Annotated in this window: 43 protein-coding genes and 1 pseudogene (1 of these 44 running past the window's edge); 23 read left to right on the top strand and 21 right to left on the bottom strand. The window is 40.9% G+C overall.

The genetic code is table 11. The features are described 5' to 3' along the window. The first annotated feature begins 342 nt into the window (after nt 1–342). Nucleotides 343–918 carry a TMEM175 family protein gene (locus V7K61_RS17360; RefSeq protein ID WP_335054976.1) on the top strand — a complete coding sequence of 192 codons (576 nt, stop codon included), beginning with the start codon at nt 343–345 and terminating at the stop codon, nt 916–918. 124 nt (nt 919–1,042) lie between these two features. On the opposite strand, the gene V7K61_RS17355 is transcribed toward V7K61_RS17360, so the two are convergent. From V7K61_RS17355 to V7K61_RS17335, 5 genes are all read right to left on the bottom strand, one after another. Next, nucleotides 1,043–2,236, bottom strand: a complete 1,194-nt coding sequence (locus tag V7K61_RS17355) for an MFS transporter (RefSeq protein ID WP_335054974.1) — start codon at nt 2,234–2,236, stop codon at nt 1,043–1,045. A 94-nt stretch (nt 2,237–2,330) separates the two neighbouring features. Next, complete coding sequence (locus V7K61_RS17350; protein ID WP_335054972.1) at nt 2,331–3,044, bottom strand: rubrerythrin family protein; 714 nt, start codon at nt 3,042–3,044, stop codon at nt 2,331–2,333. Nucleotides 3,045–3,570: 526 nt separating this feature from the next. Further along, nucleotides 3,571–4,311, bottom strand: a complete 741-nt coding sequence (locus tag V7K61_RS17345) for an SDR family oxidoreductase (RefSeq protein ID WP_099101707.1) — start codon at nt 4,309–4,311, stop codon at nt 3,571–3,573. A gap of 453 nt (nt 4,312–4,764) precedes the next feature. Continuing rightward, nucleotides 4,765–5,220 (bottom strand): hypothetical protein, encoded by a 456-nt coding sequence (locus V7K61_RS17340; RefSeq protein WP_335054970.1) that lies wholly within the window; start codon nt 5,218–5,220, stop codon nt 4,765–4,767. A gap of 874 nt (nt 5,221–6,094) precedes the next feature. Further along, nucleotides 6,095–7,405, bottom strand: coding sequence for an efflux RND transporter periplasmic adaptor subunit (locus V7K61_RS17335; RefSeq protein ID WP_335054968.1), 1,311 nt, complete (start codon nt 7,403–7,405; stop codon nt 6,095–6,097). Nucleotides 7,406–7,900: 495 nt separating this feature from the next. Here V7K61_RS17335 and psaK point away from each other — a divergent pair, with 495 nt between their 5' ends. From psaK to V7K61_RS17310, 5 genes are all read left to right on the top strand, one after another. Next, nucleotides 7,901–8,161, top strand: coding sequence for a photosystem I reaction center subunit PsaK (gene psaK / locus V7K61_RS17330; protein WP_289799424.1), 261 nt, complete (start codon nt 7,901–7,903; stop codon nt 8,159–8,161). 116 nt (nt 8,162–8,277) lie between these two features. Then, complete coding sequence (locus V7K61_RS17325) at nt 8,278–8,529, top strand: hypothetical protein (protein WP_335054966.1); 252 nt, start codon at nt 8,278–8,280, stop codon at nt 8,527–8,529. A gap of 382 nt (nt 8,530–8,911) precedes the next feature. Beyond that, the gene (locus V7K61_RS17320) at nt 8,912–9,499 is read left to right on the top strand and encodes a LemA family protein (RefSeq protein WP_335054964.1); all 588 of its coding nucleotides are present in this window, start codon (nt 8,912–8,914) and stop codon (nt 9,497–9,499) included. A gap of 6 nt (nt 9,500–9,505) precedes the next feature. Continuing rightward, nucleotides 9,506–11,437, top strand: coding sequence for a M48 family metallopeptidase (locus tag V7K61_RS17315; protein ID WP_335054962.1), 1,932 nt, complete (start codon nt 9,506–9,508; stop codon nt 11,435–11,437). 349 nt (nt 11,438–11,786) lie between these two features. Then, complete coding sequence (locus V7K61_RS17310) at nt 11,787–12,506, top strand: hypothetical protein (protein WP_335054960.1); 720 nt, start codon at nt 11,787–11,789, stop codon at nt 12,504–12,506. A gap of 53 nt (nt 12,507–12,559) precedes the next feature. Here V7K61_RS17310 and V7K61_RS17305 read toward each other — a convergent pair whose 3' ends face one another. Further along, on the bottom strand, nt 12,560–12,841 hold the full coding sequence (locus V7K61_RS17305; protein ID WP_335054958.1) for a hypothetical protein: 282 nt from the start codon (nt 12,839–12,841) through the stop codon (nt 12,560–12,562). Between V7K61_RS17305 and V7K61_RS17300 the strand changes: the two genes are divergently transcribed. Together V7K61_RS17300 and V7K61_RS17295 are read left to right on the top strand one after the other, a co-directional pair. After that, complete coding sequence (locus tag V7K61_RS17300) at nt 12,804–13,571, top strand: DUF1350 family protein (protein ID WP_094352338.1); 768 nt, start codon at nt 12,804–12,806, stop codon at nt 13,569–13,571. The two genes, V7K61_RS17305 and V7K61_RS17300, sit on opposite strands and share 38 nt — an antisense overlap. A 396-nt stretch (nt 13,572–13,967) precedes the next feature. Continuing rightward, nucleotides 13,968–15,104, top strand: a complete 1,137-nt coding sequence (locus tag V7K61_RS17295; protein WP_335054956.1) for a PP2C family protein-serine/threonine phosphatase — start codon at nt 13,968–13,970, stop codon at nt 15,102–15,104. On the opposite strand, the gene V7K61_RS17290 is transcribed toward V7K61_RS17295, so the two are convergent. The 4 genes from V7K61_RS17290 to V7K61_RS17275 form a co-directional block, all read right to left on the bottom strand. Continuing rightward, complete coding sequence (locus tag V7K61_RS17290; protein WP_334839671.1) at nt 15,105–15,431, bottom strand: STAS domain-containing protein; 327 nt, start codon at nt 15,429–15,431, stop codon at nt 15,105–15,107. Nucleotides 15,432–16,279: 848 nt separating this feature from the next. Then, complete coding sequence (gene grpE, locus V7K61_RS17285; RefSeq protein ID WP_335054989.1) at nt 16,280–16,924, bottom strand: nucleotide exchange factor GrpE; 645 nt, start codon at nt 16,922–16,924, stop codon at nt 16,280–16,282. Between the two features lie 138 nt (nt 16,925–17,062). Then, nucleotides 17,063–17,554, bottom strand: coding sequence for a Dps family protein (locus tag V7K61_RS17280; protein WP_292739190.1), 492 nt, complete (start codon nt 17,552–17,554; stop codon nt 17,063–17,065). Between the two features lie 125 nt (nt 17,555–17,679). Beyond that, a complete protein-coding gene (locus V7K61_RS17275) occupies nt 17,680–17,943 on the bottom strand; it encodes a sulfiredoxin (RefSeq protein WP_335054954.1) in 264 nt (87 codons plus the stop codon). Between the two features lie 115 nt (nt 17,944–18,058). On the opposite strand from V7K61_RS17275, the gene V7K61_RS17270 reads away from it, so the two are divergent. Further along, nucleotides 18,059–19,756, top strand: coding sequence for a SpoIID/LytB domain-containing protein (locus V7K61_RS17270; RefSeq protein WP_335054952.1), 1,698 nt, complete (start codon nt 18,059–18,061; stop codon nt 19,754–19,756). 252 nt (nt 19,757–20,008) lie between these two features. On the opposite strand, the gene V7K61_RS17265 is transcribed toward V7K61_RS17270, so the two are convergent. Then, nucleotides 20,009–20,308, bottom strand: coding sequence for a ferredoxin (locus V7K61_RS17265; protein WP_094352333.1), 300 nt, complete (start codon nt 20,306–20,308; stop codon nt 20,009–20,011). A 647-nt stretch (nt 20,309–20,955) separates the two neighbouring features. Here V7K61_RS17265 and V7K61_RS17260 point away from each other — a divergent pair. Genes V7K61_RS17260 through V7K61_RS17250 form a run of 3 tightly spaced genes read left to right on the top strand, consistent with a single transcriptional unit; the run spans nt 20,956 to nt 23,411 of the window. Continuing rightward, nucleotides 20,956–21,972 carry a Gfo/Idh/MocA family protein gene (locus V7K61_RS17260; RefSeq protein WP_335054950.1) on the top strand — a complete coding sequence of 339 codons (1,017 nt, stop codon included), beginning with the start codon at nt 20,956–20,958 and terminating at the stop codon, nt 21,970–21,972. Further along, nucleotides 21,972–22,748 (top strand): type I methionyl aminopeptidase, encoded by a 777-nt coding sequence (gene map, locus V7K61_RS17255; RefSeq protein ID WP_335054948.1) that lies wholly within the window; start codon nt 21,972–21,974, stop codon nt 22,746–22,748. The genes V7K61_RS17260 and map overlap by 1 nt, the downstream gene beginning before the upstream one ends. Before the next feature lie 33 nt (nt 22,749–22,781). After that, nucleotides 22,782–23,411, top strand: a complete 630-nt coding sequence (locus V7K61_RS17250; protein ID WP_335054946.1) for a restriction endonuclease subunit R — start codon at nt 22,782–22,784, stop codon at nt 23,409–23,411. Between the two features lie 169 nt (nt 23,412–23,580). On the opposite strand, the gene V7K61_RS17245 is transcribed toward V7K61_RS17250, so the two are convergent. Together V7K61_RS17245 and V7K61_RS34140 are read right to left on the bottom strand one after the other, a co-directional pair. After that, complete coding sequence (locus tag V7K61_RS17245) at nt 23,581–24,933, bottom strand: pentapeptide repeat-containing protein (protein WP_335054944.1); 1,353 nt, start codon at nt 24,931–24,933, stop codon at nt 23,581–23,583. 279 nt (nt 24,934–25,212) lie between these two features. Continuing rightward, nucleotides 25,213–25,299: pseudogene (locus V7K61_RS34140) on the bottom strand (DUF3370 family protein); the annotation flags it as partial. Between the two features lie 151 nt (nt 25,300–25,450). Here V7K61_RS34140 and V7K61_RS17235 point away from each other — a divergent pair. Both V7K61_RS17235 and V7K61_RS17230 read left to right on the top strand, forming a co-directional pair. Continuing rightward, complete coding sequence (locus V7K61_RS17235) at nt 25,451–25,903, top strand: DUF29 domain-containing protein (RefSeq protein WP_335054940.1); 453 nt, start codon at nt 25,451–25,453, stop codon at nt 25,901–25,903. A 310-nt stretch (nt 25,904–26,213) separates the two neighbouring features. After that, complete coding sequence (locus V7K61_RS17230) at nt 26,214–26,834, top strand: TMEM165/GDT1 family protein (protein ID WP_335054938.1); 621 nt, start codon at nt 26,214–26,216, stop codon at nt 26,832–26,834. A gap of 122 nt (nt 26,835–26,956) precedes the next feature. On the opposite strand, the gene V7K61_RS17225 is transcribed toward V7K61_RS17230, so the two are convergent. After that, a complete protein-coding gene (locus V7K61_RS17225) occupies nt 26,957–27,850 on the bottom strand; it encodes a tetratricopeptide repeat protein (RefSeq protein ID WP_335054936.1) in 894 nt (297 codons plus the stop codon). Nucleotides 27,851–28,228: 378 nt separating this feature from the next. Here V7K61_RS17225 and V7K61_RS17220 point away from each other — a divergent pair, with 378 nt between their 5' ends. After that, a complete protein-coding gene (locus V7K61_RS17220) occupies nt 28,229–29,251 on the top strand; it encodes a hypothetical protein (protein WP_335054934.1) in 1,023 nt (340 codons plus the stop codon). A gap of 166 nt (nt 29,252–29,417) precedes the next feature. On the opposite strand, the gene V7K61_RS17215 is transcribed toward V7K61_RS17220, so the two are convergent. Beyond that, a complete protein-coding gene (locus tag V7K61_RS17215; protein WP_094351489.1) occupies nt 29,418–30,587 on the bottom strand; it encodes a homocysteine biosynthesis protein in 1,170 nt (389 codons plus the stop codon). 618 nt (nt 30,588–31,205) lie between these two features. Here V7K61_RS17215 and V7K61_RS17210 point away from each other — a divergent pair. Further along, on the top strand, nt 31,206–32,096 hold the full coding sequence (locus V7K61_RS17210; protein ID WP_335054932.1) for a DUF4231 domain-containing protein: 891 nt from the start codon (nt 31,206–31,208) through the stop codon (nt 32,094–32,096). A gap of 177 nt (nt 32,097–32,273) precedes the next feature. On the opposite strand, the gene V7K61_RS17205 is transcribed toward V7K61_RS17210, so the two are convergent. The 4 genes from V7K61_RS17205 to V7K61_RS17190 all read right to left on the bottom strand — a co-directional run bounded on the left by V7K61_RS17205 (nt 32,274) and on the right by V7K61_RS17190 (nt 35,254). Then, entirely contained in the window at nt 32,274–32,396 is a 123-nt protein-coding gene (locus V7K61_RS17205; RefSeq protein WP_335054930.1) for a hypothetical protein, read from the bottom strand. A 49-nt stretch (nt 32,397–32,445) separates the two neighbouring features. Then, a complete protein-coding gene (locus tag V7K61_RS17200) occupies nt 32,446–33,591 on the bottom strand; it encodes an AI-2E family transporter (RefSeq protein ID WP_335054928.1) in 1,146 nt (381 codons plus the stop codon). 90 nt (nt 33,592–33,681) lie between these two features. Next, nucleotides 33,682–33,873 (bottom strand): hypothetical protein, encoded by a 192-nt coding sequence (locus V7K61_RS17195; RefSeq protein WP_335054926.1) that lies wholly within the window; start codon nt 33,871–33,873, stop codon nt 33,682–33,684. A gap of 388 nt (nt 33,874–34,261) precedes the next feature. Continuing rightward, nucleotides 34,262–35,254, bottom strand: a complete 993-nt coding sequence (locus V7K61_RS17190; RefSeq protein ID WP_335054924.1) for a hypothetical protein — start codon at nt 35,252–35,254, stop codon at nt 34,262–34,264. A gap of 768 nt (nt 35,255–36,022) precedes the next feature. Between V7K61_RS17190 and V7K61_RS17185 the strand changes: the two genes are divergently transcribed. The 3 genes from V7K61_RS17185 to V7K61_RS17175 all read left to right on the top strand — a co-directional run bounded on the left by V7K61_RS17185 (nt 36,023) and on the right by V7K61_RS17175 (nt 38,952). Continuing rightward, nucleotides 36,023–37,192 (top strand): pyridoxal phosphate-dependent aminotransferase, encoded by a 1,170-nt coding sequence (locus tag V7K61_RS17185; RefSeq protein WP_335054923.1) that lies wholly within the window; start codon nt 36,023–36,025, stop codon nt 37,190–37,192. A gap of 86 nt (nt 37,193–37,278) precedes the next feature. Next, on the top strand, nt 37,279–37,716 hold the full coding sequence (locus V7K61_RS17180) for a secondary thiamine-phosphate synthase enzyme YjbQ (protein ID WP_335054987.1): 438 nt from the start codon (nt 37,279–37,281) through the stop codon (nt 37,714–37,716). Nucleotides 37,717–37,899: 183 nt separating this feature from the next. Beyond that, a complete protein-coding gene (locus tag V7K61_RS17175; RefSeq protein WP_335054922.1) occupies nt 37,900–38,952 on the top strand; it encodes an aromatic ring-hydroxylating dioxygenase subunit alpha in 1,053 nt (350 codons plus the stop codon). Nucleotide 38,953: 1 nt separating this feature from the next. On the opposite strand, the gene V7K61_RS17170 is transcribed toward V7K61_RS17175, so the two are convergent. Continuing rightward, complete coding sequence (locus tag V7K61_RS17170; RefSeq protein ID WP_335054920.1) at nt 38,954–39,631, bottom strand: SDR family oxidoreductase; 678 nt, start codon at nt 39,629–39,631, stop codon at nt 38,954–38,956. Nucleotides 39,632–39,642: 11 nt separating this feature from the next. Continuing rightward, nucleotides 39,643–40,626 carry an alpha/beta hydrolase family protein gene (locus V7K61_RS17165; protein ID WP_335054918.1) on the bottom strand — a complete coding sequence of 328 codons (984 nt, stop codon included), beginning with the start codon at nt 40,624–40,626 and terminating at the stop codon, nt 39,643–39,645. A 311-nt stretch (nt 40,627–40,937) separates the two neighbouring features. On the opposite strand from V7K61_RS17165, the gene V7K61_RS17160 reads away from it, so the two are divergent. From V7K61_RS17160 to V7K61_RS17145, 4 genes are all read left to right on the top strand, one after another. Beyond that, a complete protein-coding gene (locus V7K61_RS17160) occupies nt 40,938–41,333 on the top strand; it encodes a hypothetical protein (RefSeq protein WP_094351193.1) in 396 nt (131 codons plus the stop codon). Between the two features lie 409 nt (nt 41,334–41,742). Further along, nucleotides 41,743–43,506 (top strand): WD40 repeat domain-containing protein, encoded by a 1,764-nt coding sequence (locus V7K61_RS17155; RefSeq protein WP_335054915.1) that lies wholly within the window; start codon nt 41,743–41,745, stop codon nt 43,504–43,506. Between the two features lie 748 nt (nt 43,507–44,254). Beyond that, complete coding sequence (locus tag V7K61_RS17150) at nt 44,255–44,449, top strand: hypothetical protein (protein WP_335054914.1); 195 nt, start codon at nt 44,255–44,257, stop codon at nt 44,447–44,449. A gap of 890 nt (nt 44,450–45,339) precedes the next feature. Then, nucleotides 45,340–45,534 carry the 5' portion of a hypothetical protein gene (locus V7K61_RS17145; protein WP_335054912.1) on the top strand. It continues 93 nt past the right edge of the window, so 195 of the gene's 288 nt are visible here — the first part of the coding sequence; the start codon lies at nt 45,340–45,342; the stop codon falls past the right edge of the window.

Below are 45,534 nucleotides of genomic sequence, written 5' to 3'. Positions count from 1 at the left end.
GTAATTTGTGATTAGCGCGAAAGCCTGAATTTTCGTTAACTTTTTTCTAATTTATGGATCAAAATTTTTCTCACATTATGATTCAAAGCATAGCAATACTAGCGCTGCTATTCGGGAATTACGGCGGAAATTGGCAAGTGAGAATTAAAGATTTTGATTTTGCGATGCCCTCTCTACGTTCGCGCAGCGTGTCGTAGACAGACGCTTTGCGTAGCTTGCTTCTCCAAAGGAGTACGGCGGGCTACGCCAACGCAGACAATCTTCATCAATGGCGGCTACTTGGTACGATAAAGTACAGAGTGTCACAACTTACTTTCAAGTAAATAGAAAAGGAATGCGTAGATGGGAAAAGGGAGATTAGAAGCATTCAGCGATGGAGTGATTGCCATCATCATCACTATCATGGTGCTGGAAATCAAAGTACCGCATGGGTTCGATTTAGCTGCGCTACGTCCACTAATCCCGGTATTTCTGAGCTATGTGTTGAGTTTTATTTATATCGGCATCTACTGGAACAATCACCATCACCTACTACAAGCAGTCCGACAGGTTAATGGGCGTATCCTCTGGGCTAATCTGCATCTGCTGTTTTGGCTGTCGCTAATCCCCTTTGTCACTGGTTGGATGGGCGAGAATCACTTTGCCGCCATGCCAGTTGCCCTTTATGGTGCAGTGTTGTTGTTGGCTGCGATCGCTTACTTCATTCTTACCCGCACCCTGATTTCTTACCACGGCAAGGATTCGACTCTAGCGATCGCAGTTGGTGAAGATTTCAAAGGAAAATTATCAGTAGTTGTCTATGCTGTGGCAATTCCACTTGCCTTTGTGAACTCATGGTTTGCCTGTGGATTATACGCTTTAGTCGCTGTCATTTGGCTAATCCCCGATCGTCGCATTGAGAAAACCCTCACACCCTAAACGAATTACGAATTACGAATTACGAATTACGAATTACGAATTACGAATTACGAATTACGAATTACGAATTACGAATTACGAATTACGAATTACGAATTACAAATTACGAATTACGAATTACAAATTACCTACAAGTGCAATACCTAAACACAAAAAATATCAAAACTGCAAAACCAGTCGCGGCATAAAACACACTACTAATTCCGCCAAAACCAAAGGCATAGCCCATCAATAACGGGCCTAATGTTTGTCCTAATCCATAGAATGTCCCGTTTACCGATATAATTGTCGCCAAATATTCTCTTGGTGCTAAATCTGCTAAAAGTGTTTGGCTGCTAGGAAAACCAATACCAAGTCCAATCCCAAAAATTGTACTTGGAATTAATAGTAACCAGATATTTGACACAAAGGGAACTATTAACATTGCTAAGGCATAGAAAACATAAGATGCGCTAATTAAAGTTGTGGCGGGAAATCTTCTCGCTAATTTACCTAACTGGGAAGATGTAATCGTAATTGCTACGGAAACACTAGAAAGGAGCAATCCAATAATTGTGGGTGGCGCTTTAAAGGTATCGTTAATCAGTTGTGGTAAATATGTGACATAAGCACCATAAAGAAAAACGAAGTTAGCAGCACTGGCAATAAAAATTCCAAATAGCTGACGATTTTTTAGAACTTTTATGGCATTGCTCAAATACTTTTTGAGGTTGCGATCGCCTTTTGGTTCGGGATTCTTAAGTGCAAACAACACCCATAGCCCAAGAGGAATCGCTAATATCGGCAACATAAAGGGATAATACCAGCCCATTGTAGCTAATGCACCACCGATTATTGGATAACTTGATGTGCCGACACTGCTGATACTGGCATTGTAACCCATTGCCGTAGTCCGTCTGTCTCCTGTATATAAATCGCCGATTAAGGTGATACTTAAAGAAAGCAAAGAAGCAGCACCAATTCCTTGCAGCAAACGCAACCATAGTAATAAATTAAAATCGCGGGCGAAGGCGCAAGCAGTACCAGCTATGCCAAATATAAATAGTGAAGGAACAATAATTATCTTTCTGCCCAATCTATCGGCAAGAATACCAATAATTGGCCCTAAAATCAGAGATGGTAATGTAAATGCTGTAATCAACAAACCCAAATTTTTCGGGTTAATATTTAAATCTTTAGCTAACTTTGGAAAAGCCGGAGTCACACTAGAAACTCCAATAACAGCAATTAGTACAACTGCACAAACAATCTGAAAATTTAGCTCTAGATAAACTGGTTTCTGTCGTTCAGATTGGCTATTATCTTCTGGTAAATGCACGATCAAACCCTGTGTATAAATAATTATGAACGCAAAGCATCCCAAGAGACGCTTCGCGTTTATTTGCTAAAAAAGTGCCTAATTGATTGTCGTCTTAAGCTGCAACTTTTTCCTCAAATGGTTTAAAGGTTTTTTTGCTAGCACCGCAAATCGGACATTCCCAGTCTTCAGGAATTTCTTCAAAAGGTGTACCAGGCGCAATTCCCGAATCAGGATCGCCAGCAACGGGATCGTAAATCATGCTGCATTGTCTACAAATCCATTTCCGAGTTTTAGGATCTTCACCAGCAAGTCTAGTTGCTGTTTGTCCACCATTTAATACTTCTAAGGCTTCAGTGTAGCGATCGGCGTGATAATTTTCGATGAATTTTAACAAGCCAAAACGGTGGGCAGCTTCTCGAAATGTGTTGGCATGATCGGTAGATTCTTGAACTTGTTTGAGAAATTCTTCAGCTGCCGGATTGTCGCGATCGCGTTGCGCATCTGCGGCAAACTCTGGATACATTGTGGTATATTCATAAGTCTCGCCTTCAATTGCCAAAGATAAACAGTGAGATACAATTTCCCGCTTTTGTTCATCAGTTAAAGCAGCTGCATCTTCTACCACAAGTTCTGGATGTAGTAACTTAAAATGTGCAAAAGCGTGTTCAGTTTCTTGATCTGCTGTTTCTTTAAAAAGTTTCGCCAAGTCTGTAAACCCAAGTTGACGCGCCACCTCAGCGAAAAACAGATACTTCCGATTTGCCATCGATTCACCACCGAAAGCAGCTTCTAAGTTTTGAAGTGTAGTAAAGTTGGACAAATCCATAATTTTGGAATGACAGTGAATTGATATTGAGTACGAAAACACAGACTCTACAACTGCATAGCCGAGCCGTTATTTGTATAAGTTATAAATTGTTTATACAAATTTTTTCAGCCCAGATTTAGCAATCTGTTTTATTTGTAAGATAGAATGGCTGGCCTATCTTACTTGGACAATTATAAAACCGAAAAGTTTTGCAGATGAAAAACTATATTTTTGATTTAGAGATGACTGTGATTAATTTAAGTTGTCTGAAGTTCTAAAAATGGGTAGGCACTAGTGTTCTGTCCCATTAATTTTGCGGGGCAGCGAAATCCCCGACTTCTTCAAGAAGTCGGGGATCTGAACACCACGAACCTCTGAAAACTTTTGGGACAGAACACTAGTAGTTTGTCAAATTCATTTTGACGGTTAGAGAGTTAGAGAGACGCGATTAATCGCCGTCTCTACAAGGAATTTATCCGTCAATTAGTTCTTGACACACTAATAGGAGCAACTGGCAGCTAATGTATCCTAAACTCGCTTTTTCTCACGCGATTCCACCGTTGACACGGATGTTTTGCCCAGTGATCCACCTAGCTTCGTCGCTAGCCAGAAACGCTACTACATCGGCGATTTCTTGCACATCTCCCAGTTTGCCAAAAGCAGCCATTTGGGCTAAACGATCTATCTGTTCTTGTGTTTTGCCTTCTCGGAATAATTCTGTATCGGTGGGGCCAGGAGAAATAACATTAACTGCGATCGCTTTTGCACCCAATTCTTTAGCTAGTACCCGCGTGATTTGTTCAACAGCACCCTTAGTTCCTACATAGGCACTATAAGTTGGCAGCATCATGACTGTAGTTGATGAGGAAAAGTTGATAATCCGTCCCCCTTCTGCCATGTGTTGCGCCGCTTGCTGGCAAGTAAAATAAGTGCCTTTGACGTTAATGGCAAAAATCGCGTCGAAATCTTCTTCTGTCACCTGAGTAATTGGTTTATAGAAGGCGATTCCGGCATTATTAACCAAAATATCGAGTTTCCCAAAGCGTTCCAGTGTTTGCTCAAATAACCGTTGGATGTCGGGTACTTTGCTAATATCAGCTTGGATAGCGATCGCTTCTACTCCCAACTTTTCAATTTCTGCAACAACTTCTTGTGCTTTGCCTGCATTCCCCGCATAGTTAACGACAATAGATGCACCGTTACCAGCTAATTTTAGTGCGATCGCTCGTCCAATTCCCCGCGATGCACCAGTGATAATTGCAACTTTCCCTGTCAAAGATGCCATAGATTAATCGAGTTTAATTTTGGTTAACTAAAGTGATTATCTATTGTTAAAGGTACTGTACCAAGGTTAAATTTAGCGATCGCTGCTAAAACTGCCGACTTCATTCCAGCCAAAATCCCGCCAGCGAATTCAAGTAACTCTCAGGCGGGAGAAATGAAAATACTTTGCAAAAGGTGAGGATACGTGCCCTCTTGGCGGCATTTTCACAGCAGATTAAGATTTGCTATGGCTTGGCGAATATTGTTGAATATGTTGAGCTAAATCGAATTTCTGAGTCTTCATTGAGCTAAACACAATACCTACGGCAGTAAACTACGCCCTACTGAACTTGACAGAATTTAAGTGCTGATGACGCAGGTATTGTCTTGACCATAGTCTACAAACATCTTTTATAAATTGTCTGTCTTCGTTAACCAAAAGCTCATCTAGTTTATCATATCTGCGTAGATTAAATTATTTGAAGAAGGGATTTTCTGAACCTATCTCGGATTCATTCTCAATTGGACATGTTGGCTCAGATAAGAGTGTTCCATTAAATGTATAAGTAGTGCCTTGGGAATTGATAGCATTACCACTTATCCTCCGATCTGGAATAAAGTCTCCTCTTACTTGACCGCTAAGTGCGATACTTTCTTCTGAATTTGGATTTGTTACTGCTTGCCAATTTCTCTGATCCCGACCTAGATTTGTACGGCTATAAGTAGCATCTAGTCCAACAAAGCGAAGGCTGTTACCATTGGCGTTAAATTCAAAACAAGCAGTAAAATTATCTCCCTGACTCGAATTAACATTGACATCGTAGCTTTTGCCCTCCACTCCAGCTTGTACTGGCGCAGCCAACAGCATTATCTCTCCAAGTAAACAAGTTAAAACTAAACCGCACTTAGATTGGATGATTTTCACTGACATAATTGTTTACCTCTGTTACGTAATCAAGTAATTGCTTACTTTTACTCATTGGTGACAGGTTAAGGTCATTAACCTGTCACCAATAAGTAGTGGTGATTAAATTTAGTCAAAATCGAAGTTACAAACGTAAATTTCCAGCCTGTGATGCCTTTGAATAGCGTTTCATAGACAAGACTAGCTACGCCTACGCATATTTAAAAGCATTGTTCATCCTTGCCATAAAATTTACTATAAAGCTTAATTAGATACTCAATAACATAGATAATTTACAGCGTAATCACTATTGACAAAACGAGTTATATCTTAAAATTTCACCAATGCTTTCTTTTGAGGAGAAAAGAATGGAAGTGAGTTCAGAGTGTATTGCATAGATAGACACCTAGAAACTACTTTACAAGTTCTCTAACAAAGAGCGATCGCTATAGTTAAGGGACTCCCAAATAAAAAAATATACAACTATTTATTGTGGGGTGGGTATCTTGCCCGCCTTTGACTGTGGGCGGGCGAGACGCCATTGGTGTCAACTTAAGCCGAAAACTATATCGGACAGGCGTTTTGCAAATCCCTCACGCCCTCATCCCCTAACCCCTTCTCCCTTGGGAGAAGGGGAATTGAATATCTAGCTCCCCTCTCCCCAAGGGAGAGGGGCTGGGGGTGAGGGCAAAACGTTGTCATCACGCGGGTTTAGCGTTAAGTTGACACCAATGGCGAGACGCCCACCCCACAAGATTGGATAATTTATTTCTTGGAAGTTCCTAACACTCTTGAGTGAAGATTGGTAGGAGACAAGATTGAGACTTCTCCCCTGCTCCTCGGTAACTGAGCGACTTGCCTTGAGCGAAGTCGAAAGGAGTCGAAGTGCTACTCCCCTTAATTAAAATTCTGGAACGATCGCAACACCATCCCTGAGATTGAGCAAACCTGAAATAATAACTTTATCTTCTGGCTGTAATCCTTCAATAACTTGGTAATTATTACCTTTAATCTCGCCTAGCTTCACTCGCGTTTGCCGAGCTACTTGTTGGGATACACCTTGGGGAGATGTCTCTGTTTCAACTACATAAACAAAAGTGTCTCCGCCTACACGAGTCATTGCTGTTGTGGGAATTAAAACTCCGGGGCGTTGATTCCAGAACACTCTAGCTCTGACTAATTGATCTGCACGTAGCTGACCGTTAGTGTTGTCAAAAAGTGCTTTAATCAATATCGTTTGTGTTTCATTGCTGGCATTAGGTGCAATAAAAAATATCCTACTTCTACCAAGCTTTTGACCTTGTGTGTTCATCACCTCTACTGGCATACCCTTACGCAATTGAGGCCCTTGCTGTAGCGGTACAGAGATATTCACTTCTAAAGGTCGATTTTGCGTGATATTAACTAATGGTGTAGAAGTATTAACTAAATCACCCACTTTCACAGGGATGTTGCCAACTGTGCCACTAAAGGGAGCGGTAATTTTGTCAGACTGGGGCTGTTGTGTTTGAGTATTTACATTAGATTGCTGCAAAGATTTTTCAGCCTGTAAGATGGTGGCTCGTTGGGCTTGAATTCTGGAATCAATTGCATCCAGACTAGTCTTAGCATTGGCCAGCCGATTAGCAAACTGATTGCTAGTCTGTCGAGACACGGCTCCTTGTTCAGCTAGGCTGACAAACTTTTCGTAGTTCTGCTGGTACAATTGCACATTCGCAACGTAGGAGGGTCGTTCTGTTTCTAAAGATTTGAGTGTAGCGCGGGCATTTGCCAGTTGCATTAAAAATGCTTGAGGCACAGTATTGCTTCCACTGATACCTGCTGGTCGTGTAGGATCTACTTGGAGAATTGCTGCTCCTTCGACGATTGGATCTCCCGATTTGACAAGTATTTGGGTAACTTGACCCTGAATTCTCGGCTGGAGCGTGACTGAGCGCAGGGATTTTAGACTAGCAATAAAATCTGAACTTTCCTCAATTATGCCGCTTTGTACTGTTGATATTTTGACTCTTACCCCTTGAGGTTGAGCGTTAGCAGTTGAAGGTGCTGAATTTTGCGGAGTGAGTAAACGCCAAACTAGAGCTGCTCCGCCCCCTAACAATAGGAGTGCGGCTAAACTCAACCAAAGCCACCGCCGTTTTCCAGAAGGTGGCTCAAATGACGTTTGTGGAGCTTTTTCTCCAAAATCAGTTTGAGGCTCAGGGGATGTCATGGCTTTTGAGGAACTTAAGGAACAAATTAACTAGAATTCAATCAAAATTTCATCTGTCGATCTTGAAATTACTGATTTAGCATGAGGTTTTGCGGCAAATTATGTGTTATCCCATCCAAATATACAGTTTTGATGATTCTGTCTAAATCTACCAAAAGGTGAATCCGCTCCTGAAATTTCTTACTTCAGCTATATCCTTCAAAAAGTCAGGATCTTTTTATTCGTAACTCCTGCACAAATTGCTATGGATGCATTGAAATAATTTCATCAGAATCACTGTCGTTTAAGTATAAATAAAGACTACCACTTAGCTTGTTTCGGATATTGAAATTCAAACTAGCTACCACATTCAGATCGCTGCGTTGAACTCATATTTTATTAAGTAGTAAGAATAACTGTTAAATATTGATGCAAAATCGGGTAATTTCTTGAATTTGCTTCGGAAAGTTTCAGATTATGTTTTCAACCATTAATAAATTTCAGGAGCAAATCTAGGTGTTGACTTCAACCTTACTCGCTGCTGCAACCACACCTCTGCAATGGAGTCCTACAGTTGGACTGATTATGATTATTGCTAATATCGTTGCCATTGCCTTTGGCAAATCTAGCATCAAGTATCCCAACGCAGAACCAGGACTACCCTCAGCCAATTTTTTTGGTGGTTTTGGTCTACCAGCCCTTTTAGCAACTACCGCCTTTGGTCATATCTTAGGAGTAGGTACTATTTTAGGGCTGCATAACCTGGGAAGAATTTAGGTTCTTACCCAAGTTAGCCTTTATTGGATGATTCTTTTGTCTCCAGCTTTGAGCCAGAGAACTAACTCTCTGGCTCTTTTTTATGAGACACTAAGTGATATCAGTATCTCAACAGCATGACAGATATAACAGATTTATCAAAAAGAATTGCCAGCAAAGGCGATAATCCGCTAATTTTGTCACCTGCCAACTTGCAGTCACCAGAAGACTTAGAAGTTGAGCGAAAACTGCGAGAACTCAAGTTTAAACAAGAACTAAGAAAAGATTGGATTCTATTTATTGTCAGGGATGTAGTAATTTTTCCTGCCGCCATCCTTTTTATTTTTGCTGTCAGTGGTTATTCCCTATTTATGCATATTCATGGGTGACATATCTGGCTACAATTTTTAATCAACCGCAGAGGCGTAGACTACACAGAGAAAAGAGAGATGATAAGTAGGTAGACATAATTAAATACAATAAAATAAACTCTTAGTTTGAGTGAGCGATTTATCGCTCAGAGCAAGGATTATCAGGACTAAAGTCCTTACTATAAACTTTAATTTATTTCACTCTGCGTTCTCTGCGCCTCTGCGGTTATTTAAAAAATCCTACATCAGTAAACTTGCGTAACTAATTTTACAGACGACGAAGCCAACTCGCTACAAGTAGACTCATCTTTATATCCACACAAATTCTGCTGGATATAAGAATTACCGTGATTGGTAAATCTGCAAAAAAGTAAGTACCTGATGGAAATAATCTAAAAATATGGGGTTTTTAATATTTTCTGTTGCTTTAGTTGCCATTGTTGCTGTAATTATCATTAATAGCTACAACGATTTAGTTAAGTATCGGAACCGTTACAAAAATGCTTACTCTCAAATCGATGTTCAATTACAGCGCCGTTATGATTTAATTCCCAACTTGGTAGAAACTGCTAAAGGGTACATGAAACATGAGCGAGAAACCTTAGAAGCAGTTATTGCGGCTCGGAATTCTGCAATTAATGCTAGCAGTCGTGCCGCTCAAAATCCCGGCGATCCCCAAGCGATGCAACAGTTGGGCAATGCTGAAGGGGCGCTGACGGGTGCGTTAAGTCGGTTGATGGTACTTTCAGAATCTTATCCAGAATTGAAAGCCGATCGCGCCATGACTCAGGTAATGGAAGAATTATCTTCCACTGAAAACCGGATTGCTTTTGCACGTCAGGCTTTTAATGACGCGGTGACACTTTACAACACCAAGAGGGAATCTTTCCCCAGCAACCTTGTGGCAAATAATTTTAACTTTACTGTTGCAGAATTGCTCCCCGAAGCTACTCCAGAAATCAGAAATGCTCCACGCGTGTCTTTTTAGATATCTATGAATTTCTTTGAACATCAGGATCGGGCACGCCAAAATACGCAACAATTAATTGGGTTATTTTCCCTGTCGATCGCAGTTATGATTATGGCAATTTATATTGCCACTTTATTTCTGTTTCGCATCGCTCCTCGTGTTTGGTGGCATCCAGGGATATTTCTCTACGTAGCTGGGATTACAATAATTGCGATCGCAATCGGAAGTTTGTACAAAATTGCCTGTCTCCGGGAGGGTGGAAGCGTAATTGCCCAAGAGTTAGGAGGAAGACTCCTGTTACCAGAAATGGCCGACGAACAAGGGCGACAACTATTAAATATTGTCGAGGAAATGGCGATCGCTTCTGGTATTTCTGTCCCACAAGTTTATCTCCTCGACAGAGAAACCGGCATTAATGCCTTCGCTGCGGGATTTACGCCCAATGATGCTGTAATTGGAGTTACCCGTGGAACTTTGGAACATCTGAGCCGGGATGAACTACAAGGAGTCATCGGCCACGAATTCAGTCACATTCTCAATGGAGATATGGGGCTAAATTTGCGTTTAGTGGGACTACTGCATGGGATTTTGTTCATTTACTTAACCGGGGAATTGCTGTTGCGCCTTCGCGGTAGCTTCCGCTTAGGAAAGGAAGACAAGGGTTTACCTATCTGGGCGTTTGGTTTGGCACTAATGGCAATTGGCGGTATCGGATTACTTTGCGGACGCTTGATTAAAGCCGCCGTCTCTCGCCAACGTGAATTTCTCGCTGATGCCTCAGCCGTACAGTTCACTCGCAACCCCAACGGACTTACCGGAGTCTTTCAAAAACTCCAACAGATGGATTCACGGTTAATATCGCCGGGTGCAGAAGCCTCTAGCCACATGTTTTTTGGCAATGCCCTCAACCCCTCTTTCTGGGAAAATATGTTTTCTACCCACCCACCCTTAGCAGAACGTATCCGCCGCGTTGGGGGTTTGAACGTCAGCAATTTAGCAGCAATGCCATCTCGCAATCAGATGCGTTCCCCTTCCCAAGAATCCCTAACAATGGGCTTTGCTGGTGGTTCTAACGCCACGCCAAAACAGGTTGTAAACCAAGTTGGAAGCGTGACACCAGAGCATTTTGCCCATGCTCAAGCGCTGTTATCGCAGTTACCAGAATCCCTGCGTTTGGGTGCGCGGGAGCAACAAAGTGCAATAGCGATCGCTTTGGCGCTAGCGTTAGATACAGAAAATCTCCAAATTCAAGAACGTCAGATTGCTTGGTTACGAGAGGTACAACCTACTGATTTGGTAGAGAAAACCTTGGAACTAAGTAGCGAAATTAGCCAGTTAGATCCCAGAATTCGCTTACCACTGGTGGATTTGGCAGTGCCTATATTGCGCCAAAACTCTGCCAAAGAATGCCAAAGGCTGTGCAAATGCATCCACGGTTTAGTTGTAGCCACCGGAAGTTTATCGCTGTGGCATTTTGTGTTGCAGTTAATACTGTGGCATCGTCTTCAACCTAGTATAAATCCTGCATTTACTACAACGGTAGAATTCACCTCCATCGAACAGATTTGGCCAGATAGTCTATTAATATTGTCCGTAATTGCCCGTGTCGGACACTCCCAACCCGATGCGTCCACTGAAGACATCGCCTATGCTTTTCGTTCTGGAGTTTTTCGACTCCCCAAAGCTGGGGAGCAAGAAAAACCAGAAAAACCACTAAACTGTAATTTTACTGAACTCAAAAAAAGTATTGAGCGTCTGCGTCTTGCCACTCCTAAACTCAAACAGGCTATTGTTGATGCTTGCGCCCACACGGTACTATTAGATAACAAAGTTACTCCTTCCGAAGCAGATTTACTCAGAGCGATCGCCATGACGCTAGACTGCCCTATCCCACCATTTTTAAACCCTCAGCCTAGTGTTTCAAAACAGAAACAACCTTCTCCAAAACGAAGTTAATGTAACGACTGAGACACGATTATTTATAACTCAATAAACCTCTTGCATAAATCAAAATAAAGAACCCCACCCCGCATTTGCTGAGGCAAACGCTCCCCTCCCTGCTTGCGGGGAGGGGTTTGGGGGTGGGGTGCAATTACTGTAGAAATCATAACTAATTATACGGACACGATCGTGATATAAATAGTTATCTAGTTATCTTGGCGAAATAGTATCATATTGCACAAAAATTATTGACATTGCCTATAAGTATTAACTTGCACGAAAAAGTTTAGACAAAATGCCAGCATTCTAGAAATTTGATTGCTATATTAGATTAAATAACTATTCTGGCAAGGGTTGAAAAGCTGTGCGGGATGATTTACAGGGCTTGGAAATTAGTCAGAACGATCTGCAAAAGCTGACTAATTTACCTGTCAACGGGGAACTTTTAATCATTACAAATCCTCTCAAGAGATTAGTCAATATATATATACAAAAAATTAAAAGCTCTGAAGGAGCAACTGTAGTTTTTATTGGATTTTCTACATTTGTTTTTGTCTATATTTTATTTGATATAATTATTAAAATATTTGTTACATGGATAACAATTCCATCTTGGATATTATTAATTTTCTTAGGTCTGTGGGTTGGTGGTTTGACGCAAAGCATCTTATATTTTATCTGGAAAACTAGAAGTAAGCTTGTTAAAGCTAATATGACAAAATCTCTGCAAATACTGTTAAATGAGGTTAATAGATATAATACTGTTATTAGAGTTATAGATATCAATGACCAAATAGAAGAAGCTGGTAATCCAGAAGTGATTATAAAGGAAAGAGAGGATGTAATCGAAGCACTTAAACTCACCAAAGCTGATTTAGTTCGCGCTTTAAAGACAGAAAGAATTTTGAGAGAGAATAAGAATTTTATCCTGAGTAATACAGAACTATTTGTCAACAATTTAGCAACTTTAACAGCTATGCAAGTAACAGAGGAGGCTACTGAGCATGGAAGGTTACTCAATGAAGCATTACAAATTGCATTAGATGTGCAATACGAAATGAAAAGATTACAAACTCAACGTTAAGACAATTCGTAATTCGTAATACTTCTCTACGAGAGGCTGCGCCCGAAGCGTAGCTATGCCGCAGGCTTTACGGCTACGCTCAGTACAAGTTCGTAATTCGTAATTAAGTTTTGTAATGGGGATTTAGAAAGAGTTGGAGAAAGCGTAGGTGCTTCTGATAAATCCATAGACGCTGCTGGGTGGGTTGGTTTCCAACCTACTCGCCAGAGATTATCAATGGCTTTTTCCATAATCTTTCCCACGGTTGCAATCCTCGGTCTAACATAAAGAATAATCGTAAAGCGATCGCTTATCCGCATGGACTGGAAAGAAATTAGAGGAAACTGGGTAATCATTCCCCGAAATCCCATAGGTATCGTTCATTTTTTAGGAGGTGCATTTGTCGCCACTGCACCGCACATCACTTATCGCTGGTTACTCGAACAACTGGCAAGTAAAGGCTATGTTGTAATTGCTACGCCTTTCGTCAATACATTGGATCATACTGCGATCGCAAAATCTGTGCTATTAAACTTTGACCGCACCCTTGAACGATTGCATGATTCTGGGGCATTACGCAAGCTTTACTTTCCCATCTACGGCGTTGGACACAGTATGGGCTGTAAACTCCACTTGCTGATTGGTAGCCTTTTTAAAGTAGAACGTGCAGGCAATATTTTAATATCCTTCAACAACTACGCCGCTAAAGAAGCTATCCCTCTAGTAGAACAATTCAATTCTACTTTTAAAATCGAGTTTACTCCTTCGCCGTTAGAAACGAACAAACTTGTCCAAGAATCTTACAATATCCGGCGCAATTTATTAATAAAATTTAGTAATGACACCATCGATCAATCAGCAGCTTTAACCAAAATCTTACAAGAACGTTTTGATGAGATGGTGACAGCGCAAACTTTACCAGGAAATCATACAACACCTTTAGGTCAAGATATTAAATGGCAAACGGGAACATCTTTTACCCCCTTTGATGCTTTAGGACAATGGTTCAAGCAAGAAGCATACCGCGATTTAAACCAGTTAAAAAGCAACATTCTTTTATGGCTAAATCCTTTAGGAGCGCCATAATATTTTATGACTGTTAAACAGTCGTAAATTCCATGAGTAAATAGAAATGAGTTATGGTACTTCTCATTTGAGTCTAATAAAGACCAAACCCTCAACTCCTTACGCCTGTTGCTACAACGTAGGGTACTCTCTCTTAAAAAGAGAAAAAGAGAGAGGAGTCAAAGCCTATTGCATACATAGACGCGTAGCGGCTACTTTACAAGTTCTCTATTCGCGCTAGCGTCTCCCCTTCTCCCAAAGGGAGAGGCAACGCCAAGGGATAAGGAGTACCCGCAGGGTACGATAAGCGCTATAGCAGCATTTCTGTATTGATACTACTAGCTTATTCGCTCATATCATATTTTTATTTTCTATTTTGACAAAAAAATTATTAATGAGTGTTTTCAAAAAATTTATATGTTTCAAATACTAATAATTGATGATGACCATTCAATAAAAATACTCCTGAAAAGGATGTTGGAAAAACAGGGTTATGAGGTCGTTACTGCCAGTAGCGGCGAGGAAGGAATAGAAAAGGCACTAGTTTATCATCCAGCACTAATTATTTGTGATTGGATCATGCCGGGGTTGACTGGACTAGAAGTTTGCCACCGCATTAAGACAGACCCCAAATTTTTCACCACATTCTTTATTTTATTAACATCCTTAGATTCCGTTGCCGATTGTGTCAAAGGTTTAGATGCTGGTGCTGATGATTTTATCTCTAAACCTATTGAGCATAATGAATTGCAAGCACGCGTAAGAGCGGGATTACGCCTGCATCAGTTGAGTAGAGATTTGCAGGCTCAAAAGTTGCTTTTAGAATCAGAAATGTCAGAAGCAGCAGAATATGTGCGATCGCTGCTACCTTTTTCCATGACTGAACCCTTTAATATAAATTTCCGATTCATTCCTTCACGACAACTCGGCGGTGACTGTTTTGATTACTATTGGCTCGATGATGATTATCTGGCAATTTACTTACTCGATACCGCCGGACATGGACTCAAAGCTACTCTTCCCTCTGTTTCAGTGCTGAATCTACTGCGTTCTCGTGCGCTCAAAGGTCTTGATTACTATCAACCTAGTGATGTATTGAAGGCTTTAAATGACACTTTTCAGATGAATTATCAAAATGACAAATACTTTACGATTTGGTACGGAGTTTACAATCGAATCAACCGCCAGTTAATTTATGCTAGTGCAGGTCATCCACCAGCAGTTTTAGTAACCGGCACATCTCCCAGAAAAGCTGAAGTTCAACTATTAAAAACCCCTGGTATGCCAGTTGGCATGTTTCCAGAGGCAAAATATCTTGATGGGTTTTGCAATATTGAAAAATCCAGTACCCTTTATATTTTTAGTGATGGCGCTTATGAAATAACTAAATCAGACGGCACACTTTGGAGTTTGGATGCTTTTATTCAGCTCCTGGTTAGCTTACAAGATCCTGTTGATAACCAACTCGATCGCGTACTAAGTTATTTAATCGCTCTGAACTCCAAAGATGCTTTTGATGATGATTTATCTATTTTGCAAATGAAGTTTGATTAATTACGTATTAGAGACTAAAACCTGATTAAAGGCATCTTGACTAGGAAAGATTTCAAATACTTTATCCATATTAGTCAGTTCAAATAATATCCTGACTTGCTCATTAATTGAGCAGAGAACAAGCTTAGTATCTGCGGCACGCAAGGTTTTAAAAGCTAATACTAAAGCTCCCAAACCCGAACTATCCATAAACGTTACATCTTTAAAATCAACTAACACAATTTTTGCACCACCTTCTAGAATATCAGTGATGTTTTGTCGAAAGTCTTGTGAAGTTGTGGCGTTCAAATTACCACTAAGCTTAATAACTTTTACTTGTTCTCTCATCATTATGTCACTCTGATTTGTGTAAATAATTCTCTGATTTCGCCATTATAGAACATTTAAAAATGCTTGTAAAATAAAATTTAAGATTATCTATTGAGTAATCATTAATAATTAATCAGGTATAGATAAAGATTAATTATAAAATTTTGAATCTATTTTTTTGTAATCAAAACAAATTATTAGCTTAATTCAGTATAGTTTTCTTACTAGAAATAGACCAATTATAAATAAACAAGCTAAGTCAGTTGGCATGATAAACAACTGGTATATTTATTTTTGTAAAAATGTTGTCATGACGAATTTATAAGCGGTTCGTTGATTTGATGTTTTGTCATGTATGTTAATTTTTAACGCCGACTTACTTGTATCTCATGGATTTAGATATATACTTACATACAAGCTGAAGTTACTGCTTTTCAGATTATTTACCAAAAATTTTTGCAAAACTGAGATTCTCTAATAAATCTCATGATAATAACTGTCATTAAGCAATTCAGAATTCAACTAGTTGCAGCAATGCTTATGGCGGGCTAGGCCTACACATAGCTAAACCGAGTCTAGCAGTAGCTTTTCCTCCCTGAGTACTTATGATGGTAACTAGGATCTATATTTATTTATGTCCAATTACTTACATAATTGAAATAATTTACCTCTGAACTACCGCTCTAGAGCCAAAAATTTAGGTTTAAACAGCGCCAAGCAAGCTAGAACCGACACTAAGGCTTTAAAAGAAGTTTTCTGAAGGCGATCGCCTCTGCTATTTTAGTATTCCCAATATCTGTGATTTCTCGACAGACAATACAAAAAGTAAAGAGTTGTGAATTTGTTACTCCCAACTCCTCACTCTCTCAAACAGGACTCACTTTAGCTCTGTGAAGCAGCTTCTCACCTTGAAGGTAGCCAGTGTAGCGGACTTTGACTGTTTCTCCAGGTTGTGCAGTTCCCTCCAGCAATTGGTGCAGTTGGGGATCGTAGGGTAATTGTGCTCCCACAGGGGCGATCGCTTCCACTCCCCACGCCTGTAAAAGCTTTTCTAGGGGTTTCTGTACCAGCGGCACTATTTTGATTGCTGCTAGCTGGGGATTCTCCTGCGCTGTCTTTGCTGCTGTTGGCCATTGCAATAATAAAGACTCCAGCAGTTGCAAACTCGACTGCTGGAGTTCTTGTAGTAATATTTCTCGCTGTTGCTCTAATTGAAGCTGCGAGCGATCGTACTCTTTTCTTAAATTTGTAATTTCTTGTAACAATTCCTGAGTTGGCGCTGTTTTCTCTTGTAATAACTCTACGGTTGAAAAAGTTGCGATTAATTCACTTAATGGCATCTGTAGCACTGACGACAGCTTGAGTAGCACATCTACCCGCATCTGCTCTAGCTTTCCCTGGCGTAATCGCAAAATTTGACGCTCTGAGACGCCAGCAGCGCGACTCAGCGCTTTAAAACTAGAAATACCTACCTGTTGCATGAAATCTTGCAACTTTTGGGAATGGGGCATTGGACATTGGGGATTGGGGATTGGTGACTGGGGATTGGGGATTGGGGATTGGGGATTGGTGACTGGCAAAAAAATTAAGTCTTTATTTGTTAGTTCCTAGTCCCTAGTCCCCAGTCCCCAGTCCCTAATTCCTAATTCCTATTCTTCCAGTAAACTTCTCAACATCCAAGCTGTCTTTTCGTGTACTTGCATCCGCTGAGTCAATAAATCGGCGGTAGGCTCGTCATTAACTTCCTCTATCACAGGGAAAATAGATCGTGCAGTTCTGACTACGGCTTCTTGTCCTTCCACTAACAAGCGGATCATTTCCACAGCTTTAGGAACTCCAGGAGTTTCTGGAATCGAACTCAGTTTGGCGTATTCGCTGTAGGTTCCTGGTGCGGGATAGCCAAGCGCTCTAATTCTCTCAGCTATTAAATCAACTGCTAACGCTAATTCTGTATACTGGGTCTCAAACATCAAATGCAACGTTTGAAACATCGGCCCCGTTACATTCCAATGAAAATTATGAGTTTTCAGATACAGTGTATAAGTGTCAGCCAACAGGTGAGATAAACCATCGGCAATTTTAGCCCTACTCGCCTCGTCAATGCCGATATTTACATTTTTGACTGTTACTTTCGATGACATAATTTTCTCCTAATTAGGTTATATGTAATTGGGGATTGAAAATTGCGAATGGGGCATTGGGGATTGGCAAGAAAATTAAGCCCTTGATTCCTAGTCCCCAGTCCCTAGTCCCCAATCCCCATTGTCTATGCTAAGTGCATCTTCAAAACGCTACGGGGTGCTTTACGGACTCTGGCTAAAACGGTTTCCTTGCCTAAGCGCTGGCAAGCTTCATACCGATGGCAACCAGAAAAGCCATAATATTGTCCATCTACTTCTAGGACATCAATAGGTTCTTGCTGCCCAATCTCCGCAATCGATTCCATTAAGGCTTGTACTTTATTTGGATCGTTTGTACGAGGCAATGGCCGTTTTATCTGATTTAATGGAATTTCTTGGACTCTAATCATAAAGAGTTTATCCAACTAGTTCTGTTTTTTCTCTCTAAATAAATCATAGTCATTATGACTTCGTTTTGCAACTAGTATTTAGGGCAAAATTGGTAATGGTATCATTGGAGCATTCATGCGACAAAAAAACCGCGCTACAAAGCAATTGGAAAATCAGCTCCAACGACGCATTAAGGGGCAGAAGGCGCTTGAGTACTCGCTATCGCTTCCCTATCAGGTAGCCATGAAATTTTCGTTTTGGCGTTTTTCCCACACTGTGCTGACAACATTTTGTCTATTGGGACTGACTGCTGCATCAGGCCCTGAGAGCAATATCCAGGATATAGAACTGAAAATTGGGATTGTGCAGCGATTTGGCGCCGAAGCCACAGCCAAGCTACAACTGGAACCCATCAAAGGCGATCGCTTAAGGTTAAAATTTCAAGCGGGCAATAAGCAGCAAATCCTGTTTACTAAGAATCCTGTAAAGCTAGAAACAGTCATGCAAGCTTTACCCCAGCCAGCAATCGAAGAAGTAGTAGTTTTGGGCACATACCGTACTTTTGAAACTGCGGAAGATAGTGCTAATAAATGGCGTTCTCAGGGAATGGAAGTGGAAATAGCCCAGCCAGAACGCTGGCAGGTTTGGGCTAAACGAGATGTTTACAGCACTCCTTTACTGCGACGCTTGTTATTACAAAACATCCAAGCTTATACTCAAGAAAAAGTATATCTTGATACTAAAGTTTTGAAACAAGTGCCGCGAGTGAGTTGGGTAGTGGATGGTAATCGCTATAGCCCGAATGACTTGGAAATTAGCACTGATAAAAACTTGATTCGGGTGAATAAAAGCGAGAAACCAGAAAATGCTCGTCTTTATGCCGGCCAAATCAATTTGCAGCCAAATGCTTATGGCACATACACTCTCGTTAACCAAGTACCTTTAGAAACTTATTTGCGTGGAGTTGTACCTTACGAAATAGGAACAGATGCACCAAAAGCGGCGCTGGAAGCTCAGGCAATTCTCGCCCGGACTTATGCCTTGAGAAATTTACGTAGGTTTGCCGCAGATAATTATCAGTTGTGTGCTGATACTCACTGCCAAGTTTATTATGGGCTGAAGGGAGCAGCTGCCAAAACAGACCAAGCGATCGCCTCAACTAGGGGTAAAATACTAACTTATAAAAATCAACTAGTAGACGCCCTCTATTCTTCTACCACTGGTGGCGTCACCGCTTCCTTTAGCGATGTCTGGAATGGCGAAGATCGTCCCTACTTGCGCCCTGTGCTGGATGCTCCGACCAATTTTTGGGACTTGTCTAAGCAGAGTTTAGCAGATGAAAAGAATTTCCAGAAATTTATTAATACGCAACAAGGATTTAATGAAAGCAAGTGGGATATGTTTCGTTGGCATAAGGAAACCCCTTTAAAGGATATTATCAAGGACTTGCAAAAATTTTTACAGGTGAAAAACAGTCCCCATGCCAAATTTAAGACCATTCAGGCTATGGCAGTAGTAGAGCGAAGCCAGAGTGGACGTATTCTTGAACTTGCAGTTAAAACCGATCGCAGCACCTTTATTTTGCACAAAGACGAAGTTCGCAGTGCTTTTGCAGCCCCTACAAGTACGCTTTTTTACATCCAACCCCTGAACAAAGGCAAATCGGAACTCTGGGGATACGCTTTTATTGGTGGTGGATTAGGACATGGAGTCGGCTTGAGTCAAACTGGCGCTCAGAATTTAGCGAAACTAGGTTGGTCAAGTCCAAAAATTCTCCAGTTTTACTATCCTGGTACTCAGATTCAAATTCTCAACAAAGAGATTAAGCTTTAAGCTATTGGCATTCAAGTTGCATTTTTAGCTAGGAGTTGGGAATTAAGAAGAGACAAAAAATAGATAAAAAATTAAGCAGGAACACAAGATTCACTGTGTTCCTGCTCATCATAAAATTAGACTTTTTGTCAAAGTCGTTTTCAGAGTTATACACGGCATTACATTGCAAAGGTGTTAACTCTAGATATCCTGATTCTATTTTGTCGACATTAGTAACTCTTGCAAGAGGTTCATGTTTGAGTCGCTTAACTCTTAGTAAAGGTCTTCTTCTTTGTGAGTTTCGATTGTTACGTCAGAGGTTGGGTAAGCAACACAAGTCAGTACATATCCCTTTTCTATTTGTTCATCATCTAAGAATGACTGATCGCCCTGATCGACAGTACCCTTGGTGATTTTACCTGCACAGGTCGAGCAAGCACCAGCGCGGCAAGAGTAGGGCAAGTCAAGACCAGCTTCTTCAGCAGCATCTAGAATATAGACATCATCATCAACGTCAAGTGTTTGGTTCAGACCTTCGGCTTCGTTGAGTAGTGTCACTTTATAAGTTGGCATTGAGTAATCCTCTCTTTTGTAAACGGCAGTATAAGTTATCTTAAGGCAAAGGTCACGGCTGTTCTGTGGAATTAGCCGCTGGTTTAAATTTGCTTCAATTCTGATACTACGAGAAAAATTAAACGATGTAACTGGAAATTGAACCCGATTAGTAATGAAATTTAGTTACTTAATCCTGATAAGTTTTCGTTATATTATTTTCTACCCTAGTCAGGTTGTAATTAGAAAAAGTTATATACCAGAAAAGGAAACATGAGTAAGGTTAATGTTACCGATATTTTGTAGGACTTACGTAGAAGAGATTCCCCAACTCCTTTAAAAAGTAGGGCTGTTTCATTTTCTAATCTGATTTAAACGCGCCCGTTATAAATGAAAGAAACATAACAGTACAGTAGAGATGTAATTTGTCTTTTGCCATTTTTTTGTTCATTGTATTGACAAATTTCTGACATTATGGGTAAAAAAGGGGCTTTTCTTTTGAAGTCTGCCTTTTTAAGTACACGTAATTCTATCTAGCTTCCAATAAAGTCTTATTTGCCCTTGAGGGGGTAGGACGAATGTTGTAGAGTCTAGACTGGTGAACCCCATGAAGAGAGAATCTCACCACTAGAAGCGTGGGAAGATCAAAAACAGAACTAATGAGGATCATGTATAATTCAGAAGCAGCTTTGGAAAAAGCAAGAGTGCGTGTAGGTTTGGTAGGTACTGGGTATGCGGCAAAGTTTCGGGCTGAGGCATTGTTCAATGATGAGCGATCGCACTTAGTCGCAGTTGTTGGTCATACAAGAGAAAAAACCGAAACCTTTGCTAGAGAGTACCAAATTGAAGTCTTGAATACTTGCCAAGAGCTAGTAGAGCGTGAAGATATAGACCTAGTAGCGATCTCAACTATTAATCGAGATCATGGTGCGATCGCGCGTGCAGCACTTACCAACGGCAAACATGTGATTGTAGAGTATCCTCTTTCGCTGGATGTGTTTGAGGCTGAGGAACTGATTGCTTTAGCCAAAGCAAAACAAAAACTCCTACACGTTGAACATCTGGAACTTTTGGGTGGTTTGCATCAAGCTTTGAAGCAAAACTTAGACAAAGTTGGTGAGGTGTTTTATGTTCGCTACAGCACCATCAATCCTCAAAATCCTGCACCCCGCAAATGGACTTATAACCACGAGTTTTTTGGCTTTCCCTTAATTGGGGCGCTGTCTCGCCTACATCGCCTCATCGATTTATTTGGTACAGTATTTACTGTTAACTGTCACCAACGATATTGGGAAATAGAACCGGAATACTACCAAACCTGTTTCTGCACTAGTGAACTGTGCTTTAACAGTGGACTTTTAGCCCAAGTAGTCTATGGTAAAGGCGGAAGTATTTGGCAATCAGAACGCAAGTTTGAAGTTCACGGTGAAAAAGGTGGTTTAATTTTTGATGGCGACACCGGAATATTCGTCCAGCCAGGGGAAACAACACCTATAGAGGTTGGGCCTCGCCGGGGTTTGTTTGCCAAAGATACGAGTATGGTGTTAGACCATCTTTTTGATGGCACTCCTTTGTACGTTACCCCAGAGGAGAGCTTGTATACCCTCAAGGTTGCTGATACTGCACAAAGAGCTGCACAGACAGGGTTAACTATGTTTATGAAAGATACTTTAGATAAAAGTTAATGAAAACTGAACTAATTGTTATTTTATCCCAACGAGAAATAGAGAAAATGCGTCAAGCTGGGCGTTTAGCTGCTAAACTCCTTCAGCATCTCGAACCGTTTGTGAAACCAGGGGTTAGCACTCTCGAACTAAATGATGAAGCCGAACGCTGGACACAAGCGCATGGCGCAAAAAGCGCACCCCTTGGCTATAAGGGTTATCCTAAATCGATTTGCACCAGTGTAAATGAGGTAATTTGTCACGGCATTCCCAACGCCAAGCAAATTCTTAATGAAGGTGACATCATTAATATTGATGTAACGCCCATTGTTGAAGGTTATCACGGCGATACATCCAAGACATTTTTTGTTGGTACTCCTTCCCCAAAAACGAGGAAGCTAGTAGAGGTGACAGAAGAGTGTCTCCGTCTAGGTATTGCTGAAGTTAAACCTGGGGCACGCATTGGCGACATTGGTGCAGCCATTCAAGAGTATGCTGAAGGACAAGGCTTTTCTGTGGTGCGAGATTTCGTTGGCCACGGCATCAGTAATATTTTCCATACTGCGCCGGATGTTCCCCACTATGGCACTCGTGGTAAGGGCAAGCGCCTCAGATCGGGGATGGTTTTTACTATTGAGCCAATGATTAACGAAGGTACTTACGAAGTCGAAGTTCTCAGCGATAAATGGACTGCGGTAACGCGCGATCGCAAGCTTTCTGCTCAATGTGAGCATACCTTAGCTGTAACTGAAGACGGCGTTGAAATCCTCACTCTACCTGAAGGTGAGAATTACTAAACTGGTAGATTTTTCTACTCCTTGATTAACATTATGGTTCAAACTCTTGCTGCGGATAACGTCACACTTGAGCAACTAATATTGCTCTATGGATTAGAGTTAGTTGATTCGGAAGAATTCTTTCGAGAGTGGCAAGATGACCTACCAGAACTGACAAGTTTAGAAAAGGAGCTATTGGATCAAATCAAGGCAGGTTACATAAATTTACGAAACTATCCGCCTTTATTAGAAAATACAGTTAACACGATTGTTTTATCACGACTGCTATTCATTGGCAAGTTTTATTTACCTCCTTTTCACGTCAAATTAGAGAAATCTATCGAGATTGAAACACAAGACAAACAAACTATCATCAAAGGACGAATTGACTTCTTACTTCTAAATCAAAAATTCTGGGTAACAGTTATTGAGTCTAAACAGGTTGCTTATTCGGTAGAAGCAGGACTTGACCAAATTCTGGCATATATGCTGGCTGCTCCCCAGTCACAAGATGTAGTATTTGGCATGATTACTTCTGGTGGCAGTTTTATGTTCATTAAACTACTCAAAGGTTATCCTCCTCGCTATACCACTTCGGATATTTTTGATGTCCGTAACCGTGGCAATGAGTTATATAATGTACTGCGGATTTTGAAGCGTATTAGTCAATTGACTTTTGCCTAATTAAAGCTAGTTAAAATAATTAAGAGCAGTATCAATACGGTTCGCTTAAGGTTTTTTGATGAAAATTTTAGATCGCTAAAGATGCGATAAATCATCACAAAGACGCGATAAATCGCCGTCTCTACAAGTGTTTTGTTGCTCATTCTGAACTGTATTGAACTTGGTATAACTATCTTCCCAACTTATTAGGAATACCTTCACAACCACCAGGAATAGTACCTCTGGTTTTTTCACCACCCCAAGTGCAACAGTAGCAACGCGCAGACTCAGACATCCGTTGTACATTCGTAAAATCGGCATTTTCCACCACAGCGCCAGTGTGTTCGCCGGTTTCATAATCTGGTCGTTCAGTGCGACTGCGGGGTGATGCTTTTTCCAGTACACCGTAGAATAGGCGAATCCCGTTCAGGTCAGCACCACTGAGATTAGCATTATATAAAATTGTGCGCGAGAGATTGGCTTTTACTAAATCACAACCGACCAGATTAGCGCGGACAAGATTAGCTTCGCTCAAATCAGTCCAACGCAAATCAGTGCCTTGAAGGTCTGCGGCGGCTAGCATTACGCCTAAATCGATGACGCGCACACCTTCAAGGCGGTCTTCTGCATATCCGCCACTCCCGTCAAGAATGGCTCGACCTAATCGGCCATCGCGTTGTAGGGGTGAGAGCAACTTGGAACGTGACAAAAAACGGAGAATTTTCGCTTTCCCACTACCATCGACACTACTTAAAATTGCCGCAGTGCGTCCTTCCGCGATCGCTCTTTCTTGGGGCCAATCTTCTAATAATCCTTCTTCATCTAATACTAAGTCGGAAACGCCTTGGAAATAGGAATCAATCGTCTGTTGCTGGGTGATAATGTTTTGCTGAACTGTTAGCAGGTTTTGCTGAATTGTCAAGTCTTTGGAAATGACATATTGTCGCCATGCTACGTAAACGGCAATGATAGCGATGAGAATTTGCCCCAAAGCGCCAAACCAATCTGCTAGGGTTCCAGCAATGTCCCAGTTAATTTTGCGTCCCAAAACAAGCAAGCGATCGCCTACACCTGTGAATCTAATCGTGCCGATGATGGCTACTATTAGTCCCAAAAAGGCTACAAACAGGGTGCGTTCTTGGGCTGAAAACCACTCGTCTAAAACTTCTTGGAACCAAGGCAATAATATCGCCAGGGATAACAGCAAGGTTATCAATGTTCCGATAATACCAACGATCCAGTTATTGAGGATAATTCCAATAAAGGTGATGGCGATCGCGATTAGAGTAATCAGCAATGCCCTCGGCTTAACGGTGAATTGGTTGGTAATAGGTTGCTTGACTTCAGAACGAGCTTGTTGTAATGCAGTTGTATATTGGGGAGATTTTAAAGACGCGATCGCTGTTAGTGCTTGTTGTGACGCTAGTACTTCTGAATTAAGGTTCTTCTCAGTTGCACTACCGTCAAAGTCATTTGGTTGCGAATCGTTTTCGGGCCCTGGTTCTGGGGTTGGTAGATTAGAGGAATTGGATTCAATCGTCATGTTTTCTATTTTGACCCAGCAAACTCAGAACAACATCTGTTTTATCAGAAATTGCACTAAAGCAAAGACGTATAGCAATCCGATAGCGAAGCGGTAGCGAGTCAGACGCTCCTGCGTCGCTAACGCTGCGCTATCGAGCGTCTTTGATTTCTGAATCACTCGTAGAGGTAAGGGACTCTTTACTGGGGACTGGGGACACAACGACCACGCTCAGTGGTCGTTGTGTCCCCAGTTATTCTTTCATTCAAGGCTTTTGAAACTTGTTTTATCGGGACTGCCTTATGTTTGGTCTACAGTTTGAATTGTCAGCATTTGAGGGGGCGTAGCATCAACTGGGTAGAGAAAATCCACTTCTACCAGTCGGCGCACGTCGTTGAGTTTACTAGGATGTAAATTTAGTAAAGTTGTAGACAATTAGCAATTACTTTAGGCCGTAGGGTGCGTTAAAGTCTAACGCACCGATGTTAATTGTAAAGATATGTGAGATATTATCTAAAGATTTCTGATGGAAACTGCTATGTCTTCCCTAAAGGCACATTCCCAAACCCTATATGAGACTGATTACTTGCAATGGATAGAAACGACTGTAGAAAAATTGCAAAGTCAGGATTACGCAAACGTTGAGTGGGAGAACCTAATTGAAGAAATTGCCGATATGGGAAGGAGTGAGCGCCGGAGTCTCAAGAGTAATCTGATTGTAATTCTGATGCATTTGCTCAAATGGCAATTTCAGCCCGACAAAAGAAGCGGTAGCTGGGAAGGAAGCATAATTGAACATCGTAGACGTGTCAAAGAAGCTCTAGATGATTCACCTAGTCTCAAATCCTATCTTGAGATAGTTTTTGCTGAGTGTTACACACAAGCGGTTAAGCAAGCAAAAGCTGAAACTGGCTTGTCAATGGAATTGTTTCCTCTGAACTGCCCATACGAGCTAGCAGAAGTCACAGATGATGAGTTTTTACCTCAGTAAGCCCTGAATTGGTCTGTATGTACCGCTTCACTCTAAAATTATACCTCTATATTGGCTACTCTCTTGACTTAATACATGGAAAATATGTATGATTATGAACGCATAGAAGGGGAGTAGCTGCTGGCAGAAAACTTGAAAGCCAGTACATCTGAATCAACATACTGGCGATGAGCCTGGTTCAGATGGCAAGTAACCAATATTTGAAAGCGAGACCTTCACTAAGTTCACACCGAAAAGTGTAAACTTGGTGAGGTCTTTTGGCTCTCATCAAGCTTCACATCGGTAAACGATTCTTCAGGAGCTTGAGAGAGTGTTAACAGCTTTTACCGCAGGTTTGTTACTAATCACGGTTTCAGAGTTAGGCGATAAAACATTTTTTATTGCTGTGATTTTGGCAATGCACCACCCACGGCGGCTGGTGTTTGTAGGTGTGACAGCTGCTTTGGCGGCGATGACAATCCTTTCGGTGATATTTGGACAAGCGGTATCTTTGTTGCCAAAAGTTTATATTCATTACGCCGAAATAGCTTTATTTATTGCCTTCGGTATCAAGCTGTTGTATGACGCTAGTAAAATGTCCGCTGCTGCTTGTGATACAGAAGTTGTGGAAGAAGCCGAAGCAGCGGTGAAACAAGCAGATTTGCAGTTACCAAAGCAAAAGACTCAGTTGGCAATTGTTATAGAAGCCTTTGTGTTGACATTTATGGCAGAGTGGGGCGATCGCACCCAAATTGCCACTATTGCCCTAGCCGCAGGTAATAACCCCATTGGAGTCACAATAGGTGCAATTTTAGGACATTCTATTTGTGCTGCGATCGCAGTTATCGGCGGCAAAATGATTGCCGGACGCATTTCTGAGCGTCAACTCACTTTTATTGGCGGATGCCTGTTTTTAGTCTTTGGTATTGTTGCTGCCATTGAAGGAGCGTGAGGGGAAGAAGCAGGGGAGAAATCAATTCAAAATTCAAAATTCAAAATTAAAGAACTTCTGCCCCCTGGTCACTGAGCGCAGCGTCTCGTAGAGAAGTGCTGCCTCCTCTTCTCCAATGCCCATTACTTAGGAGTATTTCCCAATGAAGGCGCGGGAGAGGTCGCAGATTTAGGAATTGGGGAAACCGTTCCTGCCTTCTTAATTTCGTCTCTGTACTTAGCAGGGGCTAAAGCTGCGGCACTATCAAATAAAGGTTTTGCTTCTGCGTTTTTGCCCTGTTGTTTCAGGAGCATCGCTTTTGCCACGACGGGGCGAAAATCCTTGGGATCTTTCTTAATCGCTTGGTCATATACAGAGCTAGCTTGAGCGTAACGTTTCTGGGAAGCATGAACAGAACCTAACAGCACCTGCACGGCTACTATATCTACACTTCCAGGCTGAATTGTATTTGCTTGGGCTGCATTAGAGAGGGTTTCTTGCAACAAACCAATGGCTGCTTCGGGGCGTTGCTGACTGATCAATAGAGCCACCATTCCTTGCAAAGCCTTCAAATCGCCTGGTTTCGTGGACAAAATTGAGCGATAAGCTTGAGCGGCTCCTTCGCGATCGCCAATTTGCTGTTTGGCTTGAGCTAGTAACACTGAATATTCTGACTGTTCGGGATTCAGTTTTGCTAGCTTTTCTAGGGGTTCAATGACAACTTGGATATCAGCTGGTTTAACCTCACTTTTATCTTTTTGACTCAGTAATTGCAGCCGCGCCTGTAACAGACCCTTAAGCGCAGTCTGATTTTCTGGTTCCCGTTGCAAAACCTGTTCATAACCCCGTGCTTCGTCTTCCAGTTTTGATTTTTGGTCAGCGGAGGACAAACTGCCTCTGGTGCTAGCGGTATTTTGACTTGAGGGTGGCGTATTATTAAATGCTCCAATTATGGGAATCACCGAAACACCCACAAAAGCAAGAATTGCCACCGCTAAGATGACTTGAACTATCCAACGATTGCGCGGTTGAGACACAGTTTTGTCTTTCTCCTAAATTTTAATGACATTATCATTTACACAAATCGTAAAGTTAAAAATTTCCAAAACTTTGCGGAATACCGCCAATTGCCTGTGAATTTTATAACAATTAACTATCCACACTGCTAAAGTAAGTGATGACTTTAGGAGGAGCCGTCAGAATTGTAGCTATGATATGCTTCCGAAACTAGTGTAAAGCCGCTAAATTAGACATTTAGTGTTTATACATTAAATTTAGCGCCTTTAGGATTGTATAGAGTACCCTAGTGTGATTTTGTGAAAAGCCAATATACTTTCATCAGTCGCACAAATGCTCTTTCCAGCTGCCTTTGTAAAATCCCACAATGGGATGTGTCTCCGCCGCAAGGAGTTTTTATGAATTCCGACCTGATGCCGTTGCCTGAATCTTCCAATTCTTCTGCCTCTAACCAGGGCCCAACTAACGTAGAGGCAGCCGCTAATGTTCATATAGCAGCCCAGTCCTCTAAACAAGTTGACAATTTGCCTGTCAACCCCAGCGAAACTGACTCAAATGGGAACTTGATTAATCGCCAGCAACCGATTCCGCCTCCCAGCGAACCGATGCAGTATCGAGCGATCGGCTTAGTCCGGGGTCGCTATCATGCTAGCAGCGAACAATTTACTCAAGGTACTCTGCTGACTCCAGATGGTGTAGAACTCAATGCCGTCCTCCTAGGCCGGATTATGAGCTTAGTCAAGAATCATCTAGACTTAGAAAAAGAACACTTGTGGGTAGTATATCCACGTACTAGACAAGAAAATGACACCTTGCATATCCAAATCGTCGGAGTTTGGGAACCAGAAAATCTGGCTAAAAACTCAACAGATGAGGACGAATCGGATTTGGAGTTGCAATTAGAGACACTCGATGATGGCTTATCCGAGAACTCTGAACTAAATACAACTGCCCTGAAACCTTCATCAGAAGTTGCAGATGGTGGTTTTTCTGTTCGTGGTGAAGTAGTATACCAATCTTTTGATGCTAAAAGCTTGGTAGTCAAAATTAGGCAGGCTCCACGCAAATCAACTGACAAACCCAAATATTTTAAGTTGAAATTGAGGGGTGTGCTAACCACCAAAGCAGTGGGTAAATTCTGGGACTTCCAAGCCAAGCGAGAAGCTGACGTTTTGATAGTAGAAAAAGCTGAGGCGATCGCTGATTTGCCCAAAAAACGCAAACCACCATTTAAAGGTGGACCTCGTGCTGGCAGTGGTGGTGCTGGTGGTAGAAAACCATTCCCCCCCAGACGCACTGGCGAAACCCCTCGTCCCATTAAGAAAACGAGTACAGGCGGCGACACCTCAGTGGTGTCAAAACCTATACCAAGAACACCCGCTCCTAAACCCATCAAGCGACCGAAACCGACTCAAGATTAGGGTATGGGACATTGGGCATTGGGCATGGGGTACAAAAGGCAGAGGTGCGGAGGGGCAGAGGAGCAGAGGGGAAAGACTTACTCCTACTTCTCCTCTGCTCCCCTGCTCCCCTGCTCCCCTGCTCCCCTGCTCCCCTGCTCCCCTGCTCCCCTGCTCCCTGCTCCAATCAAAAATCCGTCCGACGGTCTTGGGGTAGAAAAGATCGCTCCATCGGAATTGGAGAAACTGGTTCTGTCAGGGTAAACGTACCTGCTTCGATCCACTTTTTCAACTCTAGGGCGACTTGCCTAGAAAAAAACAAACTCGCTAAGGGGGCAGAGCGTACTGCTTTGCCCTCTATAGTTATCCGCCCAGATTTGAGTTGGGCGTAACTCACCAAACCAAAGGTAGGACGGACGCGCCGGGGAATGGAAAAATCTACTATTGGGGCTACTAAGTCTTGATCTTGGACGGCGCAGTGTTCAATTACTTGTTCATTTAATACAGGTAGTGGTACACCAACCCCTAACATTAATGAGGGGCCATAACTTTTGAAATAACACCCCCGCACCCAATGAGCATCCATTTGCTTGGCATCACCAATTAAAGCTAAAGTGGCAGAAGGCCCAATCGGTGTGCGATTGGCTAAACGCTTTTGTAAGGGGAAGTGCTGAGTGCCTTCCCAAGCGACGTAGCCAATACCGCCGCCTAAAAAAATTCGAGTACCTATACCAACGAGTTGCAAATCGGGATCGTTGAGTAAGGGGGAAATCGCACCTGGGTTAGAATAAACAGCATTCCCCAGACGCGGTTGTAAAGGGCCGAGATAGGTGAAGAGTGGGCGATCGCCACCATTTACACCAACAATAAAATTTTGATAAAGATTGCGCGGATTGAATAAATAAAACTGATTAATTGTGTCACTGGTAATTGTAGTTTCAAAATTTGCTCTGGGGTAACAATCTGTTACTTGTCCTTGTGCTTTCACGTGTATAGATTTACCAGCGATCAAATCTTCGATTACATGACCCCCACCACGTTCTCGCACTTCCTCCCCATCCGTCGTCTCCACAGCGCAACTCGCACCTAAATATAAATCTACTGCCCCAAAACCAGAGTATGCTGGCACGCCATCTAACCAACAACGACGAATTTTTATCGGGGGATCGGTATGTCCCAGATTGATAATTGCACCACTTGATTCCATCGGCTCAAAAGTACCAGTGGTAATTACATCGACTTCTTTAGCAGCTTTAGTAACACCAATTTCTACAACTCGCGCTTTTAATTCTTCAGTTGTCAACACCACCGCACGTTGGCGCTTAATTTTCTCGTTAATTTCTGCAATTGTTCGCATCTTATCAGTGCTTACGCTTCCTGGTGAGTGGGAAATGGGGATTAGGGAGTAGGGAGTAGGGAAAAGACAATTTTCATTGCTCTTTGTGAGCGCAGATGATCGAGACTCTTGGATAACTTCATCTCGAAATAGCGATCGCCAATCTCTGCGCGACAGCTTACCCCGAATAAAGATAAATTCCAAAAAATAATTCAAGTATTGCAAAATTAAAATGATAGATTTTTTGGGGCAAACAAGCTGCCTGTATCCAAAATAGTTTTTATTCTACGTAAAATTACCATAAAAAAAGCCTTGCATTATCAATCAAATGTATGTATGGTTAGGATTAAGTGGACTTACTGGACTTCAATAATTTTACGTCAACCGAAAGAAACATTTCTGGTTTTTGTAAAGCATTATAAGCCAACTAGTCAATCGCAAAGTGGGAGTTAATAGCAGATACTAGAAAGTTTTGAGAAGGTAGAAATTATTTAAGAGCGTTAATAGAAGCGAAGTATAAGCAAAAATAAGTTGCTTTCTAGCGGACTTATTCTGACCTCTACTTCCTCAAAGCAATTCTACTTGTTGCTATTGATTTTATTGCTACATTTGACCCGATAATCAATTGAGTAAGAGGCAATGACTACTTCAGAATTAGCTAATCTTGAGCAAAAAAACCAAAGTAAGATTTCCGATAAGATTGAAAATTTATCCTCTTCATTAGATGAAAAAAAGTTGTTCAACCTGAAGGTAATAGAGTATTTATTACTTGCAGCTTTTGTCTCTGCTGGACTCTTTATTATTTTTCTTTCAGATGATAAAACCGTTGTAATTTCTGGAGCGGTATCTCTAACTTTTTTGTTTTTTTTGTTGCTCATCAATAGACAAGTATATCAGAACTATAAGCAGGCCGCTTATAAATCTGAACTCACCAAAAAAGCTGAACTCTATAGTTATTTATTGACCAATCCTAATTCCTGGGATAAAGATACGCTAACTCTGACAAGAGGGAAAGCTTTACAATACAGCCAAGACTTGATTGACGATTATAAAAGAATTAGGAGTGTATCAAGGAACCTTTACTATAGTTTACAAATTTCGACAGTGATTTTATCAGGAGTCACACCGATTTTAGTTCTGGTAGACAAATTAGAAGCAGGACAAGCTTGGCTGAAGTGGCTCCCTGTGCTTTGCCCAGCGATTGCTTCTATAGTTGCTAGTATAGTTACCTCTTTTCCTTTTCAGAAGAATTCCCTTGCTGCTAATACAGCCGTTGAATTATTAGAAGCGGAACAAGAGAAATTTATATTGGGCGTGACTCCGCCCTATCGTTGTTATGATGTATCTGACGAAACCCAACAGCAACAAAAGGCAAGTCAGGCATTAGAATATTTTATTGTTCAAGTGAACAATATTCATCTCAACCAATTGCAACAAACTAGTGAGACGCAATCAGAGAAGACAGAATCAGCTTCATCTAATGAGTCAAACAAAGCAGAAGCAGAGGTAAAGAGCCAGAACAAACAATAGCTGATTAGCTAATTGTGTCCATGCTCATAGTTATTCTTTCAAAGAGGAGTTATTTAGACTGACTCAAAAGTATGAGATTCCCAACTTTTTTAAGAAGCTAGGAATCTTATTGTTTTTTCACTCCAGCACTCATTATCCCAATAGCTTCAAAATTTGCAAGACTTCATATAACTCATGTCATTGAGTTTTTTGGCTTTCCAGGTTAAGGCAAGAGACGCGATGAATCGCCGTCTCTACAATAATTAGTCTTTCGTCTTGACGGCGATTTATAGCATCTTTTTGATCTAAAATTTTCATCATAAAACTTTAACCGAACCCTATTGCCGCATTAAAAGTCGAGTAACTAATCTTATTTTTTCAAGATATCATCATCAATCGAGGGGTTGTCATTTATATCTGGATTTTCTGCCGTCCAATTATCATCTGTTCTAGGAGATTCAGAAACTATCACAAACTCAGTCTCTTTTTTATGATTATTTCCCCATTCATCTAAAACATCTTTAATTAACACCTCTTGTAACCAAATCTTAGCGACAACAGTTAAAGGTAGCGCTAGGAATAATCCTAAAAAGCCAAAGAACGTGACGAAAAATAGCTGGGCAATTAAGGTTATGGCTGGCAGTAATGAGACTTGATGCGCCATGACAACAGGCGTGATGAAATTACTCTCAATCTGTTGAATAATAAAGTAAAGAATCAAGACAGCGATCGCTTTCCAAGGTTCATCCAAGAAAGCGATCGCCATTGCTGGGATTACACTCATTGTTGGCCCCAGATTGGGAATCAAGTTAAAAAATCCCGCTAAAACCGCTAAAGCTAGTGCTGCCTTGACATGCAAAATTGATAAGCCAATCAGACTCATCACTCCCACTACAAAGATGGCAATGAAAGCGCCTGTAATCCATCCCTCCAAAGAGACTTCACATTGATCTAAAATCCCATCTACCCGCCGTCGATAAAATGAAGGGAAAAGCCGCACAAATACTTTGCGGTAAGCCACGGGGTCGGCTAACATCATTCCTGTTAAAACCAACACTAGCAAAATCTTGAGGACGACTTCTAAAGAGCCAGATACAAAAGCAAAGGAGTTTCCCAGTAACCGATTGGCGAAGGGCTGTACTTGTTGAATGAGGCTATTGATATCTGGGATATAAGGAACTAACTGGTCAGGAATACGAGTTCTCAGGGCATCAAGCCAACTATTAAAGCGTCCAAACCCTTTAGGAACTTGATATGTTAGTTCTTGAAACTGCTGGGCAAATGGCGGCACAATTAGCCAGAAAAAACCCACGACACCTGCGAAAAAGATAGCTACTGCTAGAAGTACGGCGAATCCGCGCCTCATCCCAAAGCTTTGGAAGCGTTTCGCTAGACGATTTAAGGTGGTGGCTAACACAACTGCGGCAAACATCAACAAAAGCACTTCCCGAATTTGCCACAGGATGTATAAACAAAGAAGTATGGCGATTAAGCCGATCCATTGACCCAGGTTCACAGGCTAACTCCCAACGGTTGGCGAGATGGAATTTTCTTGTAATTAAGCTAGGTTAGCTGATTTTAGGAACTTGTGCGTAAATGGTTTGAGTTAATTTTGTTTTTGTGCTTGAAATCGCCATAGTAGAGCGATCGCTACGATCGCAATCGGCAAGAATACTATAATCAGCGCGTTGCTTGCTGTCGCCGGAATTGGTAGACTTGGCCCTGCATACTTAATCAATACTGATAACAAAGCCGAGAGTAAAAGCAGTTTTAGAATTAATCCTAGTTGATTTTCCATAAAAGTACGGCAATACAGATTTTTGTGGTACATACAAATTTGCGCTGTACCGTGTAGTTTCTAGAATAAACCCACAGATACAATCCTTGTAGTTTTCACAAAAATATAATTTATATTACCTGTCAGGAGCGAAGGATATGAGGTGCGATCGCTATTACACTTTATTAGTGCTGCCTGAACTTCAGACAGCAGATTATACACTATTAAAGCTTTATATAGCGTTTCCTAATCACATGAGGTACATCTTAGCCCCCTCCTCGCTTGCGGGGAGGGGGTTGGGGGTGGGGTTCTTGTACCTCACTCAACCGAGAACTGCTATAGAAAGTAACCAAAGCAGCCTTTGAGTAATTTAAACTAAGCACAAAGAAATGCAGAGTTTTAGTAAACTTTATTTGCTCCGAACTGGATCAATTCTATATTTAGCTTTAATCAATTCAGGCAATTCTATCAAAAGTTTTTTCACTCTAGCTTGAATATATTTAGGATTTTTAGGTACACGTTTAGCTATATACCTTAATAAAGCAATCTGATAGCCAAACTTATATTGAATTGCGGTAAATATATTAGACTTGACTTCGTTACCTGAACCATTGTCTAGGTTTTTTAACTTTGATACTTCACGATGATATACGGGATGTTCTCCCCAAACACAGGCAAAGTGTACAAGAGCAGGAGATACCACCTGATTGTATTTTTGAAAAGTCGATTGACCTTTAATAGCATCTATATCAAAAGAACCACGAAGACCGATAGGTGTTCGCATCATCAGGCCATTATCTTCAAACATACTTTGATCGTGTAGCATCATAGCTAGACCAAAAATACGTTCATCATTAGGGCCATCACCACGAAATTCACTAATACCTAGCTTTTTCCAGTCTCTTGAAAATTCTAGTGCTGTTTCAAAAAATGCCTTAGTAGTATCGTTTTTTTCAAAATAATAGAGACCTCCATTAAATCTAGGTAATTTTGTTAGATTAAATTGTTTGAGTGTGTCATCTACATCAATGAACTTATCTTTATCACCTGCTTGAAGATATACATTACCTGCCACACTAAAACTTCTGCCTTTAAAATCATCAAAAATAAAGTTAATATCCCTTACTGCTATGCAATCACTATCAATACAAAGTGTATATTTAAATGGAGAATAATCATAGACATGAAGCTTTTGTTTTACGTTAGAGCCGTATTCATCTCTAATGTTTATAACGCAATCATAAAGCTCTAGTAAATCTTTATCATTTTCACGATCGGTAACAATAGCACGCGGAACATTTGGTGAATGAAGCCGTAGAGAACGTGCTAATGACTTTGCCATTTCTAGATAATAGGATGCTCCGTAAGCATAGGTTATAATGCCACGTTGGGAAATAAACATTATTTTATTAATTAATAGTATCTAAGCTTTCGTTTTCTAATTGCATTCTACCTTATATGCCAAAAGATAGATATCTACTAATATTAATTAAGCTTAAATTCTGTGTAAAGTAGCCGTAAAGTATAGTCTAAATTTTATTGAGACCTGTTTAAAGCAACCTGATTAATTGCCTTTAGAATAACATTTTAAAGGTATAGATAGGTTAAAACAAAAAGAGATGTGTGCAGCAAAAAACAACACAGATATCGGATTTTATATTCATCCAACCCTAAAATCAAATGTAGAAAATAGATTGTTATACATCTATCAAGTTAATAGATATTGAAATCAGTGTCAGAACGTAGTTATTAACTTGATATATATTGAAATCAGTGCCAGAACGCAGTATAGGTCGGCGGAAATAAACAGACCATATTGATGAGAGAATACATAATTAGGTTAAAATCCATCCATTTTGGGGCGCGATCAAGGAATTAGGATGTGGCTAGATTAACTCCTAAAATCTTAAATTGAAGCGATGGCGAGCGAGATCAACTCTAACAATTGATCAACAGACACAACACGCCGCAACTCCTAGCGCTGCTAAAATAATTATCATGGTATCAGAGGGTCAAAATCATCGTGAAATAGCCCTAAATTTAGACATCAAGAACCAAAATACGTTCTTTGACGATCGCTATATCACGCTAAACTTTCCACAGATTGGAGTATTGGTTTGATTGTTCACCTATTAAGAGATACTAAAAGCAGGTACATAGGCAAGAAAATATGGAATCCCTAACCTCTCGTATGCAGGCGGTACAATCGCCAATTATTCCTGTGGTTGGGGAACTGATTAAAAACTCTCCTGGAACCATCTCTCTAGGACAAGGTGTTGTTTTTTACAACCCACCACATGAAGCAATAGAATTTTTAGCTAAATTCTTAGCCGAACCCGCCAATAATTTATACAAATCAGTTGAGGGAATTCCCCCTTTACTCACAGCACTTGCGGGAAAATTGCAAGCCTTCAACAGGATTGAAATCAACGAGGAAAACTGCATCGTTGTGACAGCAGGAAGCAATATGGGATTTATGAATGCCATTCTTGCTATCACTAACCCAGGTGACGAAATTATTCTGAATACACCCTACTATTTCAACCACGAAATGGCGATCGCAATGGCTGGCTGTCGTGCGGTATTAGTGGCGACGGATGAAAATTACCAACTACGAAAAGAAGCGATCGCTCAAGCAATTACTCCTAAAACACGGGCTGTGGTGACGATTTCACCAAATAATCCCACTGGAGTTGTCTATTCTGAAGCCGCATTGCGCCAAGTAAATCAAATTTGTGCCACTCACAGTATTTACCACATCAGCGATGAAGCTTATGAATACTTTACATATAACGGTGTAAAACACGTTTCACCTGGCTCCTTTGCTAATAGCAGCGAGTACACCATTTCTCTGTATAGCTTTTCTAAAGCATACGGTTTTGCGAGTTGGCGCATTGGCTATATGGTGATTCCCCAACACTTACTTGTCGCCGTTAAAAAAGTCCAGGATACAATTTTGATTTGTCCGCCAGTCATTTCTCAATATGCAGCTTTAGGGGCATTGCAGGCAAAAGAGGATTATTTGCAGAGTCATATAGAAGCCATTGCTCAGGTACGCCAACTAGTATTAGACTCCCTTAATCGTCTACAAGGCTTATGTAGCATTATCCCTGCCAATGGCGCTTTCTATTTTTTCCTCAAAGTTCATACCCAGATGGATGCTTTTGAGTTAGTCAAACAACTGATCCAGGAACATAAAGTAGCAGTTATTCCAGGTACAACCTTTGGCATAGATGACGGATGTTATCTACGTGTTGCCTATGGGGCGTTGCAAAAAGAGACGGCAAAAGAAGGTATAGAAAGACTAGTACAAGGTTTGGAAACTATAGTTAGGAGTTAGAAGTCATTCAATTCCTGCCTCCTTCAAAAAGGCGTTAAGCTGTGTTAGCGTACCTAATCCGCAATCCCAAATATAAAATTCAACAGATGCCAATTATTCATAAGTTCATTGAAATTGAAACTGAGCCAAAAATTAATATTCATCATATCACCCCACAAATTCAAGATTTTATTGCCTCAACATCAATTAAAAATGGACAAGTTTTAGTATTTTCTCAACACACGACAACAGCGTTAGCTATCAACGAAAATGAAGTCAGATTATTAGAAGATATAAAAGTATTCTTGCAAAAAATAGCACCGGAATCAGACAGCTATTTGCATAATGACTTGCATTTAAGAGATGTCCCAGAAGATGAGCCGATTAATGCTCACTCTCATTTAATGGCAATGATGCTGAACACTAGTGAGATAATTCCCATTGTGGATGGTAAATTAGCTTTGGGAACCTGGCAATCTGTGTTGTTTTTTGAGTTGGATGGCCCGCGTAAAAGAACAGTATTTGTACAAATTTCTGGCGAATAATGCAATTTAAAACCTGCAATCCTCTCAGAACAACCTAAATCTGAGAGAATTACGAACACGACTAATAAGTACATCAGTTGAACTTACCTACAGCAATTAAAAACCTGAAAGAATGTTTTCCAGCATCACCTTCCTTTCCACAAACCAGGACTTTCGTTGTGTCAAAGGCAGAGGCCATTAGTTATGAAAAATAACGATAATTTTGTATTACGTAATACTTGGTACTATGCTCTGCCTAGCGATCAGATCAAGCCAGGTATGATGATCAGCCGCATTTTCTTAGGAGAACCAGTGCTGTTAGTTCGCAGTCAAGATGGCAAAGTGTCTGCAATGACGGACATTTGTCCCCATCGTGGTGTGCCTTTAAGTTGTGGGAGATTCAATGGGCAAGAAGTTGAATGCTGTTATCACGGTTGGCGCTTTAACTCCGCTGGGCGCTGTACTGCGATACCTTCTCTTGTAGAGGAGCAGCAAATGGATTTGAGTCGCTTTGATGTGCAGTCTTATGCAATCCGCGAAGCCCAAGGGAATATCTGGATATATATGGCTGATCCCGATAACCCTCAACCGGCTTCTGAGATGGAAATTCCGGTAATACCAGGGTTTGGCGATCGCTCTCACCAGTTCGTAGAGGTGGTAAAATTCCCTTGTTTTATAGATCATGCAGTAGTAGGTCTGATGGACCCGGCTCATTCACCTTATGTTCATCGTGCTTGGTGGTGGCGAAATGAGCAATTGCATGAGGAAGTGAAGCAATTTGATGCTTCGCCCTACGGCTTTACAATGCGACGACACCGATTACCAGCAAATGGGGGTCGTTTATACTGGCTGATTGGCGGTGGTGTCCCGGAAACGGAGATTTCCTTTCGTTTACCTGGAGTTAGAATCGAGGAAACCACCATTGGTAATAATCGAGTCGTTAATTTAACGGCAGTTACACCGATTTCAGACACAGAAACGGAGGTAACTTTTGCTCTTTACTGGACACTTCCTTGGGTGGGATTTTTCAAGCCACTGTTACACGTGCTGGCGCGGACTTTCATTGGCCAAGACCGAACGGTTGTGGAAAAACAGCAAATTGGTTTGAAATATAATCCTGTGCTGCGGCTGATTAAAGACTCAGATATGCAGGCGCAGTGGTATTACCAGTTAAAGCGGGAGTATGCTCGTTCTGTTGCTGAAGGACGAGAATTTGTCAATCCTGTCAAGGGTCAAATACTCCGCTGGCGTGCTTAAATTACTCCAAAGTAAATTCTGCAAATTCTCTTTGTCCGAACAGCATATTTCGGTCTACGGCTGACAAGATTTTATTATTGGCACGTTGGCTATTTAAACAGCGACCAACTAACTGCGCCACATCTGCACGATTAATGCTACCAATAATGTGCGGATCTTCGGTTAAAATACCATTACCCGTTGCTGGTTCTGACTTTAGTCCACCAGGACGGATGATTGTATAGGTGAGTCCACTGGCAATTAAGTGTTGTTCGGCTTTGTCTTTCTCAGCTAAAACTTTTCCCAGTACCTCTAAAATTTGGGGTGAGGCAGCAACAACACTATTGCCAGCACCGATGGAAGATACAAGAATAAACTTTTGCACCCCAGCTTTAACTGCTGCATCGATCAGATTTCTATTACCAGGGTAATCCGGTCTTTCTACATCTGATGGTAAACCGCCAATTGTACTGATAACGGTGTGAATAGGTTTATCTGTTACCATTGCGCGTTCTACATCGCCAAGATTCAAGGCATCTCCCAGAACTACTTCAATACCAATTTTTTCTAGTTCACTAGCAACTGCTGCTTTTCTCAGGAGTGCTTTAACCTTTAGCTGTTGCGCTATCAGATATTGAGCAATTTCTCGACCAACACCGCGACTTGCTCCAGCCAGAAAAATATAAGATGCACTTGTCATAATCAGCTTAACTATTTACGCTCAAAGGATTTTATCAGAGGATTGGCAGTATTTAATAATTGCTCAAGCTCCTGGGATTCTTTTGGCTGGTGGCGAACATAAGTGTCAATAAACAGACCAATAATTTCACTCATCAGCAAACGCAAGTTTTCTTGAGATTGAGTAGCTTTTAAGTCGAGAGAGGATCTAACTGTAGTGGAGTCTGGCTCATCAACTATCGAAAAGTGATTTGCTCCCTCTAAGATTACCAGATAGCTGTCATTTCGTCCCCCAGCGATTGCTTCTTGGAATGTACGTGTAACTGGGATAGTAGCATCCCCAGCACTTATACCATAGAGTTCGCTACTGGTAAGCATAAATCCATCACGGGTTCCTCCCATCAGCAGCAGTGGTAGGGAATCTGGTAAAGGCAAGATAGTTCCTGGTTCATACCCTATGGTTAAAAGTCCTCTGCTACTTGCGCCATAAGAAAAAGATGCAGCAACTCCAGGGAAAAACCGAGGATCAGCATTTGTGAGCGATAATAAACCACCCGCAGAGTGTCCACCGAGAATGATGCGTTGTAAATCCAACATTCCTGCTAAAACTCCTTGATTTTGTAACTGTTCGAGTTTAGTTAGAAGTGCTGGCAAAGCCAAAGCTGTAGGAGCAGTAGGATAAATTGTGGGCTTCAGCTTTTCAAAATCAACTCCAGGTGTGAGGCTAATTACGCCTGGTAGATTTTTGGCAATCCAATTAAAGAGAACCACTACCAATCCACGTTCAGCCAATTTAACCGCTAACCATTGGTATTGTTGAGCATCACAGTTATAGCCATTGAAGAAAATCACTACTGGAAAAGGTGCCTTTTCTGGATTAGCTGGCTCAATTCCCATACTTTTTTCTAGCTGACTCTCCGGTATCTGTGCTGGATAGAGAATTTTCAGGTGAATGGTATCGTAAGGTGACTGGACACCCTCAACTTTGGCAGCTTCAAAAAAAGCACGAACTGTCATCTGTACCTTCCTTACTATGACTTCAAGAAAATCTTCCTCTCAGTGTACAACTGCTCCTCGCAAGCAAAATCTAATGATCTAAAATAACGAAGTAACTAAGTAGAAGGAAGAAGGCAGCACTAAAGACGCAATTAATCGCGTCTGTATAGGAGTCAGGAAAATCATTTCGCTGATTGGCATTTTACGTTGAATTATGTTTACCTACTGGTAATTAAAAATACGAGCAAAAAAATATACTTAACCTAATTGCAGTAAGTATCGTAATAAACAATTGTGCCAATCTAATAAATAACTTTTCTTTGGATAAACTTATGGCTAAAAAATCTCAACCCAATGTAGAACCATACCAAGATGTCAGATTATCTGCTACCACAAGAATTTGGGTAATTACAGTAGCCATTCTAGGAGTTTGCGTCCCATTGTCAGCCGTTACTAGAAGCGGTGCTATTCTTCCTTTAGTTGCTATTGGTGGCGCAGCTGTTGGTACAGTTGCAGTTTGGCGTTCTGATGACAAAAAATCCAAAACTAACTATTTGCAACAGCAGCAAATAGAACTGCTAGAACGGAGATTAGCGAATTTAGAAACAATTGTTAGCAGTGATGACTTGAACTTGCAAATGAAAATTAAACAGATCGAAGCAAGGGATACTTTTGGTGACTCCTCTGATGTAAGTACTACACCCAGACAACCAAAACGCAAAGGTTAAAATTAGCTAATCTTCACCATTTATTTCGATTTCAGATGATATTTCCGAGAATTATCCTTACTAGGTTAGTTTTATATAGCTATTTGCTGACTTAACGTTACTGTAATCTTTGATCCGTCTCAAATTCAACTTTCTTTTACAGCTAGAAGTGTTTCTAGGGAAACAGTATCTCTTTATCCATCTCCGTTAGAATTGACTGATATCATCTAATTCTATATACTTCAACGCATCAGTTCATGAAATGTCTAAGTGCTATCCATCTATCTCTTTCACGGAAACATTTGTCAATGGCTGTGTTTTATTAGACTGTTAATATTACTGAATTTTTAATTAACTAAGGTTATAAACTTGAGTAATTGCATTTGTATAGCTTACCGTAGGTATGCAATAGTTTGCCGCAGGAATGTAGATGGATTGGATTAGCTTACTCAAAGCTCAACAAACTGACTTCCTTCAACGTGTGAAAAAACCTAAAACTTATGACTTATCTTTGCTGGAAAGTCAAGTTAAAGGTTGTCACACTGAAGTTATGGCGTTTTGGGGCGAGCCTTTGGCTAGACTCCAAGAACTTTCTCGCCAACAAGCAGAAGTTCTCGCCAAAAATCCGCCGCCGACGCCGCCGGAATATCCTGAGCCTCCTGACTGGACGATACCTTTTCCCAAATACTTCCAACAACAAGCCCAAGATTATCTTTTACGGGAACATATTGTTGACAGGGTGATAACTGAACGCTTGGGCAAGTTAGTAAAAAAGGTGTCGCAAGATACTTTGCAAAACATGATTTTAGATGATGAGGGAAATTTGGGTGGCGAAAGTAAATTTCCTTATATACTCAAAGATCATCCTCAGCTAAGTGTTCAAGTTTACGTTGCTGATGGAGAAAGTTTTAATGGTATTAAGAAAGACAAAATTAGGTGGTCTGTTACTCAAGAAGATTTAAAAAATCACCAAGTATTAATTTTTCTGTGTTTATTTTATCCATCTACAGGTAATTTAGGTTACGAGAAGCAAAGCGTAATAACAGGCTTTTTACCTACAAATCAACTTGAATTTAGCGAACCAAAACTTTATGTAACCCCAAGTAATTTGTTATATGCAGGGGGGTTGAGTTGGTATTTAGAATCACTTATGGGTAAAAAAGACACGTCGCCAGTAATTAATGAGAGAGCGATCGCACATACAATACAGACTCTACCATCAGAACACTGTCTCAAGGCTATAGTCGGTGACTGGGAATGCTGGCAGACTTTGCAAGGACACACCAGAGGCATTAATTGCCTAGCTTTCAGTTCTGGGTGCAACAATGGCAAAGCCTTACCCATATTGGCAAGTGGTAGTCGTGGAGAAACGAAACTCTGGGATTTAAGCAAGGGTGAATTGATAGAGACCTTATCAGAGTATCCTTGGGTAATATCTGGGCTGGTGGATGAAGTGAATTCCCTAGCTTTTAGTTCAGATGGACAGACTTTAGTCAGTTGCGGTGCAGATTCGACAATTAAGCTTTGGCACGTAGGCGCTTTAGACTTGATAGATATTTTGCACAAACATAATGGGGTAGTGCGGTGTGCTGCCTTTACCCCAGATGGCAGAATGCTAGCGACAGGCGGAGATGATAGAAAAATTCTATTTTGGGATTTGATGCAACGTCAGGTAGCGATCGCACTTTCCTTAGATGATACAGCTGCTCATTCCTTAGTTTTGAGTCGAGACGGCGAAACTCTAGTTACAGGTAGCTATCGCAAAATCAAAGTTTGGCGCACTTCACCCCAGACGGGAATCAAAAGTTTAAAAGATGCCCAACCACTACACACCCTCATGGGTCATTCTCACATTGTTTGTTCTTTAGCGATCAGTGCAGATGCTAAACTGCTCGTGAGTGGTAGCTGGGATCAAACCATTAAAGTTTGGCAATTGGAGACTGGGGAATTACTTCATACCCTTAAAGGACATAGAGATAGGGTATATGCGATCGCTTTAAGTCCCGATGGACAAATTATCGCCAGCGGTAGTGCTGATAAAACTATCAAGTTGTGGCATTTACAAACCGGAGAATTGCTGGGTACATTTACAGGTCATGGGAATATAGTCACAGCATTAGCCTTCACAGCTTCCGGTGAAATGTTAGTCAGTGGGAGTTTGGATAAAACAATTAAAATTTGGCAACGCAGTTAAATCATGACACTCTCTACATACAGCAGTTTTCTTTTGCATGAGGTACAAAGTCACTGGTTTTGAGGCAGGAGGCAGTGTTTCGACTACGCTCAACAACTGGGCAGTTCTTCCTGGAGGAAAACTGCCCTCTTTCAAGTACCGCGACTAGACGGATCTTGGGTTTAAGACCCATTCCAAAATCTCTGCCACAGGTGTCCTGCAAGACGCTCGATGACTCGCTTTGCGCGTCGCTATCAGTGTAGGTCTGTTCGCGGAGCGTCTCTGATAGAGTTGCCTACACTGATTGCAACATAAGTGCCCATTGGTGTCAACTTAAGCTAAAAATGGCTTCTCGCTTGCCTTGAGTACCCGTCGGAAACTGAAGTTCCCGCCTAATAGCTAAAGTCTACTTCAGTAGACTCAAGATTTTTGGGGATATTTAGTAATCTTTAGATTACTTCGGCTATGAGCCAGGAATTGAAATTCCTGGTGGACGTACAGTTTCACGTTAAGTTGACACCAATGCCTTCTGCCTCCTACCTTCTTCACATAAAACATCCTACTTTGGTATGATATTTTTTCGGTTTTATCAGGTATTGGACATCGTGAAAATGTAGGAAGAAAAGTAGGAAAAGTAGGAAAAGTAAGTTAAGTGGGTTAAGTAGGAAAAGTAGGATGTTTCTTATTTTCTATTGACAAAATATTGAATAAATTGATATTTGTAAGTACATCGAAGGAACAAATACCTACGTACTTTCTGGAGAAAATTATGACTAACGATAAGAATTTGACACAACCCAACAATCAAGAAGTTATTTTGGAGGAAATTAGTGAGGAAGAATTAGAAGGAGTAGCGGGAGGAGGATTTTTCGCATTTTTACTCGGAGATGTAGTGGGCGGTTTACTCGGAAACGTGGGCACATCTCTTGATATAGTTACTGGACAGCTTTCAACGACTCCCTAAGGTAATTGATCTGCTAAATTCGACGAAACTAAAGTGTAAGAAATCTAATTTCTAATACATGAGGTGAATTTGAGCGAATCAGCATTATAAAACAACTCAAGGTGATTTTTGAGAAGTAAACAAAGGCAGGGAAGCAGCTATTATAAAAATATTAGCCTGTAAAGGTTGTAATTTTTATAAAAGTTTGTTGACCTAAAAAAATACTACAAATTCACCTTCGTTGTCGCTCAACCAATATTTAGTATAACCCCAATTATACACTCCTCATTGTTTTGCACTGTAGCCAGAAGTCAGAATACTCTGACTTCTGAATTTTTTCATGTCACTTCTATGTTGACAAAGAGCTTATTTGTGCCAGAAGTTTGGATTGAGATTGAAGATTTGAGATTTTAGCGGTTCAGTGCTGTAATTAAAGAAGCATGATGCTGCCAATATAAACAGTTATTTGGCAAGCATATAACAAAGATTTTCACAGCTTTTATTGATAGTTCACTTTTGTCCGATAGCAAAGACTAGCTGACAATCTTTTTTCATGAAAAGTCATAGTATTAAACTTGCATATAGCGGTTCTCGCGTGGATGCAATACACTCTGACCTCTCTCCAAACCTCTCTCCTAAAAGGAGAGAGGCTTTGAATCTTGCTCCCCAACGCTAGTAAGAAAGGGGCTGGGGGTTAGGTCTGTATTGGACTCAACTGAGAAGCGCTATATCGTAGAAAAATTAATAATACAAGTAGAAAAAGTTGGAGAAATCAAAACTAAAAAACGATAAAAGTAAGTTAGTTACGAAAAGTAGGATATTTTTTATAATCTGTTGACAAATTATTAAATAACCTGTTATTGGTAAATACATCTCAGACACAAATTGTCTGCATACTTCTGGAGAAATTTATGACTAATATCAATCAAATGAGTTTCAAATCTACCTGTAATCGAAAAGTTATTGTCGAGGAGCTGATAGATAGTGAATTAAAAGGAATAGTGGGAGGAAATATTGTTTTGGATTTTTCATCACAGATAAATGCAATTTCAACCGATGGAACTGATGCTACTGTTCAAGACTCCAATCAGGACATTGTGAATACG

The organism is Nostoc sp., from assembly GCF_036918015.1.
GTDB lineage: Bacteria > Cyanobacteriota > Cyanobacteriia > Cyanobacteriales > Nostocaceae > Nostoc.
The sequence above is the reverse complement of the archived record's forward strand: the minus strand, read 5'-3'. Positions and strand labels throughout refer to the sequence as shown.

What these genes read in the sequence shown, in the direction of transcription:
- V7K61_RS17360 (WP_335054976.1), top strand. Translation starts at nt 343, where the DNA reads ATGGGAAAAGGGAGATTAGAAGCATTCAGCGATGGAGTGATTGCCATC.
- V7K61_RS17350 (WP_335054972.1), bottom strand. Translation starts at nt 3,044, where the DNA reads ATGGATTTGTCCAACTTTACTACACTTCAAAACTTAGAAGCTGCTTTC.
- V7K61_RS17345 (WP_099101707.1), bottom strand. Translation starts at nt 4,311, where the DNA reads ATGGCATCTTTGACAGGGAAAGTTGCAATTATCACTGGTGCATCGCGG.
- V7K61_RS17340 (WP_335054970.1), bottom strand. Translation starts at nt 5,220, where the DNA reads ATGTCAGTGAAAATCATCCAATCTAAGTGCGGTTTAGTTTTAACTTGT.
- V7K61_RS17335 (WP_335054968.1), bottom strand. Translation starts at nt 7,405, where the DNA reads ATGACATCCCCTGAGCCTCAAACTGATTTTGGAGAAAAAGCTCCACAA.
- V7K61_RS17325 (WP_335054966.1), top strand. Translation starts at nt 8,278, where the DNA reads ATGACAGATATAACAGATTTATCAAAAAGAATTGCCAGCAAAGGCGAT.
- V7K61_RS17320 (WP_335054964.1), top strand. Translation starts at nt 8,912, where the DNA reads ATGGGGTTTTTAATATTTTCTGTTGCTTTAGTTGCCATTGTTGCTGTA.
- V7K61_RS17315 (WP_335054962.1), top strand. Translation starts at nt 9,506, where the DNA reads ATGAATTTCTTTGAACATCAGGATCGGGCACGCCAAAATACGCAACAA.
- V7K61_RS17300 (WP_094352338.1), top strand. Translation starts at nt 12,804, where the DNA reads ATGGACTGGAAAGAAATTAGAGGAAACTGGGTAATCATTCCCCGAAAT.
- V7K61_RS17305 (WP_335054958.1), bottom strand. Translation starts at nt 12,841, where the DNA reads ATGATTACCCAGTTTCCTCTAATTTCTTTCCAGTCCATGCGGATAAGC.
- V7K61_RS17295 (WP_335054956.1), top strand. Translation starts at nt 13,968, where the DNA reads ATGTTTCAAATACTAATAATTGATGATGACCATTCAATAAAAATACTC.
- V7K61_RS17290 (WP_334839671.1), bottom strand. Translation starts at nt 15,431, where the DNA reads ATGAGAGAACAAGTAAAAGTTATTAAGCTTAGTGGTAATTTGAACGCC.
- grpE (WP_335054989.1), bottom strand. Translation starts at nt 16,924, where the DNA reads ATGCCCCATTCCCAAAAGTTGCAAGATTTCATGCAACAGGTAGGTATT.
- V7K61_RS17280 (WP_292739190.1), bottom strand. Translation starts at nt 17,554, where the DNA reads ATGTCATCGAAAGTAACAGTCAAAAATGTAAATATCGGCATTGACGAG.
- V7K61_RS17275 (WP_335054954.1), bottom strand. Translation starts at nt 17,943, where the DNA reads ATGATTAGAGTCCAAGAAATTCCATTAAATCAGATAAAACGGCCATTG.
- V7K61_RS17270 (WP_335054952.1), top strand. Translation starts at nt 18,059, where the DNA reads ATGCGACAAAAAAACCGCGCTACAAAGCAATTGGAAAATCAGCTCCAA.
- V7K61_RS17265 (WP_094352333.1), bottom strand. Translation starts at nt 20,308, where the DNA reads ATGCCAACTTATAAAGTGACACTACTCAACGAAGCCGAAGGTCTGAAC.
- V7K61_RS17260 (WP_335054950.1), top strand. Translation starts at nt 20,956, where the DNA reads ATGTATAATTCAGAAGCAGCTTTGGAAAAAGCAAGAGTGCGTGTAGGT.
- map (WP_335054948.1), top strand. Translation starts at nt 21,972, where the DNA reads ATGAAAACTGAACTAATTGTTATTTTATCCCAACGAGAAATAGAGAAA.
- V7K61_RS17250 (WP_335054946.1), top strand. Translation starts at nt 22,782, where the DNA reads ATGGTTCAAACTCTTGCTGCGGATAACGTCACACTTGAGCAACTAATA.
- V7K61_RS17245 (WP_335054944.1), bottom strand. Translation starts at nt 24,933, where the DNA reads ATGACGATTGAATCCAATTCCTCTAATCTACCAACCCCAGAACCAGGG.
- V7K61_RS17235 (WP_335054940.1), top strand. Translation starts at nt 25,451, where the DNA reads ATGTCTTCCCTAAAGGCACATTCCCAAACCCTATATGAGACTGATTAC.
- V7K61_RS17220 (WP_335054934.1), top strand. Translation starts at nt 28,229, where the DNA reads ATGAATTCCGACCTGATGCCGTTGCCTGAATCTTCCAATTCTTCTGCC.
- V7K61_RS17215 (WP_094351489.1), bottom strand. Translation starts at nt 30,587, where the DNA reads ATGCGAACAATTGCAGAAATTAACGAGAAAATTAAGCGCCAACGTGCG.
- V7K61_RS17210 (WP_335054932.1), top strand. Translation starts at nt 31,206, where the DNA reads ATGACTACTTCAGAATTAGCTAATCTTGAGCAAAAAAACCAAAGTAAG.
- V7K61_RS17205 (WP_335054930.1), bottom strand. Translation starts at nt 32,396, where the DNA reads ATGATGAAAATTTTAGATCAAAAAGATGCTATAAATCGCCGTCAAGAC.
- V7K61_RS17195 (WP_335054926.1), bottom strand. Translation starts at nt 33,873, where the DNA reads ATGGAAAATCAACTAGGATTAATTCTAAAACTGCTTTTACTCTCGGCT.
- V7K61_RS17190 (WP_335054924.1), bottom strand. Translation starts at nt 35,254, where the DNA reads ATGTTTATTTCCCAACGTGGCATTATAACCTATGCTTACGGAGCATCC.
- V7K61_RS17185 (WP_335054923.1), top strand. Translation starts at nt 36,023, where the DNA reads ATGGAATCCCTAACCTCTCGTATGCAGGCGGTACAATCGCCAATTATT.
- V7K61_RS17180 (WP_335054987.1), top strand. Translation starts at nt 37,279, where the DNA reads ATGCCAATTATTCATAAGTTCATTGAAATTGAAACTGAGCCAAAAATT.
- V7K61_RS17175 (WP_335054922.1), top strand. Translation starts at nt 37,900, where the DNA reads ATGAAAAATAACGATAATTTTGTATTACGTAATACTTGGTACTATGCT.
- V7K61_RS17170 (WP_335054920.1), bottom strand. Translation starts at nt 39,631, where the DNA reads ATGACAAGTGCATCTTATATTTTTCTGGCTGGAGCAAGTCGCGGTGTT.
- V7K61_RS17165 (WP_335054918.1), bottom strand. Translation starts at nt 40,626, where the DNA reads ATGACAGTTCGTGCTTTTTTTGAAGCTGCCAAAGTTGAGGGTGTCCAG.
- V7K61_RS17160 (WP_094351193.1), top strand. Translation starts at nt 40,938, where the DNA reads ATGGCTAAAAAATCTCAACCCAATGTAGAACCATACCAAGATGTCAGA.
- V7K61_RS17155 (WP_335054915.1), top strand. Translation starts at nt 41,743, where the DNA reads ATGGATTGGATTAGCTTACTCAAAGCTCAACAAACTGACTTCCTTCAA.
- V7K61_RS17150 (WP_335054914.1), top strand. Translation starts at nt 44,255, where the DNA reads ATGACTAACGATAAGAATTTGACACAACCCAACAATCAAGAAGTTATT.